Origin of the sequence: Cytobacillus oceanisediminis 2691 (assembly GCF_000294775.2) — a bacterium.
Lineage (GTDB): Bacteria > Bacillota > Bacilli > Bacillales > Cytobacillaceae > Cytobacillus > Cytobacillus pseudoceanisediminis.
Genome location: NZ_CP015507.1, coordinates 288,358 through 346,028, shown reverse-complemented (window position 1 = coordinate 346,028; position 57,671 = coordinate 288,358). Strand labels below are relative to the sequence as shown.

The following is a 57,671-nucleotide window of genomic DNA, read 5'->3' as shown; positions in this document are numbered from 1 at the left end:
ACAATATACCGTAGCGGAACCTGCGGGCATGTGTTGGTTTCTTATTGAACAAATGAGGTTGATTAAAGTAAAGTTCGGGAGATGAGAAAATTTTAAATGGAACCTTACATTCTAATCGCATTTCTTTGATATTGCCCACCTTCAATATTAAAATGTTAGATAATCTGCAACTCGGTATGAAGCCCCTCAAAAACAGGAAATAAGTACGCTTCTTCACTTATTTTTCTCATGATATTTGACACCAATGCTATCTAACCATTCCCTAAGGCTTGTCCTGGGAATATACTCATTTAATGTATATATAAACTTGTCACTTTCACTCTCAAACTCCAGTTGTGTAGGCCGACCATTATCAAGAATAATTAGAACTTGATCAATATCATTCCACAAAATTACTTCTTCTCTAAATTCATCTAGTGGCTTACTGTGAATGCCAACTGAGTCAATGTATGTGTATGTATTAATGGAATAAAAAATAATTACACTTGCAGTAAATATTGTGAGTATACCAACAACCTTCAACAAAACTTTTTCTAACAATAGAATAAGAATACCAACTGCTATAAAAAGACCCCCTATTAAATTCAACACATAGGCTTTAACGGGTGTATCTTCAAAGTATACAATATTCGGAAAAATATTTATATTTTGATAAATTATCATTATTATAAAGCTTAAAGGAAGCCAACTTAACGCTATTATTATCATAATAGTGAATATTTTTGGTTTGTATTCCTTTGAAAATTTCATATCCATTATTCCCCTCCCTCATATTTAATTAATATATTAATAACATTATATCTAGTTTATACTTTTTAATAAAAAATTTCTAGAAAATTACAAATAATAAAATAAATAGAATAATTATGTTTACATATTTTTGCAAATATTGTAAAATTATCATAGAAATGGAAGGAGTGGAAAAATGAAGAAATCTTTGAAATTGGTATCTTTTGCTTTTGCAGCATCACTTTGTTTGAATGTCCCAACAGGTGCGGGGGCAAGTACTATAAGTACTTCACCTAGTCCAGACAGGTTGATAACGGAGTCTACTACTTTAGCAGCAGCTAGAAAATATTTTAGATTGGAATCGATGACTTATACTGGCCGTTATAAATACTATTCAGTGACAGACAACGGTGTACAATATCGTGGCTACCTTACAAGTGATGGATCACATATGGGAGGGATATACATATATTACGGATATTTATACCCGTACCCAGATCCTTATCCAGTACCTGCGGTTATTCGTCCTGAGTTGTTAGAAGAATAAATCCAGCAAGGGGCAAATCAGCATGAAAAAATCTTTAATAATGATATCTCTCGCATATTTTTCAACGTTTAAATGGATTACATGAGTATTTTTTACGTATTATTGTTACTGTTTTAAGGAAAAATAACAAATTTTAAGGAAAACCTGTCTACCAAAAATGCACCAGGAAGCACTGAGTTCAGTTAGAACCTGTATCATTAAAAATATTAAGTTTCCCCTAACCCTTGGGCCTCTACGCTTCACGGGCTTCTTTTTTGGTGCATTTTTCTTACTAGGATCCTTTTTCAAAAATCGATTTCCATCAACAAAATTCCCCATACATAATCTCAATATTTCGAAAGTTGATATAGCCTGTTGCAATTTGATGGATGAAATGGGTATGAAAAATGAGCATTTCTGAACAAAGCCTGGATGCTAAAACCTTTAACTCTCCCCTCGAAATCATGCAGTTCATGACAATTAACAGCCTACACTTATATATTTAAGAAAAGGTCTCGCGAACCCATACAAAGATTACAAGCCTGTGAGACACAGGAAAGAATGAATCCGCAACGAAATTTGAATATTGGTCCTACGTATTCGTAGAGTAAAAATGTAGAATCACGTTGGTGTGATTTTTCATATTTTCATTAGGAAATGAAGCAGCAAGCGCTTTTGCTTGACTGGGCTTTTCAGCGCAAATGAGTGCTTTCCCCATCAGACCCTTCCTCCCTTCCTAAAAAGAAATTGATTATTACTCCTTTTTGGCCTGGAAATAAGGGATTCTTTTTTAACTGTTTCTTCTTCAGCCGGCTTTTTTAGGTCTCCATATTCCTCTCTTATAATTTTCTTTTGATACTGAAGCTGATCCAATTTTCTCTCCCCCCTAATATACGAAGAATAAGCTATATTTTATTAAGTTAAGCCGTATTTGAAAATGCTTCATGGTTATCATTAAATTCTGTTCCAGGCATAATTACATCCGGTAATGTTTAAGGCTCCTAATAAAACCCCTAAAACTATGTAAGCCTTTTTCCCACCATTATCAGACATTAGCAAATCCTCCGGTTAATCATTTATTCAACAAATGCCTTTAAGTTTTTCTGCAGCTATATTTAACAAGCAATTCTTGATATTGATTGATTGAACATCACAACAGGCGCGAACCAACTCATCAGGATCTTCAAGATTCCGCAAAGTTTCAATCAACAATAATTCTCCTTGAGTTAGCTCTTTAACATTTACTGAAATCATACTAGTCATGTCTCCTCTTAAGCTGCGGTGTTTAAGTGTTCTACACACCTTTGAATAGCGCCAGAAGCACCAAACCCATTATGATAAAGCACATCTTTACCAAGATCTTTACAAACTTCTTTTACAATATCCATACTTACGTGTCCAACTGCACCTAGTAATACGACTACACAATCTGCCTTCTTTACTAGCGTTTTGAACTCCTTTTTGTTACCTCCGTTTCTTGTTTTACCACTATGGAAGATAATGTTTACGTTATTTTTTTGTCCTATTCGCTTGTACGTAGCCTCTTGAGATCCTCCGAAAATTGCGACAGTTTTTTTCATTAAAAACCCCTCATCTCTAGTGTTTGAATTACAAATAAATATAACATAAATTACACTAAAAACAAGTATTTTCTTATATATTTTCCCAATTTAATTATGCGTTTATTAACTTCTTCAAAAATATATCACCAAAGTCTGGGTGCACATAGCTTTCTTTATAATCCAGTAAATCTTCCATGACTTTCAGCATTTCTGAAGTACGCATATTCTTAACAAGAAACGCGTTAAAAAGGTTTAACTCTAATTCAGTTATTTCTGAAGCATCTAAAGTAACTAATATTAATTTGGAACCCATATTCTTCATTTTGATTAGAAACTCAACTGTCTTTGGATTAATTACTTTTTCAAGAATAATTAGTTTGGGAACACAACCATTTTCATAAAGTTGTAATTTACTAGTCTCCGTTTTAATAACTTTGAACAAATGTCCAAACTTCAGATCAATTAGCTTAACCAACCCATCCTGAAACGGTGACTTTTCATGTATCACCAAAATGGTATCTCTGTTCACTATCTCCCCTCCTACATAAAAAAACCCTGCTGTAAAAGTGCATACAAGTAGATGTATGCATTTACAACAGGGTGGTCCCTTTATTTATTTTGTTTGATTTAATTATATCAATACTTATGCATAATTATCAATATCACTTCGTCCAATTTACCGGTTTAGGAGATGAAATTGAAGAAATTTGGCCGTTAATTAGTAATCCATACTGCCCGTATCCTTCTGCGTCTATAATCCACGCGACTTTGGAGGCCAAAGTGAGAGAAGATTTGTGATCGTGCAGTGGAATTGGGGACTTATATACTTTTGAAGTCCAGCCTTTTACTGCATTTTCAAGGCTTTTTGGATGTAGCAATGGTTTTTTGCACAAATTGACTATCCAGCAACCGTAAGTACCACAAGAAGATACAGACCATCTGGCGTCTTCTCTTTGAGCTGGAAAGTCAGGCTCATTTGGATATGTATACTTTTCCTTTTGTACCGGCTTTCCGATTAATTCATGAAACATATTCGGATCGTCCAATAAATAATCATCTTCTTCTTCTATTAGTGAGAATTTAAAGCCAATATGATTATTTTTTAGTGGGGGAGAGGCCATTATATCTCTAGATAAGAAAAAGCCGCACCTGGCTGCCTCGTAAGAACTATCGACATTTACGTTTTGACTGATCGAACAAGTTTCTGTAAGTTCATCAAATAGGTCACACGATGTCCGGCATGTTACCGCTGCAGGATTTACTTGCTTTTTACTATTATCTATTACAAGTTTTAACATGGCATTCACCCTTTTCCTAATAGCTTGTTATACAGCACCTAATACAATTGGAGAAATAAACGTCAATAAGGTTAATCCGCCAGCAAAGACCCACATTCTTTTGCTCCACCTGCCGAATTCAGGATGTTTTATCAAGTGATAAAATAGATAAAATACTAATCCAATTGATATCATCCAATCAACAGTAGAGTGACTGGCAGCAGAGATTAACTGAATAAAATCACTTGCGAGTAGTGTAACATTTTCACTATTTGTTGTAAATAATAATAGTATTAAAATTCTGATGAAAAAGAAAGTGATTGGAACCCAGATTAAAAGCCCGGTGGATCCTTTCATCACCTGGCCAGTCTTAGTAACAATTGAGTAACCTAGCCTAACCACTCCAAATAGAAACATTATTGTAAATATGGCAGAGAACAAAAAGGATATTTTTGGTGCAGTATTATTTAGATTCGTAGACCAAACATTGAGCTGTTCATTTAATGTGATACCGTTACTCTGCTGCAACGGACTTGCGCTTGCAGCAGAGGGTATCAAAATCACTAAAGCAAAGAGTAGTAATAGGAAACGAAATTTTAAGACCATCTTCTTTTCCCTTTTCCATCAAAGCGGAAGCAAAGGCCCGTTTCAAAAGTTGCTGTACTAATTCGGCCATTAATGATTGGAAGGTCCACTAAGTGCTTGTACCTTCCTTGATTGTAATCCAGCACTTGAGAAAGAGAAGATAGCCATTGACCAAGAACCTGTGTGTTAACAGTTTGCTCATTGCTTAAAATGGTATTAACCTTTTTACCATCCAAGTTCAACTTAAATCGAATATTGCTTAATCGGTAATTATGCCATCCAAATTCAATCTGGGTAAGAAACGCTCTAAATGGAATTAGTTTCTTAAACAGTGGCGTAACATAACTTAGTATTCTATGATTATCTTGAACTTCACTTGGAAGAGCTGTATGTAATTCTAGATCAATACTATTATGTTCAAAGGATCCATCCGGGTTTACTGCTATAGAAGCATCCAGGTTTACATTTAAATGGTTACTTAGTGGGGTCAACCAAGCTAAATCTACATAGGTTAGGTTATCTTCAATTGATTCATAATATTCTTCTGTTTGAGGTATTCCTTCTACCCCCATCGCATTGATGTATAACTCCCCTTTGACAAACCTGAAATTGATATGCAGTTTATTTAGTCCAATTTGTTTTTTCTTAATTTCTTGCTTTATTTCTAAAATTTGCTTTTCGCCTAACCGTTGAATTATCATTGGATAAATCTCCTCTCATTTATTGTAGCTAAGCCTTAATTTAAAATCCTTTATAAATCTCCATATATTCTCAATCTCTATATTTTGGATAAAAAAAGCTATTAATGAAAACATTTCCAAGTAAAACTAAAACTGCCATTATTATATTACAATAGACTCATCCTCTCTGTCGAAAAGTGTCGAAAATCTGATTATCTTATCTAAAAATGTAAAATACGAGGGTCTTTATTACCAAAAGAATTATTCTTTTGGTCCAAACCAAGGTTTTGCACCCAGGCTTGGACCAAAAGGCGACAAAAGTCGCTCTTTTGGAGTTCTTATATTGCTAGTACTCTATCGTCTTGAATAAGATGCTCTTCATCTGGAATCATGTATTCCTCTGACACAGATGCTTCAACTCTTACTAGGTTTTGTACACTGATTTCCTTACCAGTCCTTACTACATCTAGAATGAGAATATCCCCATTGCCTATTTTTTTTGCTTTTTCCCCCACATTTACCCAAAGCCTTTTTCCGTCTGAAATATGGATATAGTTTTCTTCAATACCAACTACAGAAACTACCCATTGTTGTGCACCTTCTAGGCAATCCATAATTTTTGCAGAGGCAAATGATTCAAAACCATTTTGTGAGGGTGTTGCCTGTTCAATCATTAAGTCATTCATATGAATACAATCTTCATCCAGGTCGTCGTCCTCTATCCATTCAGAAACGAAAATTTCTTCTTGTTCCGCTTCTTGGCTGACACCACCTAATAGTAATTCACCAGATTCATATTGGAGGTGACAAATATCACCTTCATCAACAGCTGTTATCTCTTTTTCAATCTGTATAAATAATTCTTCTGATTCCTCATTTAATGCTGGTTTTAGAATTAATGGTTCCTCTACCGCATTCGCTGTAGACTTCGCAGTTGTTATAGGAATAACTTCTGCCAAGTTTGTACAATCCTCGCTAGAAAATGAATAGTCATCATCCACGGTGTAATGTAAAACCTTTATTTCCTCTACCCGTACATAAAAATAACTTTCAAGAAACCAATAAAAATAAACAGCCCAATCCCAAGTTATTAAAATTGACATAAGTGCCTCCTCCTAAAAAAGATCAAACGCCAGCTGCCCACTTACCGCGGCTGTTCGCTTCTTCTTTGTTTTTGTATTTTTTTCAACATTAACTTCGAATATTGATATTTGCTCAGCTGTTTCTGCAAATTTTGCTCTTTCATATTCCGTTAAGTAAGCCACGATTTCCCCATCTTGAATACAATCGAATCCAAAAGCTTCTACTAAATCTACTTCCAGGATTTGATTGGTAAACATAAACCCATTGACCTTGCCATCTGCAATATGGCTTGTAATAGTTGCCGCTTTCCGGATAAGGACGTTTTTAGAGGAATCCGCGGAAACTTGCTGATTAACCCAGGCAATAAATTGTTCTTTTGGTGATTTGCCCATTTTCTTTTTCTTTCCGATACTTGCTAAGATTTCTCTTGCACGATCAGAAGCTTCTGCCGTCCATTCCTCGGTAGAGCCCTTAAGCACTTTTCCTTTTTTAATGGACTCAATCAGCATGGACTGCAGGTCTCCTTCATCTCCCAACATTGCATTAAGCCCATCTGAACTTACTTCTCCGTTTATGGCACCGGCAGCTTTATTCTTCTGAGCTATCAAGGTAGCCATTTGTTCTTGGAAAGTTTCTTTATAGTAGGGTAAGCACGGAGCGCCTTATTTGCTTACGCAAGTAGATTTCTCCGTACTCCCCTCCGAACCGTACGTACACCTCTCAATGTATACGGCTCTCCATTTACCCCTGTATTTGTTAGTATTTGTGGTTGCCGTGATGATATTTAAGATGGCAGTCTTCACAAACTGCAACTGTTTTTCTGTTTCTGGCAATCATCAGAAACTCAATTCGAGTGAGATTTTTCCCCTTCAAATCCTTAAGGCGCTTAGTGTGATGCATTTGTAGAGGCTTATTAGTCGCCCCACATGCTTCACAAACCTTCGCTTTAATCCTGCTACCAAAGCTATTTATACTATTAAAGTTAAACGTATCGGCTAATCTATCGATGTTCGAGTTTCCAGCGGATACAAGAGACTTGTTCCGTTTGAAACCTTCATCATAGAATGCTCGCTCTTTTAGTCCCTTTTTAGTTTCATAGCGAATGATAAGTCTACCATTGCTGTGAAATTTTCTATGTTGCTCAGAGACCTTTGAACGATATTTATTAGCCATAGTTTTCAGGAAGCTCCACTTCATGAAGAAGTAGAATTTGTTCATTTCGTACCCGACATTTACTGCAAGTTTGTAGTAAGTGTAGAGACCACGAATTTCAGCATTATAAGTGCTTACTATTTCGATGTCTTCAAGGGGTACAAGATATGCCCTGTGAGTTGACTTCCATCTCTTTTGTGTCATATCGATAGCCTGATATTGTTGAAGTTTTTTAACCCAGCTTTCTCTAGGCATTTCTAGTTTTATAAGTCCGCTGTATTTTTTACTATCAGCAGATGGTTGATAGACGGTTATCACATATCCTAAGAATGTTGCTTCTTTGGTGTTATGTGTTATAAGTGTCTTATCTTGTGAAAGTTCAAGTTTTAGCTCGCTAAAAAGGAAGTTTGTTATCTCCTGCTTTACCGATTCCGCATCCGCTTTACTACCAATAACTCCGACTATAAAATCATCAGCATATCGAACATACCGAATTCTTCTGTAGTTAGAATCCATTGGATCCATAGCAGACATAGATCGCCATTCATTTTCGTAGTGTCTGATTTTCTCTTTGATTTGTATCTTTTCATCATCACTCATCAAGTGAGCTTTCTCTCTTAACTTCTTTTTATTTCTAAGGACATTCTGCTGAGCATTCAAGTATGGACGAAACTTTTTCCTTTCGGTACCTTTGTTGAATGAGTTAGCAAATCTAATCATAAATTTGTCTAATTCATTGAGGTAGACGTTAGAAAGAATCGGACTAATGATACCCCCTTGAGGTGCACCACTATATGTCTTATTCCATTTCCAATCCTCCACATACCCTGCTCTAAGGAACTTCCAGATTAGGTCGATGAAACGCTCGTCCCTAACCCTTTTCCTCAGAAAATTAACTAAGATGTGATGATCAATATTATCAAAGAACCCCTTTATATCTCCTTCAACAAACCACTTTGTACCAGTGAAGTTTGCTTTTAGATGAGATAGTGCGGTGTGGCAACTACGGTTAGGCCTAAATCCATGTGATGTATCAGTAAAGCATCCTTCATAGATTGCTTCAAGCATCATTCTGACTGCTTCTTGAACTACCTTGTCATCTGTTGACGGCAATCCTAATGGTCTTTTTCCACCATTTTTCTTCGGAATATGTGTACGTCTGACAGGATTAGGCTCGTAGGAAGAGTTTTTAAGTCTAGCTATTAGCTGTTCTAATCTCTCCAGGCTCATTTCACTGACAGTCTTACCGTCAACACCTGGAGTCATAGCTCCTGCATTTCCACTTGTATTCTGATAAGCAAATAGCAAAAATTCCCTATTGTAAAGGTTCCTGTATAACTGCTGATACTTATAATTCTCATCACTCGAATGCTTTTTCAGGTTACCCAATAGTACTTCTGGATTTCTCATGGTTCCTCTCGAACCTCCCCATATTCTTATTGGACTGGTAAACTGCCTTCCTTCGCCATGTAATAGGCTTTCCCTATTTCGGACTACTACGAAGGCTCCGTTACCATGCGGGATATTCAGATCTATAACCAATAGCCGTTTTAAAGGCATTCCCGTTTAGGTAATCCCCATTTAGTTACATTAATGACATGACATTGTTGTAATGTCGGATGGAACTTTCGCCTTTTATTCTCTGATTGAGTTTGCCGGAATGTGGAATCCTACATCGCATGAGTCTAGCCTAACCTCATGTGTCACATTCCATAGACGCTCCTTGTAATTGTCTTGCGCCTATGCCTTCTATAAGGGCTGCTCAGGCCATTCTTCAAGCAGTCTAGCTTTCATCCTCATTTACAACATTTCACCAAAGCTCAGTCGCATCATGACAACTAGATGACTTGCTCTTTAATCACATGCTACAGTCCCCTCATTGGTTTCCCAATGAAAGTAAGTGACCGGTGATAGGAAAATTGGATTCATTCCTACGGGGTGTCATTCCCGATTCATTAATGCACCTTATGGGCGCACGGCTAAGTAATAAAGACGACACTCTTCCGTTTGTCCGATCCGCCATGCTCTTCTAGCAGCTTGATTAATCGTGAATAAGCTCCAACTAAATTGGTAGAAAATGAGGGTAGGTGTACATAATAGGTCAAGACCTACCTGTACAAGCTCCTGTGACAATAGCGATAGGTAAGGCTTTGATATTATCTCTGCCTTTTCCCCCGCTTCACACCGTACGTGAGAGTTTCCCCTCATACGGCGTTCCATCTACGATAGCCAGTAGTTTATTATTCAAACCTCAATAGGTTCTAAGTTACACTCTTTTCGGTATTTGTTAATTCTTTTAATCTCTATATCTGTTAATTTGAGAATTTCTCGGTATTTATTAATGGTTTCAAGATTCGAAGCATGAATAATCACGTGTACAAATTTATGAATGATTCGAAGATTATTGAAAGAATCATCTCCATTTAGTGACTTAGGCTTGTAGTGATGACAGTGCACATCTTCCGCTTTTAGGAAGGTGCCTGTGATTTCACATAGACCATTTTTCATGCTGTATCTGCTTATGCGATTATCAAAGTATTCGACACTTTGATTTGGTAGGTAAGAGGTTAGCATTCTGCTAATCTCATTCAAGATATTGTCTTTGAGTTTACTATATATAATAGTTCGCCCTTCCTTAGTAAACGGTGTAACATTCTGCGAGTAGTTCATACTACTAGAGTGCTTCACATCAAACATAGGAAAAAGATGAACATTACCAATTTTGTACGTTTTGTAATTGGTATTATATAAGCGTTTATATGTTTCAGACGGTTCTTGTGGCCTACCATATTTGCTGCATTTACCGAGTCTAAGCTTTAAGGTTTGACTTAGCCTGAAAGCCATTAGGTTAAAATCAAGGTTGACCAGGGTTGCTGTTCTGTAGTAATTCTGTATCCCGAGTACCCATGAGTTGTAAAGTTGCGCTACATCCGCTGTTGGGTGTTTTTGAATCTCAATGATTCTCTTGCGCCCTTCTTTAACAATTTTCTCTTTGTTCTTTTTGGATACTTTTGACTGAGCAACCATTTTGTCTTTTTTCTTGACTACATACAGTTCGATACCTAGAAATTCTGATTTTTTCTTTCGTAAATTTACGATTTTTGATTTTTCAGGAGAGATGTCTAATTTCAGTCTGTCTTTTAGATAAAGTCTGACAGCATGAAACCATTTCGTTGCTGTGTTTCTATCTCTACAAAATATTTTGAAGTCATCTGCATATCTCACAATGTAACCTTCTTTAAGATTGGTTTTCTTTAATGCTCGGTATTTGTGAGTTAATCGGTATGTGTGTTCAGTATTGAAGAATTCCCATTGTGATGCGATCCATTGGTCAAGGTCATTTAACACCACATTGGATAATAGTGGGGATAAGATACCGCCTTGTGGAGTCCCTTTGGTTGGAATACCTTCGCCTTCAATTTCTGCTTTTAGCATTTTGCTGATAATGGCCAATACCTTTCTATCCTTAATACCGATATTCCAGAGCTGCTTCAATAGTAAAGAGTGATTCACATTATCGAAAAATCCTTCAATATCAACGTCAACGGCGAAATGTAATTTGTTCATATTTATTAAGGAATTTGTTCTAGCAATGGCGTGTTTAGTAGTACGTAAAGGTCTAAAACCATATGAATGGTTGTAGAACTTGGCTTCACAAACAGGTTCAAGCACTTGTTTAAACGCTTGTTGGATAATCCTGTCGCTCATACTAGGTATTCCTAGAGGTCTTAATTTTCCGTTGGGTTTCGGAATGTAAACTCTTCTGACTTTTTTGGGTCTATAATTGCTTAACCTTGTTTGAATCAGTTTTACCAGTTCGTCATCCGATAATCTCTTAAAGTCATTGATAGTCTTACCATCACATCCAGCAGTTTGTGAACCTTTGTTGGATTTTATAGTTCGGTAAGCAAGAAGGATGTTCTCTCTTGAAATGATTAATTCGTATAATCTATCAAAAGTCTTTCCCGATTTAGAGTCCCCATATAAACCTTCAAATGTTGTGGTCATACCGTAGTATTCCCAATACCTCAATTGTGTTTGCAAATGGTTCACTCCTTTCTTTGGAATGAATCCCCATTTTCTTACTCGACCTTTGCAATATAACTTAGAATATTGTTTTGACTATTTGTAGACTTAGGGCTGTTCCTCATTCTTCATTACAAAGATTTCAAAGGTCATGCCCCTACTTTCACGGAAATAAATACATTTCGGTGAAATGACACCTTATAGTAACCGTCGAGTGCTAGCTCTCTTTGACGTTTTCCGCTTCCCTTGTTCCCTTAAATCTATCTGTACATATATCCTTAGGTAGTTCCTTTGAGCCTGTGAGTTTACATCACCATAGTTTGATGTACGAATTTCATAGCATCGATTCTTACTTTTCGCTAACTCACGTAACTATAGTTACCCAACACCCATTCGATGTTGTCGTCTTATAGACTCGTACATTCGGAAACTTCGTCAGATGAGTATCCATCATTCTTACCATAGATATTTTATAGACACCCGGTCTATCTGTTACGTCCAAGTGTGGATTTTTCGTTCAAACATCAGTTTGATTAACGGTAACATTCGACCGACTTCACCTAGCTTCGTACAGTCCAGACCTAACATTATGGACTGCACGTAGGAGTATTAGTGAGTGCGTTTCAGAAAACATGGATTCATCATTCCGCACTTCGATTTAAGAGTTAGATTTACAAATGAGTAAATCTGAGCAGTTTCATCTAGGACTTAGCTGCTCAACAAGTCGCACCAATACAAACATCGCATCCCTCTTTTTCTATCTTCTTTTTTAGCCATTCACTACGCTTATTTGTGGCCGTGGTAGAAGTGTCTAAGATACATACCTTTGCTCCAACCTGCTCAAGAATGTGTTGTAAACGCGGCCTTACATCTCTGCCTTCTACACTGGAACCTGTATCTCGAACATAGACAATACTTTTCCTGCCTTCCTCTATCTCACCCTTAATGATTTCCTGGAGCTTCTTTTCCTTGTTAAGTATTCGCTCTTTAGGAAATTCATCTGGGCTCCAAATTAAATCTCGGTCCCCATCTTCTGTTTTGATAGAGAATGGGGGATAGGTGAAAGGGTTATCTGGATATGCAATGCCTGTTTGAGTCAATGGAAGATAAAGCTTATGCCCGTCATCTCGTCCATCGATAGCTGATTCAAATGTAGATACCATGTTTTTATAATGCTTCTTTAAATCCTCGTCTAAATCTACAAGAATTGTAGGAACATTGATCAACTCCACAGGGTCTGGCCATACATCTGTTAAGCGGACAAGCACACTGTTTTGGACAAGAAACTTTGAGAACACAAATGGTGATATACCGGGAAGAACCTTTTCTGTTCTCCTGGTACCTCCTCGCGATTGCTTGTTGCTGTACTCGCCTTTATCGTCCTGATTGTAAATAGTCGTTTCAATGTTTCCATACTCTTCATTCCACTTCCGAACTTCATTGAATGCGTATCCGTTCTCAACCATAAGGTGTGGGAATAAGCGCCAAAGTGTATAGTAAATATCCTCGGCAACGGGATAAGAAGGCGGTGCCTTGCTATATTACTATAGTAGGTTTCCACCAACTCTCCCCCAGAACCGTACTTGCAAGTCTCCAAGCATACGGCTCACTATTATCTCCTAGTTTTTAGTTATAGTTGTCCTTTGTGAAGTTTCATATGACAGTCATTTCCTTGACCTCTTGCGCAGAGAGCAAGCTGCCTGCGGTTACGGGCTATCATAATCACTTCCCATTTTTGTAGACTTCTTTTCTTTTTCAAGTCCTTTAGTTTCCTGACGTGGTGCATTTCCAAATCAACATCAGTTGCTCCACAGTATTCACATACGAGGGCTTTCATTCTGTCAATTAGACTTGTAATGCCACTGTACACCCAACCATTAGGTAGATTATCGATTTTGGACTCTGTCGAAGCCTTTTCAACTCTAGTAAAAGAACTAATGAGTGTTTTTGACTTCATTCCTTTTTTCGTTTCATATTGAACAGTGAATACTCCATTAACACTAAATTTATCTATGACTTTTCTAACTGAGATTTTGTACTTTCTAGCGAATGTTTTATACATACTGTATTCCATGATATATGCCATTTTATTAAGCACACTCACGTTATTCGCTATCTTGTAATACTCATAGAATCCTCGAAGTTCTGCATCGTAGATGCTGATAATTTCAAGGTCGTCATTATTGATAAGTTCAGGTCTATGAATCATTTTCCAATTGTTACCATTTATTCTTAGGATATTTCTATCCAAAAGCTTATTTACCCATTTTTCCTTCGGAACATAGAGTTTTACCTTGCCATTGTTTTGCCTTTGGAGCTTGCCATCTTTATTTCTAGTTGGTTGTGTACTGTAACTTGTTACAATATCAAATCCTAGAAATCTAGCTTTCTCCTTATGAGCATGAGTGATAAGGGTTTTCTCTACCGATAGTTCAAGTTTCAGCTTATTGGACAAGAATGTTTTAATGTCCTGTTTGATTTTTTCCGCATCTTCCTTACTGCCAATTACACCAATTAGGAAATCATCAGCATAACGTACATAATTAATTCTTCGGAAGCCTTGGTCAAACGGGTCAGTCGCATTCATCTCATTACGTTTCTTAATGAGTGTTTTGTAAGCTTTCGTATGTTCCTTTTTCTCATTGCTAGACATTAATGCCCATTCTTCATCCGATTTTTTCATTTTCGTCAGTTGCCATTCTAACGCCCTGTATTCATGTGTCCTTTTTCTTTTCTTACCTAAATTGAATTGTTCAGCATATTGTTCCATATACTTATCCAATTCATGAAGATATATATTTGCTAATAACGGACTAATTACTCCGCCTTGAGGGGTCCCACTGAAAGTCTTGTGGTAAACCCAATCCTCTAAATATCCAGCTTTCAAGAATTTCCAGATAAGGCGGATAAAGCGCTCATCCTTAATTCTTTTTTTCAGCAAGTTAATTAAAGTATGGTGTTCTATATTGTCGAAGAATCCTTTAATGTCTCCGTCAACAAACCATTTGACCCCAGTGAACGTTTTTTGGATCTTGTCTACAGCTGTTTGGCAACTCCGATTCGGTCTAAAACCGTGTGAAGATTCACGAAAAATAGGTTCATATAATCCTTCTAAGATTCTACGTGCTACTTCTTGAACTAACTTGTCATCCATGGAAGGAATCCCCAAAGGTCTTTGGCCTGTGGGTTTCTTCGGGATATATTCTCTTCTCGAAGGTTTAGGTTGGTAACTTTCGTCTTTTAACTGTTCAATAAGTTTTTGAATTCTACTGATGCTCATACCATCAATGGTTTTTCCGTCAGTTCCTTCTGTCATGTTTCCTTCCTTTTTGGCTAACTTAGCGTAAGCTTCTAAAAAGAATTCTTCATTAAACAGATTTCGATATATACGTTCAAAAACGTAATTCTCATCTCTCTTGGACATTTCAACTAGGTTGTCCATAACTACTTTTGGGATTCTCAAAGTGTCTCCACACCTTCCTGATTTTGTTCTGGACTAGATAACTTGGTCCCTTCGCCATGTACTAGGCTTTCCCTAGTTCCGACTACTACGGACTCTCTGTTGCCATATTGGATATTCAGACACCTAAAGTGTCATAGCCTTTACAGGCGCTCCAACTTAGGCAATCCCCATTTAGTACATTTAGTAACATAGGCTTGAACCAGTGTCGGATGCGACTTTCGCCATTTACCCTTTATTTGGGTTGGAAGACCACTGAGGCATAACTCTATAAACGGAAAAGCTGTTTATAAAGCAGAATTACCTAACGGCAAAGCTATTAGATAATATATGGTCAATAGACGTTAATAGATGTCTTCCGTCTATGTCTTCGCTAGGACTCCTTTGGCTATCGTTCACGCAGTTTAGCATTCATCCTCGTCTGTTTCGGTTTCATCTTGCCATTCAGTTGCATCATGACAACTTGGTGACTTATGGCTTTTCACCTAATATGCTGTGTTCCCCGTTATTAGTTTCCCTCACGAGTAAATTAGTAGATGATAGGAGACAATCGATGCCTCTACTCTCCTACGACTTGCCTAAAGTCGAATTACTAAATGCCCTTATGGGCGCACCTTGCCTCCAAAAAGGGTTCCTGTACCACCTATAAGCTTCTTTGAAGCAGCTGCAAGGCTCCCTAGTGAATTTCCCTGGGCTGACATGCCAGATTTCAGCATATGGATTTCATCACAGATAGTAATATCAAAAAACCATCTCATTTTCCTTCGGATGTATTCAATAGAAGCGATTCTCCTTGGATTCCCGACTTTCTTAGGAATCTCAGGTTGGGAGAGCTGAATTTGTTGGACCAAAGGCTGATTCTGCTTTAAAGCATGTTCAATCTGCCTTTCGTACTTAAACCAGTCTTTTATTGATTGGTATCTAGTAGGTACCTTCTTGGTCCATAAACTTTCACCGCATTCAGAACAAAAAGCATTGGCTGGATTTTTTGAATTATGAAGTCGCCTGCTTGTTCCAAATTCATCTTCATCCATCGTCCGTTTATTCTGAACCTCTTCTTCCTCTCCATCCTCATTGGTTTCCACTGCAGTAGATTCAATAACCTGGTGTGCATTACCGCAGCTTGGACAATAGTATCCAAAACGATATGGTAAGGAGTTTGACTCACTTTGAAGTACCGTTTTCTTATAATCAAAACGAACTGCAGGAACCATCGCACAATCGCCCCTCATTGTTGTAAAGGAAATGACAAAGAATGTTGGTTTCAATGGCTTAGGCCTTCCTTGACTGGTCCATTTACGATGAAACTCAATGAGTTGCTCTGTCCGTTCAATAACTCTTACATCAGCATGAGGTAAAATTTCTTTTATTTCCTCCGGCCATTTTTTTGTTAGGCTTGGGGGACACATTAGACAAGCAAAATACCCTTTTTTATTTGACATAGCAGCAACTACATCAGGAATTGCTGTCATCATGGTTGATTTACCCGTGCTCATTTCACCTTGTATTAAAGCTACCTTCTGCTTTTTCAAAACTTTAGCGATCGCGGTAGTAACATGAGATTGGACAGGAAAAAGTTCCCGCTTATAAGTTGAGATTTGCGGGTGTATAGCGTCTGTCATTGGGTCATGGCCTGGAGTAACTTTATTGCTTACCTTTGTGACCATATCATCCATGAAGGTTGTCATATACTGTGTCAAATCTTCTATGGATTCCACTGCTTGACCAGTTCCTGTTTTAGGAAACTTCAGCATCCCACTTGAAATCATTTCAGAAATAATATCATCCGCTTCCTGCTCTCCAGTTTCCTCACTAAAATTCAGTTTATAGATGGAAAATCCATCAGGAAAAAGGGCGGAATCATAATAAAACTTGAATTCCTCAATACACCCTCTTCTTAAGAACTCATTTAGAATAATATCTTTCCATTCAGGTAGAATATTAAGCCCATACTTTCCGCCACCTAAAATTTGTCTTAGCCCTTCTCCGGGATCTGCATCGAACGAAAGAATATAGTCTCCGTTTCCAAGCAGGTCATCATGAACAATTGCGACCGCTTTTCGGTTTTGATTAATAGTAATTGGGAACTTTGAATACTTTCCTTTATCAGAGTACATACGGAATTCTTGGGAAAATTTATAGTCAGTTAAATCTTTCTTCCCTTGCCCAAAAGACAAACCGCCACTCCCGGTATCGACTGCAGCTTTCATAGCCTGTAAAGTAGAATCATTACCAGCAATAATGGTCATGAGTAATTTAGCTCCTTGCCATTCATGCTTGGGTTCCTCTACCGCTAATGCGTAACAAAAAGCGCTTTGCCATGCCTGCTCCAGGTAAATTTCAATCATCTTTGGGTTTTCATCTGTCTCAATCACTTTATTTAATTCCATGCTGCTGACTCCCTGCACCAAATTGAATAAGGTATGCCAGCTGGCGATCCCTATCTCAAATGAGGCAGGGATACACCTCCCTATATAGTTTTCTTAATGAACATACTCTTTAAGCTGTTTGTGGATCTTTAAGAGTGCACGATCAATAGCTCCTCCTACTGTATCCTGAAAAGTCGTTTGGATAGATAGAGGGCTCACAAGAGCTTGAAACTTTCCATTGTGGTCACCTTCGTTGATATAGTAGACTTTTATCGAAAAATCTTCATACTCAGTCTCCAATATGAATATCATCCGTATTAATGCTCCCATCTAAAAATTCTTTAAATGCCGTAATAACTTCTTGCCTTGCCTTTTCAATTGAGTCATAACAGCCGGTAGTCAGATTATGAATTACACCATTACTCATATGGATTCTGAACAAGCTTCCGAGAGGCAGGGAATCAACATACTCCACGAAAAACTTCTGGCTGGCGTACTCCTCTAATTGAAAAGAAGAAACCTGGTGCATTGGTTCTGCACTTCCTTTCTCAGAAAAAACTAAGCTGTTTGAAGATTTTTTTCCTGTTTATTCGCTTCCATTAAAGTTCTAAACTCATTTATGATTCGTCCTGAAATATCACAAATCATAGATCCGTAATTTAAAAGAGAATCGGGGTCATGTTTGCTCCATGAGTTAACATATCGGAAGGAATAATCTGATGTGTCTAAGCCGAAGAATGAACAAACAATAAAGGCTGTTCCTTCTGCAACAACTTCCTTCTCCGATGTAGAAGACGTAGTATCATATCGATGCACCTTTGAATGCACCAATTCATGTACTAATGTCTTGCATCTATGATTAACACTTAAAGTGTCACTAACGACGATTTCATGGTTTGCTCGGCTATAGTAACCATTGGCTCCTTGCGCGTCTCCATATTTGATTGGACAATTATCTTCTTCAGCAATCTGTTCAGCATATTCAATAATCTCTCTAGCTGCCTCAGAATCGCCTTCAAGCTTTATAATCACCTTATCAATAGGAAGCGGATCTCCTTCCGTCTGTTCAAGCGCGAAAACTGGAACAGTTATGAAACCACCTAACTGTGTTTCACCGGTTTCATTGCCTTGTTCATCTTTCACCTTTATGAATTTCGGCTTGAAGATTCTAATGGCTTTAGAACCTAGTTTGATATTGCGGCCTAACTCATTCCAACGTTTGAAGCTCGCTATATAGCTGGCATTTGGAAATTGAGTTTTAGCAACCATAATGTTTTTAAAAGAGTAATTCGGCATCAGTGCTTTCATTTCTAAAAGAGCTTTGAATTCTTCTGGAGAATATTCAAAGTTTCTTACACCTTCATCCAGGACAGAAACAAGTTCTTTTACTCTTTCTTCAACGCTTGGACCTCCTTTGCTCCATCTCTTGCTCTTACCTTGACGATTTGCCATGTACAACAGCCCCTATCTTTTAGTGTGTATATATAAAAAAGAGAATAGGAAACCCATTCTCTTTGAATACGACCATCTTCAATTGCTTTGAAAACACAAAAAAGCCCTTGAAGTTTCTGAAAAAATAGCAATAAAAAAGCTATTTATCCATCAACCGCAAAGGCTGCTAATGATTAAAAATACCCGCTAATCCTCATAGGATTGCCATAAAATGAAAAAAATGAAATGAATATATTGGTATTATATCCTTTGTTTTCTATTTAGACAAGAATGATAAGTGACTCATCTCAGATTATTCCACAATACTACCCATCAAGGAATGACACCTACCCATCATAAGATGACAGGCGGACCCATCATGAAATGACCCCCACCCGTCAGGAAATGACGGGCTACGCCTATCAGGAAATGACGGGCGGACTTATCCACAAGAAATCTCTATTTTGTTAATAAATCCGCCTGTCAGGAGATGACACCCTAGCCAGTCAGGAAATGATAGGCGGATTTTCCGGGCGTCATTTCCTGACCCACCCCCCCATGTAAATGTCAACCCAAAAGTTGACCATGTCGCTCATGTAAAAGTTGACCACCCTCTTGTTACTTCGAATATGTTTCTTTGAGACGATAACTCTCTCCGTTCATTGGGATAATGTGGGCCTTGTGAGTCACTCGATCTAACAAGGCGGCGGTCATCTGTTCATCGTGAAAAACTTCTACCCATCGGCTAAACTCCCGATTGCTAGTGATAATCATGCTTCCTCTTTCATAACGAGTAGAAAAAAATTGAAACAGTAATTCGGCTGCTCTCTGGTGGTAGGGGATATAGCCAAGTTCATCAATAATCGTGACATCTGCAGCCAACCATTGTTTCTCCAACTGGAGGAGCCTTTTTTCGTCTTGGGCTTCCATCAGTTCATTCGATAGGCGGGCGGCCGTATAATATTTGACAGTATAGCCTTGATTAATCGCCTCTTCCCCTAACGCAATTGATAAATGCGACTTTCCTGTACCTGAGTTCCCAATAAAAATGACATTCCTTTTCTGCTGAATGTACTCTCCTTGAAAGATGTCCAGAATGCGTCTTTTTGGTACGTGGGGAGCCTCCTCAAATTGAAAAGAGAGGAGGTCCTTATGTACAGGGAATTGCGCCTTTTTTCTGGCTAACTCTTTCTTTTTGATTTCTCGCTCAGCTATTTCAATCGATAATAATTGAAAGAGAAATTCTTCATAGGTAATTTGTTGCTCATTTGCTTCGCGCAAATAAGCGTCAACTTGTTCACGTATAGTCGGCAAGCGCAGCCTTTTTAGATATTCATCCATTTGATAATGGTGTGTATTCAGTGAATATACCTCCCTTTCTGTAATAGTTGGTCATACGGGCTAAATGTAGGAGCCTTGACGGTGACGGACTGCTCCATTTCATATTTTATTGGGGCTGGCTTTGTTGCTTCCGGCTGAGTCATGAGGTAAAGATAATGCCTTACACTATCAGCTGTATATAGCTGCTCTTTTACACAACTTGCCACTGCCCTTTCTACTGTTTCCATCGTAAACTCCCGATGGAGTTTTAATAGTTGAATAAACTCTTTTCCATGCCCATACTTTGAAAGACTTCTCTTATAAAATTCTTGATAACTTGGTGGAAGATTAGCTCTTCGAACTGGGCGCGCATGCTGGATGGCCCTTGGTTTTCTCTCCAGTTCATCCAAGTAATGATCCACTTCAAAAATTTCTTGAAGCTTTTCGTATGAACGCTCATGTTTGGCTACACAGTTTCCGTCAATGTTTATTTCAATGTGATTTACATAAGCATTTATTTGTGCATCTTTCCGACCGGCATACCTAGTAGGTACCGAGTAGGCGTTTGTTTCAAAATTAACAAGCGAAAGACTGTTGACAGAGGCTCTTACCTTCCTTGCGCAAGGATGAGTACCAATAATCGGCAGAAGCTGTTGCTTCTCTAGTAAAAATCGTTCACCCACCTGTTCTTTCGTTTTTGGAACATAGGTTTCTTCATAGGCATCACATTGTTCTAAAAGATAGTGATTAAGTACCTGTAAGTCACTTACCTGTGGAACGGGAACTAAAAATTGAGCTCGTGCTGTTTGAACTAGTTTCTCTACTTGTCCTTTTTCATTTCCTTTTGCGGGTGCACAAAATTGGGCATCAAAAAGATAGTATGATCGAAACTGGATAAAGGCCTCCTGTTCTTCACGCTTGGTCCCTTCTAACACCTTCTTTACCGCTGTTTTCATATTGTCATAGACAATCGTTTTCGGGACACCACCGAAATAATCAAAGGCATCTGCGTGACCTTGAAATAACGCCTCCTGCCGTTGATGCTGAAACACTTTTACAAAAATCTTACGGCTATACAAAAGTCTCATACAAAAAAGCATTACCTTCGTTTCAATCCCATTTAAAAGCACAATGATTTCCCCCCAATCAAATTGGGCAAATTCACCGGGATCGAATTCCAACGGTATAGAGGAATTAGGAGTTTCTTTGAGCTGCTTATATTGGCGTACAAAACGGCGTACAGTGGATTCTCCACCTTTAAAGCCATATTCTTTCACCAAGCGTCTGTGGATTTGAGCAGCACTGTGACGCTGTTTTAGGGGGGCTGTTTCATCGTCCGTTAACCATCGGATAATAATTGGTTTAACGGGGTCGATGACCGGGTTGGTAACCGGCTTTGATCGTTGATAGGTTGGAATTTTATTCTGTTGTAAAGCTTTTCGAATGGTTTGTCTTGATAATGTAAGATCTTTCGCTAATTGTCGTATAGAACGACCTTCTTTAAAGTGCAATTTTCTGATAAGCTCTATATTAGCCATCTTTAACATCCTTTTTTTCCTCCCGAATCATGAAGTTCTCGACAAACTCTATGATAAGGGATTGGGTGTTAAGGGTGGTCAACTTTTTGGTTAGCGAATTGCGCTAAAGTGGTCAACTTTTATTTTAGCGTTTACACCCCCATCATAAGATGATGCCGAATAATATAAATCTTTAAAAAGACTTTAATATATATATTTATATAGAAAAAGAGTAGAGGAAATGATCCCTCTACTCTTCAATAGAAATAATTTTGATATCTAAGAAATTAATATTTAAATCATTCAACGCCTGTGTAATTAAATCTATATGTCTATCATTAATCCAGCTAGCCGCAAATTTATTTTGTGCATAAAGTGTAATCACGGAATCACGGTTTTTAAATAAAGAATCTTTAAACCAGGTATCGAAAGATGGTTTCGAAATTTTAGCTTGTATGTATTCCAATACCTGCTTTGTAAGATTCAAGTCATCAGTTGTCATTGATTCTTTGATATCTAGTTTATGTTTTTGTACCGCGGCATTTCTCTTTTTTACCGGCTTATGGAACGTTTCTCCCTGTTCAATAAAGTCCTCATAAATCCCTTCATAATTAACGACATTTCCAAGGTTGTCTGGGCTATAAACAGACATATACTTTTCCATAAAGTCATCATGCCTTCTCTTTAGTTCCTCCGGAAGCTCTTCATACAATTCCTTCGGAAGAAATGGCACCCGTCTTCTCACTTTATAAATTGGAGTTTCATCCATATTTTTTTTCTTCTCATCTGCAGACATGCAGTTAAATCTGAATACAAATCCATATCTTTCTAAAAGACTTAACCTGCTTTTAACAGTGTTTACAGAACCAAAAGAACACTGAAGCTGCAGAGTCTTTAATGCTGGCCAGCAATAGTCTTTCTCAATACAATAGCTTTTAAGTGTGATAAACAGTGCCAAACCATCTGCTTTAAGAAAGTGCTGCCAAAAATGAATAAGGTAGTTATGTATGATTGTAAAATTCCGATCTTCGAATTCAATGTTTTGACCATAACCATCTAAGCTAAATTCTTTAACCTTCTCTTCATTAAAAAGGATTTTATTAACTACAGGATCATGATAAAAAAATTCTTTAAATTGACCTGTTTTGTCTATTAACCACCTGGATTTTTCAATTTTTAGATCTTCTTTGACAGGACGGTAATAGATAAGAGGATAATTTTCCCCCTTTAGATTAGGACGAGCATCTTTCAAAATTAAAACCTCCAAATCATTTACCCGTAAGGCTCTGAACGGAGATTCCTTCTTGAAATAAGTAATTCAAACTGTTAAAATATGAATTAAATTATCAAGTATGAGAAATCCCGCCTATTGAATTTCATTTAATCTTTCAGCGGCCAAACTGGAAGAGATTAAATGAAAGCCTCTGGTGGGTTTTTTTTGCCATTTTATAGTGAATTAACACTATTATGTCTATAGATGCTATATTTTCTATCATAACAAAACAAGACAGGTAATTCTAATATACTTTGGCCTTTTAACCAGATAAATGTCGAATAGACGACAAAAAGCCCCCTACAAAGAAACCGAAGGTATTTCGGCTTGTTTGATAGGGGGCTTCCCTTTTGGATATCCAGTTGTTGTACCTAAATTAAAACATGACTAGTGGAAATATTCAACACCTGAGGAAGAGATTGTTAAGTTTCTATTTAAGTCGGGCTCCCGAGGTAAGTAACCTAGTAGAAGATTCTATTATTTCTTTTAGCTTGTTATATTCTTTTTCGAGTTTATCTTTCTCTGCTGATAATTTTTGGTTTTCCTCTTTTAAAAATAGAACTTGTTTTTTTAGCGTATCGACTTGGTTATGTTGTTCCTCTCCTTCAAAAGCTTTCTTATACAATAATTCAATATTATTGATAAGTACTTGAAGTTCAATAATATCTCCAGAGGGTGAGGGCCTCCTACTAAATATCTGTCCAATTTTCTTTGTAGTATTATCTGGCTGAGTTGGAGTTAACTCTTTTCGTTGTGTTTTTGCTTTTATAATCTCCTCTTTATACTGCCTTCTAACACAAGCATTCCACCTAAAGCCACAGGCAGAAGCGGTTCTTGATAGTTGCTTACCTACCTCCTCAAATGCCTTTAATTGTGTTCCCCCGGTTCGAATATTTGAAAGTACTACATTTGCTAGTAGCTCATCCTCTTCCCCGGTCCAAGCATCTTGTCTTGTTTTAGTCACGGCCCTTACCTCCCAATAATTTCTTATATAAATATAAGTATGAATGGATTTACAAATGTAGAAGGCAATAAAGCATGATGTAAAGCTAAAAACATCATTAGGTTCAAAATTCAAACGATAGGCTTGTTTCATATGTATAATTAAGACTATACGTTATGAGGTAATGGGGGTATGATGTTTTGAAAACAAAAGATTATTTTTTCGATCTCTTTAAGACTACTAAAGCAAGAGAGCTAGCAAGAGAAGTTGATGAGTATCTATATAATAAAAGTACATATAGGGAGGAAGTTGAGGATTATCACGCTCGCTATAAGCAAGGCGAACGAACGGATTGCATAGGTTATATTAGTAAAAAAGGCTCCTTTAAATTTTTGTCTTTAACCGCTGCAAGACATGTATGTCTAGTTCTTCATCTTGGGAAAAAGCTTCATACCCAAGCTGCAATCTCTATCCAGCAAGAAATTGATGAATTATTGCAGAGGGACTACCAGGATACCGATGGTACAAAGCCCACTCCTGGGGAGGCTTATATAAGATTAGAATGGGTTGATAATTTGGAGGATATAATTCCTTTCATTGATAAAGCTTACGAATTAAGGCTGTTAAAGTAAATTTATAAATTTTTCATTAATTTAGCCCTTATTAACTGAACTCAGACCGTAATTGAAGTGGCTATAACATTTTTCAGTGTGGTTACTTACTTATTTTTTTGAAGTTGTAACGGTTAATAATAAAACTCGCTCAAAAGCGAATTTGCTTTAATATGGTGCTCAGATCTAAAATTAGTTCATTTATCTAACAGCCTACTATTTCCCAAGAGCATAAACTCCTCCGAATTAATTTGTTATGTGTATTCGGAGGAGTTTATAATTTATCTAGGTTCCAAGAATTTTTTAATTATTGATATAATGATTCAGTAATGGTTCCTCTTCCTTCTTTCCACCATCCTGAGGTTCCTGATAAAACAAATTTATAGGTCTTTCCTCGTGTGATATTAATAGAAGAAGTACTTGTAGTGCCAGCAGGATAAATCCTACTACCTACAAAAGTTCCATCACTAGTGTAGAGACTAAATGTAACCGGAACTTGAGAACTATTAGATATACTATTTTTAATAAATGTATATTTCATAGGTGTAAAAGAACTTCCCTGAAGACTTGCTGATTGAAATCGAAACGTATAACTATATGGCAATGCTACCATGGGCTGTATTAAGTTATCATCCACTGGAGTAGCATACATAACCTTATCTGGATTCTCTGCCATATCTTTCTCTACTTTCTTTGAAAGTTCTTCTAGCTCTTTAGTTTCTGATTCTGCTAGATTCTCGTCAGTCAATACTTCAGTAGCATTAGGATATTTTTTTTGTATTTTCTCAAAATTATTTTCTTCGGCTGCAGCACTACTTCCTACGAATAAAAAAGCAAAGGAGAGAACTAACAGTACTTTACTTATAGCTTTCATAACTAAAACACCTACTTATAAATAGTTTCTTTCAAAATGAGACATTAACTTCGAATCGCGATTCACTTAATATCATACTCTCAGTGGTAATAATTTACAATAGATAAAATCAACGTTATATAAATCACTCAAATATACCCAAATTATTCAAATTTTACCAAAATTCACATAGTGTCCTGTGATTTTTTGTAATTTGAATTATAAAAATTATAAGCTTTTGCATTTTATCATGTACGGGTTCCTGTATTGCAGAAATCCTGCCACTTTAGCTCAATGAGAAAAGCTGCCTGATTCGGCAGCTGATCTTGAACATAACCAATTGTTAATTGAACAAGAAAAAACGCCCCTACCTCTCGTAAGAACGTGTTTTTCGGAGATTATTAAAAACAAAGGTCTTCAGATTTCATCTTTAATTTCAGGACCTAACATTTCCTCTGAGGAATTGGTCAAACCAGCAATAATTAAGGCATCGATGATGCAGATCGCGGGATGAATTTAGTTATCATCCACTGGAGTTGCATACATAACCTTATCAGGGTTAGCTGCCATATCTTTTTCGATTTTTCTTGAGAGTTCTTCCAGTTCTTCAACTTCTGCTTTAGTTAGATTCTCATCAGTTAATACTTCAGTAGCGTTAGGGTATTTTTTTTGTATTTCCTCAAAATTATTTTCTTTGGCTATAGTACTGTTTCCTACGAATATAAATGTTAAGAAAAAAACTACCAATAACTTGCTTATCACTTTCATACTAAAACACCTACTTTTTATTATTATTTCCTTGCGCATTGAGTTACTTTAACTTTTTTTCCAAATTCACTTTTAATTTTACTTCCTAAGGTAATAAATTACAATGCATCTTACATCACATTTAACCATTGGTAGCATTTAACAAATTAATTTATTTGCAAATACTCCAACTTTGATTGTAGCTGTACTGTCATTTGAACATAAATAATAGACTCCTCTTATACTTTCCTAATTACTAGTGGCTTTTTTGTTATTGAGTGGGAATTTTTATGAGAATGGAAACAAAAAAGCCCTCCTAAACTAGGAGAGCAAAAGTTCAAGCTGACCACAATTACTAACACTGTAGCTCTGAACATGCTTCTTTAATGTTTCAGTAGCAGTTGAAGCTTTAGTTTTAACTTTCATAAAAGTATATGCTAGCCGATTCGCGATGGCTTTAATAACCCTTCCATCAACACTTTGACCAAGCATTTCATACTTTCTTATTTTTTGTATATTTTCCGTGAAAGTAAAATGGTCCGGAATCCCCATTATTCTCTTTATTTCATCAATTGAAAGAAATCGGAAATTCTCACCATTGTCACTTAAAACATGACTATTTGAAGCACACTGACTTGTATACCGTTTCGGAATGCATTGTATCCTTTCTGCATCCTTACCAACAAAAGTTAGATCCAAGCTTCTATCCTTCCAGGCTTCACGACTGTTAAAAGAATCCATAAATTTTCTTACACTCTTCCATTCATGCTGCACACTTGAGCGGTCAAGAAAATCTTTTAATTTTTTCCTTCTGAGTTTAGGAGCAACTGGGAAGTCAAATGACAGGAATCTCTTTTCATCTTTAAATGCTACAGCATACGTCCTTTTCCTTGTGGCAAGGGATCCTAAATCCCATGCTTCCAGTTCTTTTTGACCCCAGAATGGATAATCGTCCTTTAATAGGTTTTTTAGCGATTCCCAGGCATTACTTTTATAGTATTGAGGAACATTTTCAAAGAATAAAACTTCAGCTTTTGAGGATTGAATGATCTTTGCAGTTGCAAGGACTAAATCGTTCATTACATTACCCTCTTGGAAGCCTAAACTACTATGTTCGCTGCATGGCGCTGTAATGAATGCCATATCGACTTCGGCTAAATCTTGACAATCACGAAGATCACCACAGAAAACCGTCGAATTAGGGAAGTTATGGAGTAATACTTCAGCCGAATCATCCTCTAATTCTATCTCTTGAACAGCGGAAAAATATCCTGTATCCTCCAAAACACTAGTTCCCACACCAGCTCCTGCACAAATAGATAATAATTTGATCCGCTCGTTTCTCGGAGTTGGTATTGTGCTGTTTTCAAATAACTTATATTCAAGGGGACGTATAATTACCTGTCCTTTATTGCCTTGTTTATAAACATTAACTTCTATTTTTTGATTAATATCAAGAAAAGAACAATATTTATCTCCGGCAGTATCAACTAGAGGCCGTTCTTTTCCGCTTATCTTGCTCTTTCTACAAGCCACATGAACAGTATGAACATCTTCTCCATCTTCAAACGGAAAATTTTGCAATACTACCTCTTCAGTTAACTCATTTATTTTAATATACACTTCACCTTTCACCTTAAAACCGGCAGCTTCACATACAAGATGTTGAAGGAAAAGTCGAGGTTTCTCTGGCTTCCCTTTTTTTGATACGGTATATACTTTCTTTAACTTTAAATTCATTTGTTATCCCTCCAGTTTAAATTATCCCTGTAATAAAAAGGCAAGGTTCCAACAAAAGAACCTTGCCTTTATTCCTGTATTTAGATGATAGAGTCCATATCCTCTTGATAAAAAACTCTACGTTTTTCAGAATAATAACCAGGGTTTAATTTTTCCAATGCATCTCCATATGGTTCAATAACGTACAAAGGAGATACCTTAATTTCTGACTTAACTATACTATCCATAGAGTTTATAAATTTCTGTATAGTTTGGGGTATAGGTAAGTTGGCAGCGGCCTCAATAGTTTCCTCAATCACTTGAGAGTTATAGATATCTGACCAGTAAATATCTATTAATTCTTTTACAACTTTTTCTGTGTTAGAAGGTAATTGGTTAGCACTATTTTTTAACATACTTTTTCCCCCTAATTTAAAGATTACTTACTTGGAGGCTTTACGATATTCTTCCTCCATGATCGGATCATCAAGTACATAGCCATTAAATATGATTTTTAATGCATCTTCACTTGAATGATTCCTATTGATTGTCATATCTTTATACACTAATTTTAGTAGTGCATCCTTTGCTACGAGCTTCTTCATTTGCTCTTCCATGAATACTATTTCGTTATGGGTATCCATATTCTTTCCTCCCAAAAAAAAGGTTGATCTTTAGGTTCAGTCTTTCAGAAGGTTTTTGGTTCAGTGTCTCTAAACGAGCTTCAAAATTTTCCCCTGAGGCGTGATTACCTTAACGCTGACTTCACGTCGCGTACGAATTTTTGTAATCGTCGTTACACTGCCATTATCGTGCACTTTCTTTTCCTCATTCGGAATTTTTTTCACAAGCTCTAGCCCCTGTACAAGGTGATAATTATCTCCCTCTCCAATTTCTCCATTAACGGCTCCAGAGGCTAGTAGGAGAGCCAGTTGGCCAACATTTAAGGGTAGAATAGGGTTACCGCCAATCTCTAGCTGGCGTGGTTTAGAACGGTTTTTAAAGGCCTGAAACCCTTTACTGTTTCGAATCCCTTCAACAAAATCTGATTTATTTGCTAACTTGGTATAGAATGTCCTTAATTTTTCTACTCCTGAAGGAACACTCCACTTTTTATTGGCAGCAACGAAGCGGTCTACCGGTGTAACATTTTCCATCACAAATTCATCAGATTCCATTTGAATAAGGAAGTCAAACAGCTTTTGATTAAATTCCTTATGCTTACCTGTCTTTTTATTACCGATAAATATACATTGACGGAAATCATCATAATCATCATCCGAAAATCTCATCATGCCTACATTATAAAAATGTGTGGCCAAAAACCTAGCGATCCGCTTATCGGAATAACGATAAGAAGGAATCACATACATTATGAGACCTTGTTCCTTAAGATATTTGGTGTTTCTGTAAAGCTCAGTCCACTCTTTTCTGTCAGCTGATTCATCATCTATCCCTTTCATTGTGAAATCGTATGGGGGATTTAAGTATAAAAATGATACAGCTTCATTTTGATAGCGATAGGTAAGGTTTTGATGCTATCTCCACCTTTTCCCCCGCTCCACACCGTACGTGAGATTTTCACCTCATACGGCGTTCCACCTAGTTTAGAATCTAATTGGTTTTAGATTACAAGCCTTGCGATATTGGTTAACTTTCTGAATTTGCCTTGCCTTCAGATTTAGTAACATAAGGTATCGGCCCAATAGTGTCTTCGTCAGAAGCGTGAATCAGTCTATGCACGTTTTTATGGATGATTCTCAGATTGTCAAAGGAATCATTACCTCCTTCTTTTCTAGGGGTAAAATGGTGACAATGAACATCATCCGCATATAAAAATTCTCCTGTAATATCACAACAACCCATTTGCATTGAATATCGTGAAACACGGTTGTCTAGGTATTCCGCTGTACCCTCAGGGATATGGGATTTCATCAATTTAAGAATTTCACCCATGATTTCGGGCTTCAATTTCTTAGAAATTAGCAATCTCCCTTTTTCCGTGAATGGTGTTAGCTCCTGTGAGAAATTCAGGTTTGTTCTGGTCTTAATAGCTTGCATAGGATAAAGGTAAATACCATTTATTTCCCATGCTCTGTATCTGGACCAGCCATAGAATTTTTTGTATGTTGGTGGTGCATTACTTGTGTAAACCCGCTTTCCAACTTTTGAGAACCTATTGTATATCAGTCGGGATAATCTGTGGGACAGGTCGGTAAAGTCGTTACTAACATGAGTTGCATATTTAAAGTAGTTATGGATTCCTAGAATGAAGCTGTTCCAATTCATAAGGTTTTCTCGGGAAGGGTTTTTGCGAATATTCAAGATATGCTTTCTCGCACGTCTCAAAATTTGCTCCTTCTTTTCACTCTTTATATTACTTTTTGAAAAGTAACTGCTACCCTTTGGGGTTGCTTTTAGAGTGAAACCTAAGAAATCGGTGCTTCTTTTTCGGAGATTAACTACTTTGGATTTATCCGGGTTGATGTCTAATTTGAGCCTTTCCTTTAAGTAATCTTTAACCGCGTGAAACCATTTGAGTGCAACTTTATGGTTTCTTGCAAAGATTTTAAAGTCGTCAGCATATCTCACAATGTAACCTTCCTTTAAATTGGTACGTTTTAAGGCGGCTACCTTATCACCTTGTCTTTTGTAAGAAAATTTCGATGGGTAGTTCTCCCATTGATTCGAGATCCATACATCTAAGTCATGTAAGACTATGTTAGACAGAAGTGGTGACAGGATACCTCCCTGTGGTGTTCCTTTTGTAGGAATACCAAGACCTTTAATGGGGGCTTTTAACATTTTTGAGATTATTGCTAGGACTTTTCTATCCTGTATGCCTATACTCCATATTTGCTTCATTAACCTGCGGTGATTTACGTTATCAAAGAAGCCTTTAATATCTACGTCTACAACAAAGTGTAGTTCAGCCTTGTTGATTAATGAATCGCAACGGGATTTTGCATGGGATGTACTTCTTAAAGGTCTGAAACCATAGCTGTGTGAGTAGAATTTCGCTTCACAAATTGGCTCAAGGACTTGCTTAAACATCTGTTGAATAATCCGTTCAATCATGCTAGGAATTCCTAATGGACGTTTGTCTCCATTGGGTTTGGGAATATAGACTCTTCTGACCGCTTTAGGTTTATAATCCACTAACTGCTCTTGGATAAGAGTGATTAGTTCCTCTTGGGATTTTAGTTTATAGCTGTCTATCGTAATTCCGTCAGTTCCTGGAGTTTTAGACCCTGAATTTGACTTGATAGTTCTATATGCTAAAAGGATGTTGTCTCGACTGGTAATTATCTCGTAAAGTTTATTAAACTTTTCACCGTTCTTACTTTTCTCATATAACTCAGAAAAGGTCGGTGTTAGTCCGTAATACTCCCACTGTCGCAATCTCGTCTGCACTGTGGCAACTCCACCTTTCTTTGAGTTGTCCCCACATTCATACTCGACCGATGCAGCTCATCTATTAAACCAGATTTTAGTTCTATCCTAGACTTGGGCCTATCCCTCCACTATGTTTCCATAATTTCATAGGTACTGTGGCCCTACTTTCACGACAACGAATGCATTTCGATACAAGGTATCTTATAGCAACCTTCCCAGTAGTGACTGTTATATAGAAGTTTATCGCTTACGACGTTCCGAATTAATTAGCTATACATATAAACTTAGGTGCTGACTCTGAGCCTGTGAGCGTAATATCCTCATGGTTGGATATATCGGTTTTCATAGTCATTTGCTTACTAGCCGACACTCACCTCGCTGTAGCGAGCAGAATACTTTCGTATTCCTATCATGTAGACCCGTTCATTCGCCAGTTCGTCAGTTCATTTTAGAACATTCTCACCATATTTATTTTGTAGCCCCCCGACTTATCATCATCCATATTCAAAGAACTTAGGGTGATTTCAGCCGACTTCGCCTGGCTTCACACATCTCTGATTCACTATTAGTAGATGCATGCAGGAGTCTTAGGGAAAGAGTTTCAGCTCAACATGAAGGCTTTCATTCCTCTTTATCATTAATTCAGTTGTAACTATTCTTTATTACGAATAGCCCCTTCTTTTCCTAGATTTGCTCTAGTTATTGAAGAACGCCTCGCACAATGACCATAGATTCAATAGGTGCATTAATTGTATGGTCTAATACAGATTTTGCTTTATCCGCTCTTCCCTTATCCAACTCCACACCGTATGTAGTAATCCTACAATCCTCTTTCTGAAAGGCAGCTGATAGTTGTTTAAGGATTTCACCTTCACCGCATGTGGGATCTAGCCACACTCCGCTCCCTTCAACTTCTAATAACTGAGTGAAATACTCACCTTGTCGTTCAGGAGTGGCAAAGAAGCCAGCCCTAATTTTATTTCCTACATGACTCATTTAATAATCCTCCTAAAATATTATTCTTAGTATCTGTCCAAGTCCGAAATCCAGCCTTTTCGTAAAAGTCCTGATAAGGATCGCGAAAAGTATCTAAGTATTCTATAAGCTCATTGAGTTGGTCCCTTGATACCTCACCTTTTTTGTAATGATTCCGTAGGTGGGTCAAAGCAACCACTTTGAACATCTTATCTTTCTCTGCAAACGCACTTTGAATCGCGAAGTAAGCTAAAAAGGGAATGTACTCCTTGGCCTTTTTAAAAAACGGTTCGGTCACTGCTGAATCGAGATAACAATCTGGCAGATTCAAAAGAATTCCTCCTTCATAATTAAAAAAGAAAGGGAAACACAAAACCCTTTCTTCATTTTGGAGATCTATTAATTTTCAATCCGAAGCCCTAAGATTGAACAAATGGCTTTTAAGGAGTCAGACTCCGTGATATCCATTTCTTCGAGTTTAGTAAGCTCCTGATCCTCCAAAATTTCATAAGTATCAGTATGGAGGTAAATTTCTAAATAACCTTCATCTTCCGATTCCTGAAACATAGGAAGAAATCCAAACTTTTCTCCAAAACTTACTTCTAGGTATTCTCGTATCTCCTCAGCACTAGCAGAAAATATATTAGACTCATCTAGTACACGATATTTTTTCATTCTATGCCTCCAAATTCTTTTTTAAAAAGGAAAAGCGCTCATTCACAAAGGAACGAACGCTTTATTCTCTCCAATCTTAAAATGGCCATTCCTCATGGGTTTCAACGCTACCAGGGAACGGGTCGTCATCATGGGATTGGTTATATTGATGATGATCTCCATTACTATTTTCATTGATACTTTTCTTTGTATCGAGAAAACGTACATCTTCTGCTACAACTTCCATAGTATAAATCTTCTTATTGTCTTTCATATAAGATCCAGTACGAATAGAAGCAGTAACACTAACTAAACTACCCTTGTCCAGGTATTTATAACAATTGTTAGCAGTCTTTTTAAACGTTTTTATCTGAATAAAATCAGCTTCACGTTCACCGTTTTGGTTTGTATAATTACGATTAACAGCTAATGTGAATAGGCAAACTTTCTGTTCATCACCTTTAATAATAGGCTTTTTTGTAAGTCGCCCCACTAGGTTAAGGCTATTCATTAACAATACCCCTTTTCTTTTAATGAAGTAAAATTACCGTGATGACCAATAATAATGTGATCTAATAAATCGATCCCCACTAGCTTCCCTGCCTCAGATAATCTTTTGGTGACTTCGATATCTTCCCTTGAAGGATACGGGTCTCCGCTGGGATGGTTATGACCAGCTATTATTGATGCTGCGCTGAGTTTTACTGCCTCACGAAAGATTTCTCTAGGGTGTACGATACTTGCATTTAAAGAGCCTTTAAATATTGTCTTACGCCCAATAACCACATTTTTTGAGTTAAGAAAAAGCACCTCAAAATGTTCTTGATCTAGTGTAGACATATCAGCCATATATTTAGCAGCGTCTTCTGGACTTCTGACAATATAGCATTCCTCAAACTTAAATTTGTTGAGTAGACCAGCAAGTCCAATACAGGCAATAATTCGATCCGCAGTTGTTTCGCCAATACCTTCATATTGGAGTAACTCTTCTTTAGATAAGGAAGAGAGCCTTTTTACTCCTAATGAAGACAACTGGCCGGTTACAACTGGATTTGCTTTTGGTCCAATTAATACTGCTAACAAATTTTGTAGAGAAGTATTTTCAAAACCATAAAAGCCTAGCTCCTCTTTCGCAATTGCAAAATGATTTTTCAATGTTTCCAACAACCTTTCTTAAAGTCTCTTAAATGCTTTCTTAAACTAATTGCCTCTTACTCTTCGATGTCGAAGAAGTACCCTAGAATGGCTTTTTTGGTGCGCTGAATAAAAGAAGGGCTTACCTCATAATTAGTGCTCATATGATAAGTTTTCTCTCCCTTTAATCTCCACATTACTGTTTCCCCAGTTGCATTCTCGACAGCTGCAATAAACAAGAGTACCTCTTGTGTAGCAGACTTCCTATCAATAGACTTTGCTCGAAAATAGCGACGCTCTCCATTTCTAAGAAGTATCTCTGCAGAAATGCGATACCTGTCATTTGAGGGTAAAAGCCTGATTTCCTTTCTACAATCCTCAATAACATCTCCTGGTTTTCCTAATAACTGTGACATTGTAACAGCCATTTTCTTTTCCACCTTTCTGGTATATTTTTTTATTAAAACGCAAAAAAGCGCCCTCCAGAATGACTCTAATAAGCACATAAAAAATGTGTAAAAGAATCGTTCCAAAGAACGCATACGTTTAATAAACATAGCCTGCTAACCAAAGATTGGTTGCTAAAAAATAATAAAATAATAAAATGTTACAAATTTATTTTACTATTATTTGGATTTATAGGCAATATATATTTATGGAGCCCATATGAGTCTATTGGCTATTGGATACCGTTAAAATCCGTTAACAAAGGCATATGATCACTTAATTTAATCCAATTTTCATGTTTCCCTACTTCCATTTTATTTAGCGATGATAGTATATCTTTAGAAGTAAAAATATAGTCGATATGAAATGGTCTTGCATATTCTTTTCGAAAATAGTGGGTAGGCTGTGACTCAACACCATGCTCTTCGTTATAAAAATGATGGTATGTACTAGTTATACCCTTACTTTTCAATAGATTGACAACATCCGTGTGCGTACCAACCCTCCTGATATGATCAAAGTTCTTATTGCTATTCCAATCCCCAGCAATAACACAGGGTTCCTTCAACAAAGTGTCATAATATTTTAGGGCTAAATATATTTGACCAATGTAACTTTCAAATTTTGCTTTTGTATTTTGTGACCATACCGCAAAGAGAATAAAATTCCGTTTTCCAGTTACCAACAACGGAATAATATAGCGGAAATCCTTGTTATGTAAAGGATGAAGTTCAATTTTATAATGTTCATTTAATGTAAATATACCAATCCCTTTATTAACTTTCTCACCAAACCAAAGAAATTGATTAACGTCCTGAAGTTTAGTTTGTCCCCATTTTTCCGGAGATTCGGATTCTGGAATAATTAAAATATCTGCTTGATATGATTTTAAGTGTTCCAATTTATCTCTAAAACGCATTGCAGCATTCCAAACAATTAGTTTCATCTAGATACTCCTATATAAGTTTTATAGTATTTAAGTACGAATATTTATTTGGATCCTGGTTTCATACTTTCGATAAGAACACATAAATTCCTTTAAATACCCAAGAGCAAATGTAGAACGATAATAAAGTTTTTACTTTCGCTTTAATAAACAAGAGCCTCACTACATTTGATATGTAATAAGGCTCTAATAGTTGTTAAAATTGAAGTGATTTAATAGAATATTGTTGTTTAAAAGGATATTAAAGTTGTTTCATTCTTGTACAACTAACGCACCCTATTGTTTAAGTGAATAGTATCACAAAATCCTTGGAGAAAAAGAAAAAAGCCGATGCCTTTTTAAGCATCGTACTTATTTATTTCAAACTCTCATATATTTCAATAAGTGTTCCATCAGGATCTCTAAAGTGAGCTACTTTAATTCCCCATCCTTCTTGTGCCGTAGGTTTAGTTATGAATTCAACTTTTTCTTTTTAGTTTTCATATTTCTCTTCAACATTATCTACCTGAAAAACCAATGCTGCTCTATCATACTTATGTATAAGAGGATCTTTTTCTGTACCAATAGCTTCAAGCATTTGTTTCCTTTCAAATAGTCCTAATGTACAACCACTGAACTTAAAATCTGCATACAAGGATTCTTCATCTCCCCACGATACTTCAAATCCTAAAACATCTCTATAAAATAAGAAACATTCCCTGTAATTGTCTACTAAAATTCTTGTGTGTGTAAGCTCCATAATTAAATCACACCATTTCTTATAAACTTACGCAAATATTTTTTCAAGGCTTTTTAGAGATTCGTTACTACATAAATATTTAAAATGAGATATAAGGAATTTCTTTGCTTCTTCTCTATCTTTAATTATGTTTTCAACACTATTTCTCATTGCCCAGGAGTCATAGGTCTCAAAAGCAGTACTACTCCATCCATTTTTTTCACCATCTTCATTTACTTTATCCTGTATGCCTGAAATCACAATATCCATTGACCCTTGCAGTTCCAACATTGCATTATCAAAAAGCCTTTTTTTGTCTCTATCCTTCAGCCCTGCTTTTTTCCTTAATGCCCTTGTATCTATTCCTTCCTCTTGGCTAATTATTTTGTATATGTCAAATGCTTCTTTAGTTATGTTGCCGTTATCGTACCTTTCCTCAACGGGCTCAGAATGACCTAGAATCCTTTTAATATATGGAAGAAACTCAAGGGAAATCAATACTGATTTTTTCTTAATGAATTTACCATATCCTGCAACCCCATCAGCAGAAAATTTTGTCCTCCAGGTCCAAGGGTCGAACTCTGTATCTGAATGCCAATACTTTTCTAGAGTAATTGTATTTAGAGAAGGAAACCCAGGAATTATTGGTGCAAGGGGCAGTATACCAAGCTCCTTAATTACGTTTATTGCTTCCTCATAAGTTCTCACATTATAATTGACCATTAAAAAATCTCCTTTTATTTATATATTATTATTTCTACCTTACACCAATATTTCCCTTCCTCTTCTGAAGTATCGCCATCGGATATTATTTAATGTTGAATTATGTTTAAACCTAAGCTTTCCAACAAAGCAAAATACTGAGGACAAGTTTTAGAAACACATCCTGGATCATTTATTTGTATCCCATCAACTCTTGAACCGATAAGTGCTAATGACATTGCAACTCTATGATCATCATGCGTATTTAGTAAAGTTGGTTTCGGGTTACCTGGATAAACTTTTAGTCCATCTTTAAATTCCTCCACTTTAATTCCTAACCTAGAAAGTGATTCGCATATTACACTAATTCGATTCGATTCATGATGACGTATATGTTCAACATCTTTAATGGTTATTGGACCATCTGCGAATGGAGCAATTGCTGCCAATGTTAATGTCTGATCAGACATCTCCCTCATAGAGATTTCAATGGTTTTGATATCTTCAACCGTATTGTAGGTAAGGTACACTTTATCCTTTTCAATTCTGAATTCCTTAAGATCCAGAACAGCATTTGGTATCCATTCAAACCCTTTGCCATTAAAGCCAAAACCACAAGGGCAGTTCCCTGCTTTGTCTGTTGTAAAGTAACCTTGCCCATCTTAAAAGCCATAAATTTAGTTGCTTCCTGAAATGATTGTGAAGCCTTGTAGGATTCAATCGTACTTAAAGCGGCAATAAACTCTTTATATTCAATAGCAGATCTTAAAGTTTCAACTTCTTCTTCCAATTGAGAAAGGTTTTCTTCTAAGGACTTCTTTTCCTATCTTACCTCATTGAACAAATTAGACTTATTTTCATTTTCTTTTTCTAGTCTTGTAACTTTCTGAACTAACGCATCCTTTTCCGTTCGGACATCTTCCGCAGCATTTGAACTATTTAAACTATCAAAGACAGCTAAAACTGCAATGATTAATAAAACTACATATGCATATATTTTATAGCTTCTTCTCATTTGAAACCTCCAATCTCAGATAGAAAGGCATAATAAACTACGAATATAAAATTTAAAAGTTTTGGAATATCCCAGAAACTAGAAGGGGTATTAGTCTTTTTTTGCTAATCGCCCCGTTTATTGAACAAAAAAGCCGCCATTTGGCAGCTAACTATTTTAGTATTTGTGCAAATTTGATTCCGGAGGAATTACATTTTTGATAAGTAAAATGTCCCTTTCCTTTGCATTTGGTACAAAGAATTCTGTTCCCCAATGACCTAAATGAAACACAGTCACTCCATCGTATATTAAATTAACTGTAAACCACTTGAAGTTGTCGTTTTGATCCAAATTTTTATTCAATAAATAATCTGAAAGGGTACAGATTTTCTTCGCCTTGAATATTGTTATTTTTTCATCCTGCATTTCAAGCATATTTATGTTAAGACATTTAATTTCTCTAATAATCTCAATTTCTTCATTCCAACAATGAATTTCAATCGTGTCTGACTTTGGTAAATAGTAATTAATTAATGGCACCCAATAATCGTAATTATCATTCCTTGGTTTTGGAAATGTAGAATTGATTTTTGTATAAGTAGGTATGTGAAAAACCAAATTCTTACCCAAAACATCCCTCCCCCATAATCACTTTATTATTTATTCTATATCCTTTTTAAACAAACCTGCCCCGTTTGTGGAATAAGGATTATTAAACAACTTATTACTTTTTGAATGACTATATTATAAATTAAGCGACATTATTATCTGTGCACAGCAAAAGGTTTTCCCTCAAAAAAAACGAAGACAAAGTCCTCGTTTTAAAATGTAAATACAAGTTGACCATCTTTTGTAAGGTAAACACTATTATAGTCATACTCTACTTTTTTATTGTTTACAGTTAATTTATTATTTATTTTCTCATTTTGTTCAATGTGATTTTCTTTTTCTATTCTTATCCACTTTTGAAGCAAGGACCATCTTCTTGATAATTTAGCTATTTCCTCATCCGAAAGAGTCTTAAGGTTTACAGATTGATTTTTCAAAGACCCTATCCTTTCATCCAGGCTCTTAATTGCTCCCCCAAGAGTGTCAATCATTAGATGCTTTAATGCAGCATTCTTAGCTTCTTTTGTCATTTTTGTAAAGGACTTGCCATCCATACCGATTGTAATATGACCTTCTAGATAAAGCCATTCATAAACATATGATGTAGCTTCCTCTAGTGTTAAAATGTCCTTTTTACAAACCAAGAAAGTCGCTTTATTATAAACCATCTTAGCATGGCTAAAATCAGCATGACTGTAAAAACAAAAAATGCTTTTACCTGTTAAACGTTGACGTTCCTTGTGATATACCGCTAATTCACTAGCGGGCATATTTAATGGGACCTCCACAAAGAAAATAGCGTTTTTATTGGTCGTTTCCTTTTCATTTATGGTCCAGTCTCTTTTTAGCACTACTGCCCCATCATAATGGTGGTTTATAGGCTTAAGTTCTTCCAGGGCCACATTATAACCTTCATTGGACCACTCCTGAATAATCAAAAGTACTTCTTTATCAGATATCAGTTTGTAGCCGGCCATTTCCTGAGCATAAAATAACTTTTCGAGCAACATACGGCGCATTTCAAAAGAGAATTTACCAGGATCATACTCTCCTTTTTCATTTCCTTTTGTAGCTCGCTCATATGCTTTATAATCGTCGATATAACGATTAAACTCATCTTCATGCCACAGGGCAGGATTATCTAAGAATCCCTTATTTGAATGCTTTTGAACTCTTTTTTCAATCTCCTTAATTCCTTTTATGGGATCCTTGTATCTACAATCGAACGTTACATCGAAAAGAAATTCTTTCCAATCTGCCAAATAAGTAACGGATTCATCTCCACCATCGATTAATTCCTGTAACATTTTATCTTTTCGGCCACCTAATAGGCAGACCCAGCAACCCGTGCGTGTATTTCCACATGATTTGTTCAATTCTTTTTTGCTGCGGATCACTGGACACTCTTTAATATTGGAGCCCCCATACATTGCTTCCAATTTTTCAATAGGCATTCCCCATGGTAGTTCTTTACTTTTATACCTAAGAAAATTCCAGGTGTCATCGGTGCTAATATCTCTCACAGCATGGAATACTCTCGCATTGGGTATATAATCATGCTCCCCAAAGAAATCATTTGATGTATGTCTCTTGATACTAGCAGCTCTTTTTATGCTCTCATCTAAACGAACACCGAGGAGTAGAGTTAATCTATGGTTATACTCGGGTTCTGGTATAATTACTGGCTGTTGCTTTAGAATCTCAGTCATTTTGGAGTTTAGAGGAGCTATTTTTAATCGATCAGTACACCATTGAAAACCTTTACCAGGAGCGGGTGGAATTACTCCCAATCCTATTACGTGTCTGAAATACCTCTGGATGAGACGAGGCTTCACCAGATGGACTTCGATACCCAATTCCGCGCCATTAACAGCTATCATTTTAAGTGATTTATGAAGAAAGGATGTTAACTTGTTTGTTTCTACAGTAGTATCAGATGAAATGACATGTATCTTCTTGTGCCGTTGATCTTGAGTCAATTCAGATAACATTTCCCAAACAAGTTTTAAAACTAAAGTCGAATCTTTACCGGAGGAGAATGCAACCACCCAATCATAAGGGTCATTAAGATATTCATTTTTCATAAGAGTTTTTATGTCTTGGAATTGTTTTAGCTTAGATTCTGGATCAAGTATCCATTCCATAAAGTTATTATCAGATTGTTTTTTAATCACGTTAATTGTCATAAACAATCCTCTGCTAATAGTAAAAGGGGGAAACCCCCTGCTAATACTAGTTTAGCAGAGGATTTTCACCCCCAATAAAATATTTAGTATTCTATCCAAATTTTCATGATTCTCATCATTTTAGTTGAATCTACTTGTCCAATACCTCTTTACATTTATTAATTCTTCTAAGTCACATAGTCTAGAATCCATCGCATTTTGAATATCTTCAGTAGAAATACCTGTAGACTCCAAACATTTAAATGTATCCTCTTGTATCTTGGTTGGAAGAGTTGCAATAAAAGCTGTTTTATTATAAACCATCCTTTTCCCTCCGTTAGTTAGAAAACCTCATAAGAAATAATTTTCACCTATGCACCGACTCTATTGGCCGCTGATATTTGCTTTTTTATGTCCTTCATAGTTAGGAACTTTTCTTCATCTTCTAAGGTCATTACGGAAAAATCCAGCCGAATATCCTTAACAGTTTTAAAAGGTTCGATATCTCTTTCAGAAAGCATCCCATTCAAAATATAATGTTCTAATAGCTTAGAGTTTGGCTTACCATATTCAATTAGCAGCCACTCGCCTAAATAATCATATATTGCAGATATGTCGTATTTAGGTTGGTTTGCTACTAATGAAATACTGCCATACTTATGAGAAATGGGTTGCTTTATGGATTTTTGCTGGTCCTTTTCTATTAAATGGACCAATTTTGATTTTAGCCCCTCATATTGCTGCGCTAATTCCTTCGCTCTCGGTTTCAGCTGTCCTATATGCTGTGCTGCTTCGTTAATGCCCCAGTGATCCGGAATTTCGAATTTGCTTTTTATCAGTTCCTTGCCTGCTTTATTGAAGTTTGGCTTAACATAGAATGTTTCTGGCAAACGAAAATCTTGAATCATATCGTGATACAATTCATTGGTTTTTATCGCTTTGTTATCGATTTCTGTTACTTGAAGCAATAAACCAACATCATATAGATATTCATTTAGGCCTATGTAATCCACGTTATAAATCTTTTTGGCAGTAAACCTTCCTACCAGGTTCCATTTCTCAAATACATGTCGCTTGGATTCTGAAGATTCCAAAGCTGTTTTAATGGAATTAGTAAGGGTTTTTAACGTCCCCTCAGTTTTTTTTAACTCCGGGTAGTGTCCATCCTCAATGAATTTTTCCATTAATGTTTCAGCTGGTATTCTACTCATTTCTTTCACTCCATTAGGGTTCCCTTATCTAGTATTGGGAACCTGAGAATAAGTTCCCCACTAGAAAGGGAGTATGGAGTTAAGATTAAGCCACTAAAACAATGACCTCTGGTTCAAAAATTGACCAAGTTAAGAAATCTTTCTTGGCTTGTTCCCGGTTTTCTGCATACAAGTAAACGGTTTCATGGAGTATACAATAGTAAGAGATTTGATACAGAGATAAAGGTCTCCAGTTTCCCGCTTGTTCTGCATGTTCAATCTCCTGCAGTTGGTTTTTGATCTTTTCCTCTCCAATAATGTTTCCATGTTCTATGCGTAGAAATATAGTATTTTCAGGTCCCATAACTACAACTAATGGACAATTTCGTATCGTATGAAGAAAGCTACAAAGATTATCCTCATTCACAATTACATCCTTAGCAAACTTATGGCCGCTTAGTAAAACTCTATAAATAATTGACTCCATTTTTTTATCCCCCTTCAGGTTAATAAGTAATTGAAAGTTCAGTATCAGATTGTAAAAGCTCAGAAGAAACTGAACGAATGTCTCTACCATGTTTAGCCTTTAAAATTTGGCGTACATGCATATCATTAACAGCTGATAATACTTCCTTTTCCATGACCCAACCCTCTGTTTTATGAACATAGAAGGAAACCTGGTAAGCATTCCGATGGCACCTATCCCCGTTAAAGAATTCCTGGCTAGGTAATACAGCAGATACTTTATCAAGTTTAAGAAAAATGGGTGGTTTATCTTCTCCTTGCTGAACATCAATCCACGCTGGCTCATTTAATATGAGATGATGAATATGAATATTGCCCTGAATTACGACTTCACCATTTCGATAGATTTTATCAGAAGTAACAATAAACTGCGTTGCATCTTTAGTGTAAAACTCAACCATTATGCGATATCCTCCCTTTGAAACGAAAACAGATTGAAATCATTCGGCTGCAGTTCTTCCCGAATAAGATCAATCTGTTTTATACAATCCGCCAATATTAGTTTTTTATTTTTTCTGCTATGCATTTTAATTGTCACTGAGTCATTTACTAGAACAATGTTAATTCCATTTTTGAAAAATAGCCCTCTTGGATCTATCATTTTAAAGGATGGCCTTTTACGCATTTCTTTCATCCAATTAGCATGGAACATTGATGGATGTTCAAGTATAAATTCAATCCCTGTTACATATGCACCGAGGCATCCTAAAGATAGATCAAATAAATACAACCCTCCAGATAAATCACAATTAAATGTAATTCGATACCCTTTTAGCGAAGTTCTAGGCTGGTTTTCAAATGGCTCAATACGAAAAGTTGAACCATCAATAGCCCATTCAAATCCATTTCTCACCTGATTGAAGTGGATACCCTTTAAAGCTTTTCCTAACTGTTCAGGCTCAATCGGAGCAAAGCATGTTAACTTAAACATAAAACTCTCCTCCATTTCGCCAGAAAAAATTAGCCTTTGTTGTAAACATTAACAACACAACCCTTCCATAAAGTTTTTACTTTATAGTTTTAATGATTCTAATGGGCCCCCTCTAAAACGCAAAAAAACGCCCTTTAGAATGTTCTAAAATAAACACAAAAATAGTGTTTTCTAGATCATCCCAAAGGACGCATATGTTTTATATAAGGACCTGCTAACCTAAAAATGGTTGCAATAAAATGACAAAATCAATAAAAACTATAGTTTGATTTTACCATTTCTCACCATCCTAGTTCAAGCTTTTAAAATGTTATGACAAGCTTCTACAAACTTTTGTTCATCTGCAGAAATCTCCAGTAAGTACTCAGCTTCTTCTTTTGTAATGTATACTTGTTGCTCTACACCTTCCTCATAAGACAAATTTAACCCTGTTAGATTTTGTTCATTAAATTCATTAATATACGATGTCATAATTTCAGGAGTAGTAAGAGAAATACCGTTCTTTATTTCTTTTTCCTCTTTTGTTATATAAATGAGTTCAATAAGGTTATTATTTTCTTCATTTCTAAAAATTGTTCTCTTTATATAAAACAGTACATTTAAAATGACTTCTTGTTTCAATTCTATCATCCCTTTAACTATAGATTTTCTTAGTTTTAATTTACAAGATGAATGTAGGTTTAATTGTATTTTTTCACAATAAATTAGAGTACAAATTTAAAAACAGTTGCTATCAGTGGTTATTTTCCAATTGATTTATCTGGTTTTTTAAATGATCAGTAGGATAAACCTGATGATACTCTACTTTATCTTAAGCTAATTATTCCCCCTAATAATATAAGGTTCCATAAAATTCAAGATACTTTTGTTTAATAAAGTATACTAAAAAATTCCTTTTCTTAATAGCGAACACAAGTTCGTGATATGCATAAAATGTTAAACTAGAATGGCTAATTTATAATACATTTATCCTTGTCTAGAGTAAATATTTTCTTGTAACGTTTTTTTAGGACTTTATGCATATCTGATGCTTACCATATAATTTTTTTATCAAACTTCAGTTCCTATTCAATATACCTACTGCATTTTCATAGATATTTCAAATAGTTATTCAATAAAAGTGGAAACAACTAAAAAAATAGGAAATTCTTTAATAAAATGTTCAATTTTTTGAACTCTATTGTATTTTATTGATGCTTTATCTGTAAATTTCATACCCGTTCATCAACAAACTCCCCCACACACAACTTACAATATATTACTAAAGATAGTAAAATATACATACAACTTGTTATAGGAAGGGGGGAGGAAATGCTTGAGAAGTTTACCTTTGGCCAACAGATTAAATATGTACGAACAATAAAGAAAATAAACCAAAATGAACTAGCAAAGGGAATTTGTTCGATTTCATATCTATCTAAGATAGAAAACGGAGTCATTTACCCGAGTGAAGAAATTAAAAATTTATTAATTAAGAAATTAGGTATTGAGGATAGCACTCTTAACAATGAATTTGGAGAAAGAGAGATTCAAGGATTTTATAACTTTCTGCTAAATAAGGACATTCAAAATGCAGAGAAAGTTTATAAGGAACTTTTAAATAAGGACTTTTCAGAAGCGTTAAATTTGAGATTTGAAGTTATTTCTATTTTCTACTTTGTGGAAAGAAAGCAGTTTAAAGAACTCCCCCAATTGATACAATCAATTTTTTCAAAAGAAGCCCAGCTTCCATCTGAGTTAAGATATTTCTTTTATAAAGCATTAGGTTATTATTACTACCACACCCAAAAGGCAGAGAAATCATTATATTTTTTTGAAAAATCAGTGAGCCTAGTTACGATGTTTACGTTAAATAATTTAGAAATAGCTGACCTATACTATGCTTACTCGCTCGCTGCCGCAAGATTGAAAAAAACCGCTATTTGTTTAAAATATTGTCAATCAGCACTAGAGATTTACCAGGAGCTTTATCTTCTAAAGAGATGTGTGGACTGTCATGTTTTATTAGGGATTACTCATCGAAGGAATAATAATATGGAGGAAGCAATTTCTCAGTATAAAACCGCTTTAGACTTAGCTGGCCAGATACATTACAAAGATATTTCCTTAACAATCCAGCATAATTTAGGGTTTCTGTACGGTGTCATCGGAGAGATAGATAAAGCAATTGATCTTTTTCAAGAAATTTTAAGTAAGGAAGATCAATTGACCCCTTATGTTCACGTTCAAACTATCCTTTCTTTAGTTAAGGAATTACATAAAAGAAATAACAATAATGAGGCATTTCAGCTAGTTCAAAAAGGCTTTGAATTGTTGATTAAACACCCTGACTTAAAAAATCAGTTTTATTTAGAATTTAACTTTTATAATCTATTATTGCTTGATAAATATGAAGAATTACAGAAATTATTGTTCTCTAAAGTAATTCCCGCGTTGGAAATGGAAAAAAAGTATTTTTCCTTATCTAATTACTGTCTGTTTCTGGGGGATCACCATTATGCTAATGGAAAATATAAAAATGCTGCTAAATATTTTGCGTATTCAAGAGAATTTCTTAATAAATCAAACCTAACCAAATAAAGGAGTGTCACCATGAATAAAAAATTGCTTGTAACCTCTTCTATTACTATCGGATTGCTAATGAGCGGCTGCTCAACTGGAGCGAATTACTCTATAGATATTCTAAATAATTCTGAGAACATTACAACTGCTAAGGACGATGAAATTCTCCCACCTCTGATTGTTACACCAAAGCCTAAACTTGAAAAGAAAAATTATGTATAAAAAGAAAAAACTCCATTGCTACATTTGGTAGCTGTGGAGTTTCTTTATTGATTAATACTTTCTATGAAGCTTAAACGCTTTATAAGAATCTGCAAGAATTTCTATTGGTACACTATCTTTTTTGATAACCCCGTTTGTATACTTTACTTCAAATTCAAAGATAGCCGGCCCTGGCTTTATATTTGTTGGGTATTCTATAAAAGCAGGGTCATACAACTCTCCTTTATAAAGAATTGAGGTAGTTTTTCCTAGGGTGACTGTTCTGTTAATTGAAACAGAATTGGCTTGTGATGCTTTAAGTGTACTTTTAACATATACGATTGGATATGGTGAAACATCAGCTTCTAACAAGAATTTTTCTCCGCTATAAAACTGATTATCTTTGTGACCTAATGACTGGTGTTTATTTTGCCAATCTGGGGTATGTTTGACGTAACCTTTTATAATAAGAGGTTTTACATTCACCCAGGTTGTAACCTCAGTCTCATCATATCCGTCATCAGATGTTGCACGGAATGTATATTTTTTATGTTTGGAAACAAAGCTGTAGCAATGTTTGGTATCGGAGACTACTTTTGTTTTAGTAAGTACTGTCTTTTCAAATGTCCCCTCTTCTGTAACATAGATTTTCACATCCATCTTATGACCATCTGCATCATGAACCCTTACGCAAACATTAATTGTATCTCCTTCATAAGGATCAGTTGGGTCATACGTCAACGTAATTGTTGAAGGTCTGTTAACCACTTCGATTGTTTTAGTGATGGTGTCTGTAGCGTTATAGGTATCTTTAACAGTTTGTACTATGGTATAAACACCAATTAATTGCAAACCATTAAACGTAGGATTAGCAGCGGAAGAAGTAACTTTACTGCCATCAGGCTTCGTTAACTCATAAACGTATGTTAATTTATCACCATCAATATCAGAAGCAGTAGATGTAATTTTAATTGATTCATTGTTAAAATATTTTGCTTTATCGGTATTGAATCCTGCAGTAGGCGGTCTATTCACGACTTCTACCGATTTTGTAATGCTATCTGTTGCCCCTTCAGGATCCTTTACGGTTTGAGTAATCGTAAAGGTACCAGGCTTATCCAATCCAGTAAAAGAAGGATTAATGGAAGTACTGGTTACCTTAGTGCCATCTGCTTTTACAAGCACATAATGGTAAGTCAGTGGGTCTCCATCCGGGTCAGTGGCAGTCGAAGTAACCTTAATGGTTCCATCACGATAATAGGTTGTTTTATCTGTATTAAACCCAGCTACTGGAGGGTTATTGAACTTATAAGCTCCTTTATACGTAGTGGACACGTTACCAACATTATCTTCAGATTGCACATGAAGGTACCATTGCCCTTTTCCTGATTTCGTTACTACATAATTTGAGTTGGTTGACCAGGAAGACCATTGCGATTCAGTTGGAGTACTAGAGGATTGTGTCCAGACATATCGGGATCTTTTATAACCAGAATGAGCATCGTTAAATTTGAGTCGAACCTTAATGCTCTCCTTGCTCCAATCTCTACTAGAAAAATCAGATGTATCTTCATTATTTCGGTATTGAATAACTGGTCCTGCATCATCAACGCCAAGTTTCATATTTGTAGATTGATAACCTTTAGCCGCTTCATCAATTACAACATTGCTAATATTGTCGACGTTATCTTGATAATAATATTGGATATCATAAAGGTGGCCGTGTGTTTTGGGTACCACTGTCCAATTCACTTTTCCATAAGCTGTTTGTTCTTGTCTGTTAGCCGCTTCAATAACTGCGTGTGAACTTTTAAAGAACGAGTTCTGGTGATTAGTACTTTCACTAAAATAGTGGCTGGAACGCACATCGATATTGTTGCCTGCCAAACGTAAATATTGTCGCTTATTTCCAGAATCACCGTCATGTTGCCTCAATTGTACTGTGACTTTATCATCAGAGTTTACCCAATAAACATTATTGTTAACGTATTTGGCACCGGTTAAGCTATGCGATATATGAGAAGGAGAAACGCTATCAACACGTAAATTCATACCTGTGTCTCCTTCACCGGTATCGTATCCTCTACCATTGTTTACATTATCAAAATAGTGATATTGGATATCGTAATTATGTCCATGTGTTTTTGGGGTAACATTCCATTTCACAGTACCATAATCAGTATTTTCGGTCCTATTAGCTTCATCGATAACAAGGTGGTTACTTTTAATCCAATGGTTGTTATAATCTGAAGCAGCGGCGAAATCATGGCGAGATCTAACCTCAACCCCACTTCCTAATAATCTAAGATATTGGTATTTGTTTCCGGAATGAGGGTCCCTCTGTCTTAATGTAATGGTTACTGATTCATTTTCTCTTACCCAGTAATCATTTCCGTTAATATATCTTGCCCCTGTAAGACTGTTTGTTATATTAGTCGGAGCGACGCCATCAACACTTAATTTAAGACCGGTATTTCCTGAGCCAGTATCATATCCTACAGCATTTCCCACATTATCAGTGTAATGGTACTGGACGTCATATGTATGGCCATGTGTTTTAGGAGTGACACTCCATTCGACTTTTCCATACTTGGTATTTTCAGTCCTTTTTGCTGCTTCAATTACTAAATGATTACTTTTGACCCAATGGTAGTTATGGTTAGTGGCATCAAAGAAATCATGTCGTGCTCGAACCTCAACCCCACTTCCAAGCATTCTTAAGAACTGATTTTTATTTCCTGATTCTTTATCGTATTGGCGGAGCATTACAGTCACCGTATCATTAGGTTGAACCCAATGATTACTGCCATCTTGAAAACGATGATTAGTGATACTATCGGCAATATGTTCAGGTGGATCGTTTTCAGTAATATATGATATTCTGGCCTGATCTCCTGAAAAGCGCCAATAAGAAGTGGCAGCCCATTTGGTTTTATTGCTATCTTTAGGGCTCCTTACTCCATACCATACAGCTGTTTGAGATTCCTCCGAATCAACACGAGTATAAGTCGTATTGTTTGTAAAGTAACGATCAGACCCTAACTCATCCCGTACACTTGCAGCTGCTTCACGTGGTTTGGAACGCCTTAAAACTTCATCGGTATTCATCGTCAGTTTATTGGTGTTTTGTCCGCTTGATAAAGAAATGCTCCCATATTTAAAATCTCTATTTGAAAAATCAAAAGGAACTATTAGAGGTGTATAGACAATATGAGAGTCTACCTTTTTTATTAGATAGAGGGACCAAACAGCATCTTTACTGTCGTCAGGGAATAATTCATTAAGAGGTAAATAAGCATCAAATCCTACACTTTCATAACGCATATTACAATCATAGTTTGGAGTATTCGTTGTTGAAGCGGAACATTCGTTATAGATACCAGATCCTTGGTTATTGTACTCAAGATCTTCGGTAGCGTATAATCCTCGTTGCTGTGCTCTAAATATTTTTATTGCCCCGGCTCCACTACCAGCAACTTTTTGAGCTGCGATGTAGGTTTCGTTATTAGAACTTAAATGCCGTTTATGTCCAAAAATTACTGACCAGCCTCTAAATTCTAAATAAGGTTGTGTTCCCGTGCCGTTAAAATTCTTGTTAACGATACGTTGTCCGCCAGATATATATTTGTTGTAATATACATCGTAAATGAGCATTCTCCCGGTGTTCTCTTTGTAATGTTTTCCACCAGGCGTTTTATTCCACCCACTTCTTACTGTACTTGGAACATCAAATGGAGAATATTCAGCGGAACTTGCAGAGGGGAAGAAGAAAATACTTCCCCCTACAAGTAAAAAGAATAGAAATGCTATTAATTTGAATTTGATACGATTCAAATCTATCTCACCTTTCTAAATTTGAAAAACCAAATAACTCCTCCAATCGCCATTAAGATTAATAAGGAAAAGCCAACCCAAATTTTATTGTTACTAGAATTTTGGTTGCTATCACTAGAAACATCTTTTAAAGCAGATTGACTATTAATTTTTTCTTCTGTTTGAATTGATTTTTCTTCTCCATCACCACCGTTATCCTCATCTTGATTTATAGTATCTTCAGATGACTTTTCATCTTCAGATTTGCTATCGTCTTTTTCTTTTGCTGCTTCATCATTGGAGCTTTCTTTATCTCCATTAGTTGATGCACTCGCCACCTCTTTTACTTGTTTTTCAGTGACTGATTTAGAATTTTCCTCATTGCCTTTTGCCTTTGATGTTGTTGTGGTATTTGTTGAAGTGTTTTTACTGCTTCCACCGCTACTATTAGATGAAGTTGATGTCTTATTTGTTTGACTTTGAGTTTCTGTAGGTTTAGACACCGGCTTCGTTGTCGGTTTTGACTCTGGCTTAGGCTGTGGCTTAGGCTCAGGTTTAGGCTGAGGTTTCGGTTCTGGCTTTGGTTGTGGTTTCGGCTCAGGCTTAGGCTGAGGCTTCGGTTCTGGTTTAGGTTCTGGTTTTGGCTCGGGCTTAGGCTCTGGTTTCGGTTTCGCCTTCAAGATAGTTGTTACAGTTAGTTCCGCTTGAAAAGGCTCCTCGAAGATAGATATTGTGAACTTTTGACCGCTTCTTGTTACTTCAGTAGTAACGTGGCCAACAACATGAAAGTTATTAGCGCTTGCAGAATAAAAGCCGTTAACCAACCCATTGCAGGGACCGGTTGCATTTGCCCAGTTGTTTTCTGTATGAATATCCGATTGAATTGTCATACTGCAGCTGGCCTTTGAACTTGCTTCTACGGAATTACTTTGAAAGATCCCTCCTATATTTGCAGCTAATAGTGTTGCTAACGTTGCCTTCATAAATTTCCTCATTCGTCTTCCCCTTCTTTCTCTAGAATTTTCCTCGATTTTTGTTGCATTCTTTTGTCTCAACATGTGTTCTTCCCCCTATATTTTTTTTCACAAAACAAAAACGGCTCCTTGGTAGAGGTTTTTAGGCAATAGTAAATAAGTACTATAAGCCTTGTAACTCTTAAGTCCCAAAGAACCGCTCTTTTTGTGAATCCGCTAACTCCAAAGTAGGAGATGCAATAAAATAGTAAAAGCTAACATCTGAGACTATTATATTAAATTTTGGAAGACTTTTCAAACATTGGTTAAATATGAATACAAAAAAACCCGAACAAACGATTGAATAAGTTCAATCATTCATTCGGGTTTTTCCCGTTAGCCATATATTAATTTAATCATAATACAGTTAGGTATTATGGGTCAATTAAATATGAGTCGTTTATTTATTTTTTATATTCATAAACCGCTGCCTGCCTAATAAAGCTCGAGTCTCCGACAAACCAACGGGGGCTTTCAGTACTAATAACTGCTATGACACTAGGACCATCAACAGTTTCCATAATCTTAAATTGGTCATTAACGTATGTAAATGGATAGGTTCTTGGATAACTATCATCTATAAATTCAAGATGCAAAAGAAAAATATCATTCTTATAAAATGAATTTTGATTTGGTGTATACACAAACCCAGAACCACTTTTAATATCTAAATTTTTTTCTAAGCTGGCTTTAAGCTTATCTATGGCCTTATCCTGATCAAAAACAATTCGTCCATTTCCCAACTGTTCAGGATTAACAGCTAAGGCAGCGTCGTGAACAGCTAACTCCAAAGCATTTTTTAATTGCCTTGTAGCTGTTTTATCAGCATCAAGATTAAATTGAATTTGCGTTATAAATGCGAATAAGAGAATAAATAGAATGGTTCTAAGGGTAGTAGCCATACAAATAACTCCTAATTAATATATTCGCTTAAGATTTTGGTTTCCTTTTTAAAAGTACCTGGACCTTGATTAAAAATATCTAGAATAAAAATGAAACTTCTTGGGGCTTCAATACTTGCTTCTATATATTGGTTACGGGGTGTTAATGATTGTGTGGCTGTTACCTTAATTTTTGATTCATCAAAGTTATACCTATCTACTAAAGTGTCTTTCATCTCATCAATAATAGCGGGAGTGAATCTGCCTTCTATCGATGCTTTCTTTGCTCCCTCGGTGAGAACTACTTCTACAGCTTCTCTATGTAGACTATCAAGATAAGCCAGAATCGGAGCAAACATAATATTTATGACAATAAAAAGGGTCATCCATTCTCCTAATGTCTTTGACATTTAAGAATCCTCCTTAGTAAGGGGGAAGCTATGATGCCTCCCCCTCATTTAAAAATTAATTACCATCAGATGGCAGGTTGTTACTAATACCAGTAATTTCAGTTTGATATTCTGTAGATTCTGAGCTGATCATGTTGTATCCAATAAAGAATAGAAATGCGCTAATCGATACTACTGTTACTGCAATTTTTAAGAATGTAGATAATGTTTGATTCATGGTTAAATTCCTCCAATAATAAATAATTTATTTAAATTTTATTTGGTGCTCAGTATTTAACATTTGTTCATGATGATTATTTTTTTGCTTTAAAGAATCATAGGCAACTCCAAAGAGAAGTCCAGTGATAATTATGACGATAGATGCCATTAACATAAAAGTGGCTAATGATTTATTCACACGTTTTCACCCTATCCACTATTTGTTATGTAATCAGCAATGGAATCTGAAATGCTGCCCATATCTGTAAACATAGCTCCAAAAATAAAGGCACTGATTACAACTGCAGTGATGGCAATTTTCATAAATGTGCTTAGTGAAGTATTTATCGACATCACCTCCTTAAAGGAATGTAGAATTATTACATTCTGGAAGATTTCAATATAACTGATACCATTGTTACGATGACCACAAGGAAGTTCAGGATTATCAAAAAATGAGTTATCTTAATAGGAATTCCTAATAAATCAGTAGTGATTTTTCTCTTCCTTCTATAATTTTCAATTTGCGAACGAACAAACATATTATGCATTCCGCGTAAATGTCCCAAAGCGGTTTTTCTGTCTAAGTCATCTAAACTTTTTATAACACCTATTAGCGCCTGGGATTCTTTTGAATTAAGCTCTTTTTCAAACTGCTCTAAAGCCGCTTTTGGTCCTTCATCGTTACTCCAGGAAGTTAGAAGTTTTGTGAGTGGCTTGTCCAAAACAACGAAGTAGGGTTTAATATTTCGCAATATATTATAGGTATTGATCCTACTGATGTTCATCATTTCAATCTCATTAATCAGTAAGTCATATAACATAAAAACTTCCGCGTGCTTTTTGGCTTGGTGGTATTCGATCACTCTCTTCATCAAATAAACAAACAAAGAATACGGGTTGCTTGGTACAGCCAGAAGAGCAAGTAATAAAATAATAACAGCTGCTACCATTGTTAATTTCTGTGCTCCTCCATTAATGAGAATCGGAAGAATTACGTAGTATATAGTTAGGAAAAGGATGAACCCAAAAGTAACAAGATAGTATTTTAAACCAGTAATGCCCAAAGGATACTGAGCAAGCTTTAGCCATTCCTCTGCTTTAGTTTCTTTTGAACTAGAAACAAGCTTCTCTTTATTCTTTATTAAGCTATTTCTGAAACGGATTCGGGTTTGTACTCTTTCTGCTTGTGAACTTAATCCTGTATAAACCAACACACCGGCTAAACATGATAAAAGAAGAGAGAGTGTATACATTACATATGGAAGATATTTAAAGAAAATAGTCTCAGCCAAGGGGTTACACTCCTCTTATAAGTCATTTTTGGGCCTTTTCAGGAATGCCGAAATAATAATTGAGAAAACAACGCCTAATAAACAAACTGAAAATAATAGGATGGTCCATTGGCTACCAAACTGCAGTTTCCACCAATCCTGAGCACCAGAAGAATAGTATCCAAGGATAAGCGACCCAATAAAAACCGGAATGGTTAAATATCCGTTGTATACAGAATCCATTGTTTGAGATTTTTCTTCTTCTAACATTTCTTCCGTTTCTTCCATCTGCTTTGTTAATACCATTAAGGCATTAAGAACCTTTTCGTTATAGAGGTAAGCCTTTAAGATAATACTTCCTAGACGTTTGGACCAGTTTGTCCCTGCTGTATAAGTAAATACCTGAACACTTTCACGGAGTTCATACTCATTCCTTGAGACCTGGAGATCAGAAATTAACTTAACGATTACTTTCCTTAATTCTGGACTCCTGATATCTTTTTGAGTTTCAGATAAAGCATGATACATATCGTTATGCATTGCATTGTAATTTTGAGTAAGCTTTTGAACTATGTTCAGAAATTCCAAACTCATGAGATAACGTATCTTATTAAGTTTTAACCTTAAGAATAAATAAGGGATTAAAAGTAATAGAAAGCCAAACGTCACAGATACAAAAATATCTCCAAAAACGAATAGGATAAAAACTCCTGATAAGACCCCTAACAGTATTGAAAGAATAAGGAAAATTTCTACACTGTTTTCATTCCTTTCTTCACTAGTCGTTTTTATTAATAGGTTAAGATGCTTTAATAGGGGATTTTTGTATTCGTGACTCCTAGACAAAACAGCTTTCGTTTTGACCTTCCGGATCCTATATTTGTAATTCCACTCATTTACCTTCGTTTTTATTGATGACAGCATAATTGTTTTAGCAGTCCATAATGACAGGCAGAGAAGAATTGCATATAGAAAGTAATTTACGCCAATTTGCCATACCCAGTGTAAGATGCTATCCATCTAGATTCTCTCCCAAAAGGGTATCGATAATTTGATCCTTTATTTTTAAGTAATCCTTCATTGGTGATTGTCTTTCTTTATCTTTTAAATGCTTAATGAGAATTTTTGTATCTTTTAGACTTTCAGCTGCCATAAGAGTTAATAAATCTTTTGTGATATTAGAAGAATAGTAATATTTATCTGTTACTGGACTGTACCTGACTAAATCTTGTGTTCGGTGAGCCCTTTTATCTTCATCCCATATGATTTCGGTGACTCCAATAACTCGCTTTCTTCTCCTATCTCGATCCGCGCTCATGGTTACAATAATGTCAATATTACGCGCTACTCGTTCCAATTCATTTTCAAAGTTCCGATTAGGAAACTCGTCTAAGATATGTCGGGTAATCTGCGGTGCCACATTTTCTACAGATGTAAGGTGATAGGTTGAAAATGCTCCCCTTTCCCCACGTTCACAAGCTTGGAGATAGCCTTCAGTTTCAAGACTTCGTATTTCTCCAACTATGATATAGTCGTGCTCCATTCTTAGCAGTCTTGGGACAGCATGATGGAGATCGCCTTCTTTGGCTTGTATTTCAAAGATAAGCCGGTCTTTAAATTGTTTGGATAAATCCAACTCAAAGTGCTTCTCCATAACAGCAGCAACATAGCTGGAATCCCGTTCTCTCAACATAGATTTCATAAAAGTCGACTTAGCGGACCGGACACGGCCGGCAAAAATGGTGTTAGCCATTACCCTGGATAATGCACGAAACAAGGGAATATCATCAACAAGAATAGTTCCTAAATTAGCTTGTTCCTCAAGGCTCATATTTTTTACAACAAAGCGGCGGAACATGATGTAATTTTCTTTCCCTCTTGGTTTTTGGATCATAGTGATACGGCTTCCGTCTTCTCTTTCTATTTCAAGTTCCGGTGTTTGTTCATTAATAACCGCATCTTTGACCCTCATAGTAAAAGCCCTTTTTATTCGTTCAACAGCCTCTACATTTTCAAATTCCTCTATTTGTTTTTTAAATTGACCATCAATATCAAGCCAAAGTTCTTTTCCACGTATGACGGCCGCTTCACTATTCGGAAGCTTGTCCCATTTGTGAAGGATACTGACTCCCCATACTTCATGAAAGATAGCTTCAGCAAGGGAATCATAAAAGCGAGGATACTCATTAGTGGTGATATTCTCTGTTTGTAAAACCTCATTGATCTTCGTAATAAAGTAAGACATTGCTTGTGCATCACCAATTACTGCTTTATGCTGCCGTTCCAACCAAATATTTTCATTGTAGTGTACTTCATCGAGGTCTTTTCCTTTTTCTCTGTTAGATTCTGAAACGGACCCATCTACAATAATGTCATTAAGTTGCTCCCGGACCTTTTGGCAGATATCCTTAAAGGACCTCTTTCTCGCAAAGGTTGTAATGTAATTCACTTTTAACCCTTTTTTTTGAACGGTCTCTGCCAACCAATCAGAAGAACTAAATTCTTTTTCGACTCCCAATTCCATTTCAATTTGCTTCAACGATAACCACCTCCTATTTCAAGAAAGAAAAGAATCTCTTTTTCTCAGTCCGTTCTTCTATAAGCTGCTCTTTTTCGGTTAGCCTACATTCAGAAATAATTAAATTCGATAGCAGGTCTAAGTTTTTTGTATAATAAGAATCCGATACATCATATAGGAGCCTCTTTTGATATGCGGCCATCGCTCCTAGGTCACCCATATCAGGCAGTGTGGCTACCTTGGTCATTCCGAGCTCTTCTTCTAATGCCTTTTCATTAATTAGCGTGTTGGCCGGTTGAAAACGATTAATAATCAACATAAAGTCGTCTGACGCACCACCAGTAGGCTCAATAAGTTGTTGGAAAACGTAAGGGAAGTAACCTCTATAACCTTTTTCTTCTTGGTTTGTTACCAAAAAGCGTAAATTGCTAGATATATAGGATTGAACCGTTGGAGCGGTATCAAAATGAGTACCGGCATCGATTAAAATCACATCGAATAGTTGCTGAGCGACTTTAATAAGATGTTCAATTTCATTTGGTTGGTAAAACCGTTGCATCTTAATATCCCGGTTTCCTGCAAGGTGATAAAACCCATTTTGATGTGAAACCGCTTCTGAAAGCCTTGCTGGTGTTAAGTTTTGGGTCTTGAGGTCAACTTTTAAGTCATTTAAATAATGTCCGTTATAGTGATAAAAATAATCAGATGGATCCCAGCTGTTTAAACTTAGGACCAGGACTTTCTCTTCTATCTTATTCGAGAGTGACCGGCCAAGATTTAGGGTAGTAGTTGAAACACCCGCCCCGCTATGGGTACCGAAAAAACTGACAAGTCTTTTTGAAAGGTAATCATCTTTGTTTGTAATCTGATTAATAATTTCATCTACAACTTGATCCACTGTTGAATATTCGCTTAAGACCTTGACCTTATAGGCAGCACATAAGCGGGTAATATTTCGCATGATAATATCGCTGTTTACTCCAAGTGGTTTATAAAAGACTAAACTCTCCGGAAAAAGATCTCTAACTTGTTGTAAACTATCTAAATCAAAACTCTCACCATCTAATAAAATGGCATTGATTTCAACATTTGTTTTTGTTGCTTCGTCCATTATAAGTACTGTCGTGATTTCCTCATGTTTTTCAAACCGTTCTTTATAGATAGAGTTTTTTGATATCACTAATAGATTCATGGGATAATACTCTCCTTTAATGGTAAGTAATATATAAGCGGGCTCCCTTACCAAGTACCTCACCCATTAATTTTGTAAAGTCCTCTTCATTTAATATCACTTCCAGATCACTGATGGTAGAGGTAGCATCTAAGCGTTTATCGCCTTTGTTACCTTCAGCAGCAGATACGACTTCTTTATTGCCGGAATCCTTTACGTACACCACTCTTACATCTTTAAGGAATGGCTTAGTGTTGACTGAAGTATTGATTTCAACTTTTTCTTTAGACTCTGCCTCTTTTGAATCTGTTTCTTCCTTTGTTTCAGAGGTAACTTCGGGAGCACCGTTGGTAATAAGATTCGTTGTTCCATCCTGATTGA

General features: G+C 36.2%; 63 protein-coding genes and 2 pseudogenes (1 of these 65 running past the window's edge). 4 read left to right on the top strand and 61 right to left on the bottom strand.

Going from position 1 to position 57,671, the window contains the following annotated elements:
• Positions 1 to 213: 213 nt before the first annotated feature.
• The gene (locus A361_RS28890; RefSeq protein WP_019379906.1) at positions 214 to 756 is read right to left on the bottom strand and encodes a hypothetical protein; all 543 of its coding nucleotides are present in this window, start codon (positions 754 to 756) and stop codon (positions 214 to 216) included.
• A gap of 169 nt (positions 757 to 925) precedes the next feature.
• Here A361_RS28890 and A361_RS28885 point away from each other — a divergent pair, with 169 nt between their 5' ends.
• Positions 926 to 1,276 carry a hypothetical protein gene (locus A361_RS28885; protein WP_019379905.1) on the top strand — a complete coding sequence of 117 codons (351 nt, stop codon included), beginning with the start codon at positions 926 to 928 and terminating at the stop codon, positions 1,274 to 1,276.
• A gap of 105 nt (positions 1,277 to 1,381) precedes the next feature.
• On the opposite strand, the gene A361_RS30365 is transcribed toward A361_RS28885, so the two are convergent.
• The 22 genes and pseudogenes from A361_RS30365 to A361_RS31355 form a co-directional block, all read right to left on the bottom strand.
• Positions 1,382 to 1,594 carry a hypothetical protein gene (locus A361_RS30365; RefSeq protein ID WP_019379904.1) on the bottom strand — a complete coding sequence of 71 codons (213 nt, stop codon included), beginning with the start codon at positions 1,592 to 1,594 and terminating at the stop codon, positions 1,382 to 1,384.
• Between the two features lie 741 nt (positions 1,595 to 2,335).
• The gene (locus tag A361_RS30160; protein WP_019379900.1) at positions 2,336 to 2,509 is read right to left on the bottom strand and encodes a hypothetical protein; all 174 of its coding nucleotides are present in this window, start codon (positions 2,507 to 2,509) and stop codon (positions 2,336 to 2,338) included.
• A 17-nt stretch (positions 2,510 to 2,526) separates the two neighbouring features.
• Positions 2,527 to 2,835, bottom strand: coding sequence for a DUF2325 domain-containing protein (locus A361_RS28875; RefSeq protein WP_019379899.1), 309 nt, complete (start codon positions 2,833 to 2,835; stop codon positions 2,527 to 2,529).
• Between the two features lie 94 nt (positions 2,836 to 2,929).
• Positions 2,930 to 3,346: a hypothetical protein gene (locus A361_RS28870; protein WP_019379898.1), complete on the bottom strand. Its 417-nt coding sequence runs from the start codon at positions 3,344 to 3,346 to the stop codon at positions 2,930 to 2,932.
• A 133-nt stretch (positions 3,347 to 3,479) separates the two neighbouring features.
• Positions 3,480 to 4,115, bottom strand: coding sequence for a hypothetical protein (locus A361_RS28865; RefSeq protein ID WP_019379897.1), 636 nt, complete (start codon positions 4,113 to 4,115; stop codon positions 3,480 to 3,482).
• A 27-nt stretch (positions 4,116 to 4,142) separates the two neighbouring features.
• The gene (locus tag A361_RS28860; protein ID WP_019379896.1) at positions 4,143 to 4,700 is read right to left on the bottom strand and encodes a hypothetical protein; all 558 of its coding nucleotides are present in this window, start codon (positions 4,698 to 4,700) and stop codon (positions 4,143 to 4,145) included.
• Entirely contained in the window at positions 4,691 to 5,380 is a 690-nt protein-coding gene (locus A361_RS28855; RefSeq protein ID WP_009336449.1) for a hypothetical protein, read from the bottom strand. The genes A361_RS28860 and A361_RS28855 overlap by 10 nt, the downstream gene beginning before the upstream one ends.
• A 317-nt stretch (positions 5,381 to 5,697) precedes the next feature.
• Positions 5,698 to 6,462, bottom strand: coding sequence for a hypothetical protein (locus A361_RS28850; protein ID WP_019379895.1), 765 nt, complete (start codon positions 6,460 to 6,462; stop codon positions 5,698 to 5,700).
• A gap of 12 nt (positions 6,463 to 6,474) precedes the next feature.
• Complete coding sequence (locus A361_RS28845) at positions 6,475 to 7,059, bottom strand: hypothetical protein (RefSeq protein WP_033196465.1); 585 nt, start codon at positions 7,057 to 7,059, stop codon at positions 6,475 to 6,477.
• Between the two features lie 139 nt (positions 7,060 to 7,198).
• Entirely contained in the window at positions 7,199 to 9,004 is a 1,806-nt protein-coding gene (locus A361_RS28840) for a reverse transcriptase/maturase family protein (RefSeq protein WP_019379893.1), read from the bottom strand.
• A gap of 561 nt (positions 9,005 to 9,565) precedes the next feature.
• Positions 9,566 to 9,727: pseudogene (locus A361_RS31570) on the bottom strand (helicase); the annotation flags it as partial.
• A gap of 111 nt (positions 9,728 to 9,838) precedes the next feature.
• The gene (gene ltrA, locus A361_RS28835) at positions 9,839 to 11,638 is read right to left on the bottom strand and encodes a group II intron reverse transcriptase/maturase (RefSeq protein ID WP_019379892.1); all 1,800 of its coding nucleotides are present in this window, start codon (positions 11,636 to 11,638) and stop codon (positions 9,839 to 9,841) included.
• Between the two features lie 698 nt (positions 11,639 to 12,336).
• On the bottom strand, positions 12,337 to 13,086 hold the full coding sequence (locus A361_RS28830) for a hypothetical protein (RefSeq protein ID WP_019379891.1): 750 nt from the start codon (positions 13,084 to 13,086) through the stop codon (positions 12,337 to 12,339).
• Between the two features lie 164 nt (positions 13,087 to 13,250).
• Entirely contained in the window at positions 13,251 to 15,083 is a 1,833-nt protein-coding gene (locus tag A361_RS28825) for a reverse transcriptase/maturase family protein (RefSeq protein ID WP_019379890.1), read from the bottom strand.
• Positions 15,084 to 15,682: 599 nt separating this feature from the next.
• Positions 15,683 to 17,470: a DEAD/DEAH box helicase family protein gene (locus A361_RS28820; protein WP_019379889.1), complete on the bottom strand. Its 1,788-nt coding sequence runs from the start codon at positions 17,468 to 17,470 to the stop codon at positions 15,683 to 15,685.
• A 93-nt stretch (positions 17,471 to 17,563) separates the two neighbouring features.
• On the bottom strand, positions 17,564 to 17,749 hold the full coding sequence (locus tag A361_RS28815; protein WP_236888100.1) for a hypothetical protein: 186 nt from the start codon (positions 17,747 to 17,749) through the stop codon (positions 17,564 to 17,566).
• The gene (locus tag A361_RS28810) at positions 17,739 to 17,978 is read right to left on the bottom strand and encodes a hypothetical protein (protein ID WP_019379887.1); all 240 of its coding nucleotides are present in this window, start codon (positions 17,976 to 17,978) and stop codon (positions 17,739 to 17,741) included. Before A361_RS28810 ends, A361_RS28815 begins: the two co-directional genes overlap by 11 nt.
• 29 nt (positions 17,979 to 18,007) lie before the next feature.
• A complete protein-coding gene (locus A361_RS28805) occupies positions 18,008 to 18,901 on the bottom strand; it encodes an ArdC-like ssDNA-binding domain-containing protein (RefSeq protein WP_019379886.1) in 894 nt (297 codons plus the stop codon).
• A gap of 597 nt (positions 18,902 to 19,498) precedes the next feature.
• Positions 19,499 to 20,221 (bottom strand): IS21-like element helper ATPase IstB, encoded by a 723-nt coding sequence (gene istB, locus A361_RS28800; protein ID WP_019380289.1) that lies wholly within the window; start codon positions 20,219 to 20,221, stop codon positions 19,499 to 19,501.
• Positions 20,222 to 20,238: 17 nt separating this feature from the next.
• On the bottom strand, positions 20,239 to 21,747 hold the full coding sequence (gene istA, locus A361_RS28795; RefSeq protein WP_019380290.1) for an IS21 family transposase: 1,509 nt from the start codon (positions 21,745 to 21,747) through the stop codon (positions 20,239 to 20,241).
• Positions 21,748 to 21,967: 220 nt separating this feature from the next.
• Positions 21,968 to 22,969: a DnaA N-terminal domain-containing protein gene (locus tag A361_RS28790; RefSeq protein WP_019379586.1), complete on the bottom strand. Its 1,002-nt coding sequence runs from the start codon at positions 22,967 to 22,969 to the stop codon at positions 21,968 to 21,970.
• 451 nt (positions 22,970 to 23,420) lie between these two features.
• On the bottom strand, positions 23,421 to 23,954 hold the full coding sequence (locus A361_RS31355) for an RsfA family transcriptional regulator (protein ID WP_019379587.1): 534 nt from the start codon (positions 23,952 to 23,954) through the stop codon (positions 23,421 to 23,423).
• A gap of 179 nt (positions 23,955 to 24,133) precedes the next feature.
• On the opposite strand from A361_RS31355, the gene A361_RS28780 reads away from it, so the two are divergent.
• Positions 24,134 to 24,565, top strand: coding sequence for a hypothetical protein (locus A361_RS28780; protein ID WP_019379588.1), 432 nt, complete (start codon positions 24,134 to 24,136; stop codon positions 24,563 to 24,565).
• Between the two features lie 286 nt (positions 24,566 to 24,851).
• Here the strand turns inward: A361_RS28780 and A361_RS28775 are convergent, their stop codons facing one another.
• The 27 genes and pseudogenes from A361_RS28775 to A361_RS28655 form a co-directional block, all read right to left on the bottom strand.
• Positions 24,852 to 25,418 carry a hypothetical protein gene (locus A361_RS28775; protein WP_019379589.1) on the bottom strand — a complete coding sequence of 189 codons (567 nt, stop codon included), beginning with the start codon at positions 25,416 to 25,418 and terminating at the stop codon, positions 24,852 to 24,854.
• 495 nt (positions 25,419 to 25,913) lie between these two features.
• Positions 25,914 to 26,165 carry a hypothetical protein gene (locus A361_RS28770; RefSeq protein ID WP_019379590.1) on the bottom strand — a complete coding sequence of 84 codons (252 nt, stop codon included), beginning with the start codon at positions 26,163 to 26,165 and terminating at the stop codon, positions 25,914 to 25,916.
• A 300-nt stretch (positions 26,166 to 26,465) separates the two neighbouring features.
• Positions 26,466 to 27,884, bottom strand: a complete 1,419-nt coding sequence (locus A361_RS28765) for a DNA cytosine methyltransferase (RefSeq protein WP_019379591.1) — start codon at positions 27,882 to 27,884, stop codon at positions 26,466 to 26,468.
• A gap of 80 nt (positions 27,885 to 27,964) precedes the next feature.
• Positions 27,965 to 28,279, bottom strand: a complete 315-nt coding sequence (locus tag A361_RS28760) for a hypothetical protein (protein WP_019379592.1) — start codon at positions 28,277 to 28,279, stop codon at positions 27,965 to 27,967.
• A 27-nt stretch (positions 28,280 to 28,306) separates the two neighbouring features.
• Entirely contained in the window at positions 28,307 to 28,507 is a 201-nt protein-coding gene (locus A361_RS28755) for a hypothetical protein (RefSeq protein WP_019379593.1), read from the bottom strand.
• A 69-nt stretch (positions 28,508 to 28,576) separates the two neighbouring features.
• Entirely contained in the window at positions 28,577 to 29,326 is a 750-nt protein-coding gene (locus tag A361_RS28750; protein ID WP_019379594.1) for a DUF6094 domain-containing protein, read from the bottom strand.
• A 187-nt stretch (positions 29,327 to 29,513) separates the two neighbouring features.
• Complete coding sequence (gene ltrA / locus A361_RS28745; protein ID WP_311316068.1) at positions 29,514 to 31,277, bottom strand: group II intron reverse transcriptase/maturase; 1,764 nt, start codon at positions 31,275 to 31,277, stop codon at positions 29,514 to 29,516.
• A gap of 681 nt (positions 31,278 to 31,958) precedes the next feature.
• Positions 31,959 to 32,255, bottom strand: coding sequence for a DUF6094 domain-containing protein (locus A361_RS28740; RefSeq protein ID WP_019379595.1), 297 nt, complete (start codon positions 32,253 to 32,255; stop codon positions 31,959 to 31,961).
• Complete coding sequence (locus A361_RS28735; protein WP_019379596.1) at positions 32,236 to 32,565, bottom strand: hypothetical protein; 330 nt, start codon at positions 32,563 to 32,565, stop codon at positions 32,236 to 32,238. The genes A361_RS28740 and A361_RS28735 overlap by 20 nt, the downstream gene beginning before the upstream one ends.
• A 68-nt stretch (positions 32,566 to 32,633) precedes the next feature.
• Positions 32,634 to 32,909, bottom strand: coding sequence for a hypothetical protein (locus tag A361_RS28730; protein WP_009336504.1), 276 nt, complete (start codon positions 32,907 to 32,909; stop codon positions 32,634 to 32,636).
• A gap of 76 nt (positions 32,910 to 32,985) precedes the next feature.
• Positions 32,986 to 33,399 (bottom strand): single-stranded DNA-binding protein, encoded by a 414-nt coding sequence (locus A361_RS28725; protein WP_019379597.1) that lies wholly within the window; start codon positions 33,397 to 33,399, stop codon positions 32,986 to 32,988.
• Positions 33,399 to 34,055, bottom strand: a complete 657-nt coding sequence (gene radC, locus A361_RS28720) for a RadC family protein (RefSeq protein ID WP_019379598.1) — start codon at positions 34,053 to 34,055, stop codon at positions 33,399 to 33,401. Before radC ends, A361_RS28725 begins: the two co-directional genes overlap by 1 nt.
• A 44-nt stretch (positions 34,056 to 34,099) precedes the next feature.
• Positions 34,100 to 34,450, bottom strand: a complete 351-nt coding sequence (locus A361_RS28715; RefSeq protein WP_019379599.1) for a DUF6018 family natural product bioysynthesis protein — start codon at positions 34,448 to 34,450, stop codon at positions 34,100 to 34,102.
• A 251-nt stretch (positions 34,451 to 34,701) separates the two neighbouring features.
• Positions 34,702 to 35,415: an endonuclease/exonuclease/phosphatase family protein gene (locus tag A361_RS28710; RefSeq protein WP_019379600.1), complete on the bottom strand. Its 714-nt coding sequence runs from the start codon at positions 35,413 to 35,415 to the stop codon at positions 34,702 to 34,704.
• 472 nt (positions 35,416 to 35,887) lie between these two features.
• Positions 35,888 to 36,154, bottom strand: a complete 267-nt coding sequence (locus A361_RS28705; RefSeq protein WP_019379601.1) for a VOC family protein — start codon at positions 36,152 to 36,154, stop codon at positions 35,888 to 35,890.
• Positions 36,155 to 36,181: 27 nt separating this feature from the next.
• Positions 36,182 to 36,856 (bottom strand): hypothetical protein, encoded by a 675-nt coding sequence (locus tag A361_RS28700; protein ID WP_019379602.1) that lies wholly within the window; start codon positions 36,854 to 36,856, stop codon positions 36,182 to 36,184.
• An 89-nt stretch (positions 36,857 to 36,945) separates the two neighbouring features.
• A pseudogene (locus A361_RS30740) lies at positions 36,946 to 37,320 on the bottom strand (3-phosphoshikimate 1-carboxyvinyltransferase); the annotation flags it as partial.
• On the bottom strand, positions 37,311 to 37,625 hold the full coding sequence (locus A361_RS30735) for a hypothetical protein (RefSeq protein WP_019379604.1): 315 nt from the start codon (positions 37,623 to 37,625) through the stop codon (positions 37,311 to 37,313). The gene A361_RS30735 and the pseudogene A361_RS30740, both read right to left, overlap by 10 nt.
• Positions 37,626 to 37,658: 33 nt before the next feature.
• Positions 37,659 to 37,850, bottom strand: a complete 192-nt coding sequence (locus A361_RS30730; protein WP_019379605.1) for a hypothetical protein — start codon at positions 37,848 to 37,850, stop codon at positions 37,659 to 37,661.
• Positions 37,851 to 38,006: 156 nt separating this feature from the next.
• Positions 38,007 to 38,459, bottom strand: a complete 453-nt coding sequence (locus A361_RS28690) for a hypothetical protein (protein ID WP_019379606.1) — start codon at positions 38,457 to 38,459, stop codon at positions 38,007 to 38,009.
• 191 nt (positions 38,460 to 38,650) lie between these two features.
• Positions 38,651 to 40,624, bottom strand: coding sequence for a hypothetical protein (locus A361_RS28685; RefSeq protein ID WP_019379607.1), 1,974 nt, complete (start codon positions 40,622 to 40,624; stop codon positions 38,651 to 38,653).
• 120 nt (positions 40,625 to 40,744) lie between these two features.
• Entirely contained in the window at positions 40,745 to 40,927 is a 183-nt protein-coding gene (locus A361_RS28680; protein ID WP_019379608.1) for a hypothetical protein, read from the bottom strand.
• Positions 40,928 to 40,974: 47 nt separating this feature from the next.
• Positions 40,975 to 41,814, bottom strand: coding sequence for a hypothetical protein (locus tag A361_RS28675; protein WP_019379609.1), 840 nt, complete (start codon positions 41,812 to 41,814; stop codon positions 40,975 to 40,977).
• An 85-nt stretch (positions 41,815 to 41,899) separates the two neighbouring features.
• A complete protein-coding gene (locus tag A361_RS28670) occupies positions 41,900 to 42,280 on the bottom strand; it encodes a hypothetical protein (RefSeq protein ID WP_019379610.1) in 381 nt (126 codons plus the stop codon).
• A gap of 19 nt (positions 42,281 to 42,299) precedes the next feature.
• The gene (locus tag A361_RS28665; protein WP_019379611.1) at positions 42,300 to 42,719 is read right to left on the bottom strand and encodes a hypothetical protein; all 420 of its coding nucleotides are present in this window, start codon (positions 42,717 to 42,719) and stop codon (positions 42,300 to 42,302) included.
• The gene (locus A361_RS28660; RefSeq protein WP_019379612.1) at positions 42,719 to 43,249 is read right to left on the bottom strand and encodes a hypothetical protein; all 531 of its coding nucleotides are present in this window, start codon (positions 43,247 to 43,249) and stop codon (positions 42,719 to 42,721) included. Before A361_RS28660 ends, A361_RS28665 begins: the two co-directional genes overlap by 1 nt.
• A gap of 294 nt (positions 43,250 to 43,543) precedes the next feature.
• A complete protein-coding gene (locus A361_RS28655) occupies positions 43,544 to 43,879 on the bottom strand; it encodes a hypothetical protein (RefSeq protein ID WP_236888099.1) in 336 nt (111 codons plus the stop codon).
• A gap of 681 nt (positions 43,880 to 44,560) precedes the next feature.
• On the opposite strand from A361_RS28655, the gene A361_RS28650 reads away from it, so the two are divergent.
• Together A361_RS28650 and A361_RS28645 are read left to right on the top strand one after the other, a co-directional pair.
• Positions 44,561 to 45,829 carry a helix-turn-helix transcriptional regulator gene (locus tag A361_RS28650; RefSeq protein WP_019379615.1) on the top strand — a complete coding sequence of 423 codons (1,269 nt, stop codon included), beginning with the start codon at positions 44,561 to 44,563 and terminating at the stop codon, positions 45,827 to 45,829.
• A 12-nt stretch (positions 45,830 to 45,841) separates the two neighbouring features.
• The gene (locus A361_RS28645; RefSeq protein WP_019379616.1) at positions 45,842 to 46,033 is read left to right on the top strand and encodes a hypothetical protein; all 192 of its coding nucleotides are present in this window, start codon (positions 45,842 to 45,844) and stop codon (positions 46,031 to 46,033) included.
• Positions 46,034 to 46,084: 51 nt separating this feature from the next.
• Here the strand turns inward: A361_RS28645 and A361_RS28640 are convergent, their stop codons facing one another.
• The 11 genes from A361_RS28640 to A361_RS28600 all read right to left on the bottom strand — a co-directional run.
• On the bottom strand, positions 46,085 to 49,846 hold the full coding sequence (locus tag A361_RS28640; RefSeq protein ID WP_019379617.1) for an Ig-like domain-containing protein: 3,762 nt from the start codon (positions 49,844 to 49,846) through the stop codon (positions 46,085 to 46,087).
• Positions 49,847 to 49,848: 2 nt separating this feature from the next.
• Positions 49,849 to 50,883: a hypothetical protein gene (locus A361_RS28635; RefSeq protein ID WP_019379618.1), complete on the bottom strand. Its 1,035-nt coding sequence runs from the start codon at positions 50,881 to 50,883 to the stop codon at positions 49,849 to 49,851.
• Between the two features lie 359 nt (positions 50,884 to 51,242).
• A complete protein-coding gene (locus tag A361_RS28630) occupies positions 51,243 to 51,740 on the bottom strand; it encodes a hypothetical protein (RefSeq protein WP_009336087.1) in 498 nt (165 codons plus the stop codon).
• An 11-nt stretch (positions 51,741 to 51,751) separates the two neighbouring features.
• Entirely contained in the window at positions 51,752 to 52,129 is a 378-nt protein-coding gene (locus A361_RS28625; protein WP_019379619.1) for a hypothetical protein, read from the bottom strand.
• 55 nt (positions 52,130 to 52,184) lie between these two features.
• Positions 52,185 to 52,346 carry a hypothetical protein gene (locus A361_RS30675; RefSeq protein WP_009336089.1) on the bottom strand — a complete coding sequence of 54 codons (162 nt, stop codon included), beginning with the start codon at positions 52,344 to 52,346 and terminating at the stop codon, positions 52,185 to 52,187.
• 27 nt (positions 52,347 to 52,373) lie between these two features.
• Complete coding sequence (locus A361_RS30670) at positions 52,374 to 52,526, bottom strand: hypothetical protein (protein WP_019379620.1); 153 nt, start codon at positions 52,524 to 52,526, stop codon at positions 52,374 to 52,376.
• Between the two features lie 181 nt (positions 52,527 to 52,707).
• Positions 52,708 to 53,622, bottom strand: coding sequence for a hypothetical protein (locus A361_RS28620; protein ID WP_019379622.1), 915 nt, complete (start codon positions 53,620 to 53,622; stop codon positions 52,708 to 52,710).
• 15 nt (positions 53,623 to 53,637) lie between these two features.
• Positions 53,638 to 54,621 carry a hypothetical protein gene (locus A361_RS28615; protein WP_019379623.1) on the bottom strand — a complete coding sequence of 328 codons (984 nt, stop codon included), beginning with the start codon at positions 54,619 to 54,621 and terminating at the stop codon, positions 53,638 to 53,640.
• Positions 54,614 to 56,140 carry an ATPase, T2SS/T4P/T4SS family gene (locus A361_RS28610; protein WP_019379624.1) on the bottom strand — a complete coding sequence of 509 codons (1,527 nt, stop codon included), beginning with the start codon at positions 56,138 to 56,140 and terminating at the stop codon, positions 54,614 to 54,616. Before A361_RS28610 ends, A361_RS28615 begins: the two co-directional genes overlap by 8 nt.
• A gap of 13 nt (positions 56,141 to 56,153) precedes the next feature.
• Positions 56,154 to 57,311: a hypothetical protein gene (locus tag A361_RS28605; RefSeq protein WP_019379625.1), complete on the bottom strand. Its 1,158-nt coding sequence runs from the start codon at positions 57,309 to 57,311 to the stop codon at positions 56,154 to 56,156.
• Positions 57,312 to 57,327: 16 nt separating this feature from the next.
• On the bottom strand, positions 57,328 to 57,671 hold the 3' end of the coding sequence (locus A361_RS28600) for a hypothetical protein (protein WP_019379626.1). It continues 421 nt past the right edge of the window; 344 of the gene's 765 nt are visible here — the last part of the coding sequence; its start codon lies off the right edge, out of view; the stop codon is at positions 57,328 to 57,330.

Excerpts from the sequence above, each read along its gene's own strand:
- A361_RS28890 (WP_019379906.1), bottom strand. The coding sequence starts at position 756 with ATGGATATGAAATTTTCAAAGGAATACAAACCAAAAATATTCACTATT.
- A361_RS28885 (WP_019379905.1), top strand. The coding sequence starts at position 926 with ATGAAGAAATCTTTGAAATTGGTATCTTTTGCTTTTGCAGCATCACTT.
- A361_RS30365 (WP_019379904.1), bottom strand. The coding sequence starts at position 1,594 with ATGGGGAATTTTGTTGATGGAAATCGATTTTTGAAAAAGGATCCTAGT.
- A361_RS30160 (WP_019379900.1), bottom strand. The coding sequence starts at position 2,509 with ATGATTTCAGTAAATGTTAAAGAGCTAACTCAAGGAGAATTATTGTTG.
- A361_RS28875 (WP_019379899.1), bottom strand. The coding sequence starts at position 2,835 with ATGAAAAAAACTGTCGCAATTTTCGGAGGATCTCAAGAGGCTACGTAC.
- A361_RS28865 (WP_019379897.1), bottom strand. The coding sequence starts at position 4,115 with ATGTTAAAACTTGTAATAGATAATAGTAAAAAGCAAGTAAATCCTGCA.
- A361_RS28860 (WP_019379896.1), bottom strand. The coding sequence starts at position 4,700 with ATGGTCTTAAAATTTCGTTTCCTATTACTACTCTTTGCTTTAGTGATT.
- A361_RS28855 (WP_009336449.1), bottom strand. The coding sequence starts at position 5,380 with ATGATAATTCAACGGTTAGGCGAAAAGCAAATTTTAGAAATAAAGCAA.
- A361_RS28850 (WP_019379895.1), bottom strand. The coding sequence starts at position 6,462 with ATGTCAATTTTAATAACTTGGGATTGGGCTGTTTATTTTTATTGGTTT.
- A361_RS28845 (WP_033196465.1), bottom strand. The coding sequence starts at position 7,059 with ATGGCTACCTTGATAGCTCAGAAGAATAAAGCTGCCGGTGCCATAAAC.
- A361_RS28840 (WP_019379893.1), bottom strand. The coding sequence starts at position 9,004 with ATGAGAAATCCAGAAGTACTATTGGGTAACCTGAAAAAGCATTCGAGT.
- A361_RS28830 (WP_019379891.1), bottom strand. The coding sequence starts at position 13,086 with ATGGTTGAGAACGGATACGCATTCAATGAAGTTCGGAAGTGGAATGAA.
- A361_RS28820 (WP_019379889.1), bottom strand. The coding sequence starts at position 17,470 with ATGGAATTAAATAAAGTGATTGAGACAGATGAAAACCCAAAGATGATT.
- A361_RS28810 (WP_019379887.1), bottom strand. The coding sequence starts at position 17,978 with ATGCACCAGGTTTCTTCTTTTCAATTAGAGGAGTACGCCAGCCAGAAG.
- A361_RS28805 (WP_019379886.1), bottom strand. The coding sequence starts at position 18,901 with ATGGCAAATCGTCAAGGTAAGAGCAAGAGATGGAGCAAAGGAGGTCCA.
- istB (WP_019380289.1), bottom strand. The coding sequence starts at position 20,221 with ATGGATGAATATCTAAAAAGGCTGCGCTTGCCGACTATACGTGAACAA.
- istA (WP_019380290.1), bottom strand. The coding sequence starts at position 21,747 with ATGTTAAAGATGGCTAATATAGAGCTTATCAGAAAATTGCACTTTAAA.
- A361_RS28775 (WP_019379589.1), bottom strand. The coding sequence starts at position 25,418 with ATGAAAGCTATAAGTAAAGTACTGTTAGTTCTCTCCTTTGCTTTTTTA.
- A361_RS28770 (WP_019379590.1), bottom strand. The coding sequence starts at position 26,165 with ATGAAAGTGATAAGCAAGTTATTGGTAGTTTTTTTCTTAACATTTATA.
- A361_RS28765 (WP_019379591.1), bottom strand. The coding sequence starts at position 27,884 with ATGAATTTAAAGTTAAAGAAAGTATATACCGTATCAAAAAAAGGGAAG.
- A361_RS28760 (WP_019379592.1), bottom strand. The coding sequence starts at position 28,279 with ATGTTAAAAAATAGTGCTAACCAATTACCTTCTAACACAGAAAAAGTT.
- A361_RS28755 (WP_019379593.1), bottom strand. The coding sequence starts at position 28,507 with ATGGATACCCATAACGAAATAGTATTCATGGAAGAGCAAATGAAGAAG.
- A361_RS28750 (WP_019379594.1), bottom strand. The coding sequence starts at position 29,326 with ATGAAAGGGATAGATGATGAATCAGCTGACAGAAAAGAGTGGACTGAG.
- A361_RS28740 (WP_019379595.1), bottom strand. The coding sequence starts at position 32,255 with ATGAGTCATGTAGGAAATAAAATTAGGGCTGGCTTCTTTGCCACTCCT.
- A361_RS28730 (WP_009336504.1), bottom strand. The coding sequence starts at position 32,909 with ATGAAAAAATATCGTGTACTAGATGAGTCTAATATATTTTCTGCTAGT.
- A361_RS28725 (WP_019379597.1), bottom strand. The coding sequence starts at position 33,399 with ATGAATAGCCTTAACCTAGTGGGGCGACTTACAAAAAAGCCTATTATT.
- A361_RS28715 (WP_019379599.1), bottom strand. The coding sequence starts at position 34,450 with ATGGCTGTTACAATGTCACAGTTATTAGGAAAACCAGGAGATGTTATT.
- A361_RS28710 (WP_019379600.1), bottom strand. The coding sequence starts at position 35,415 with ATGAAACTAATTGTTTGGAATGCTGCAATGCGTTTTAGAGATAAATTG.
- A361_RS28705 (WP_019379601.1), bottom strand. The coding sequence starts at position 36,154 with ATGGAGCTTACACACACAAGAATTTTAGTAGACAATTACAGGGAATGT.
- A361_RS28700 (WP_019379602.1), bottom strand. The coding sequence starts at position 36,856 with ATGGTCAATTATAATGTGAGAACTTATGAGGAAGCAATAAACGTAATT.
- A361_RS30730 (WP_019379605.1), bottom strand. The coding sequence starts at position 37,850 with ATGAGAAGAAGCTATAAAATATATGCATATGTAGTTTTATTAATCATT.
- A361_RS28685 (WP_019379607.1), bottom strand. The coding sequence starts at position 40,624 with ATGACAATTAACGTGATTAAAAAACAATCTGATAATAACTTTATGGAA.
- A361_RS28680 (WP_019379608.1), bottom strand. The coding sequence starts at position 40,927 with ATGGTTTATAATAAAACAGCTTTTATTGCAACTCTTCCAACCAAGATA.
- A361_RS28675 (WP_019379609.1), bottom strand. The coding sequence starts at position 41,814 with ATGAGTAGAATACCAGCTGAAACATTAATGGAAAAATTCATTGAGGAT.
- A361_RS28670 (WP_019379610.1), bottom strand. The coding sequence starts at position 42,280 with ATGGAGTCAATTATTTATAGAGTTTTACTAAGCGGCCATAAGTTTGCT.
- A361_RS28665 (WP_019379611.1), bottom strand. The coding sequence starts at position 42,719 with ATGGTTGAGTTTTACACTAAAGATGCAACGCAGTTTATTGTTACTTCT.
- A361_RS28660 (WP_019379612.1), bottom strand. The coding sequence starts at position 43,249 with ATGTTTAAGTTAACATGCTTTGCTCCGATTGAGCCTGAACAGTTAGGA.
- A361_RS28655 (WP_236888099.1), bottom strand. The coding sequence starts at position 43,879 with ATGATAGAATTGAAACAAGAAGTCATTTTAAATGTACTGTTTTATATA.
- A361_RS28650 (WP_019379615.1), top strand. The coding sequence starts at position 44,561 with ATGCTTGAGAAGTTTACCTTTGGCCAACAGATTAAATATGTACGAACA.
- A361_RS28645 (WP_019379616.1), top strand. The coding sequence starts at position 45,842 with ATGAATAAAAAATTGCTTGTAACCTCTTCTATTACTATCGGATTGCTA.
- A361_RS28635 (WP_019379618.1), bottom strand. The coding sequence starts at position 50,883 with ATGTTGAGACAAAAGAATGCAACAAAAATCGAGGAAAATTCTAGAGAA.
- A361_RS28630 (WP_009336087.1), bottom strand. The coding sequence starts at position 51,740 with ATGGCTACTACCCTTAGAACCATTCTATTTATTCTCTTATTCGCATTT.
- A361_RS28625 (WP_019379619.1), bottom strand. The coding sequence starts at position 52,129 with ATGTCAAAGACATTAGGAGAATGGATGACCCTTTTTATTGTCATAAAT.
- A361_RS30675 (WP_009336089.1), bottom strand. The coding sequence starts at position 52,346 with ATGAATCAAACATTATCTACATTCTTAAAAATTGCAGTAACAGTAGTA.
- A361_RS28615 (WP_019379623.1), bottom strand. The coding sequence starts at position 54,621 with ATGGATAGCATCTTACACTGGGTATGGCAAATTGGCGTAAATTACTTT.
- A361_RS28605 (WP_019379625.1), bottom strand. The coding sequence starts at position 57,311 with ATGAATCTATTAGTGATATCAAAAAACTCTATCTATAAAGAACGGTTT.